Source organism: Aerococcus sp. HMSC062A02, assembly GCF_001809535.1.
Taxonomy (GTDB): Bacteria; Bacillota; Bacilli; order Lactobacillales; family Aerococcaceae; genus Aerococcus.
In genome coordinates, this window is the sequence record NZ_KV797913.1 from 12281 (window position 1) to 64954 (window position 52674).

Here is a 52674-nt window from a genome sequence, read left to right on the forward strand (position 1 = left end):
GTGACTTGCTCCAGTGAACGAAAGCTAAACGCCAGCCCTCACACCCTTTATTTTTCAAAGATGGCTTTGATTTCGACGTAGTCTTCTAGGCCGTAGTAGCCTTTTTCGCGACCTAAGCCGGACATTTTGTAGCCGCCGAATGGTGCTTGATCGCTACCTGGATTATCGTTGACGAAGACGTTACCTGTCCGCAATTGGCGAGCCACTGCCTTGGCTTCTTCTTCTGGACCAACGACAGCGCCAGAGAGGCCATAAGGGGAGTCATTGGCTTGTTTGATGGCGTCTTCTGTGTCGGTATAGGTCAGCACACAGAGGACCGGGCCAAAGATTTCTTCCTGGGCGATGGTCATGTCATTGGTCACATTGACAAAGACTGTCGGATCCACATAGTAGCCTGTCCGGTCTACTTTTCCTCCGCCTACCAAGACTTCAGCACCTTCTGCCTTACCTTTTTTGATATAGTCTTCAACGGTTTCTTTTTGCTTAGCGGAAACCATAGGGCCAACTTTAGTTGCTTCATCGGCTGGGTCACCGAGGACCACTTCTTTGTCATAGAAGGCTTTGATAGCCGTCTTATAGTCTTCCAATTCATCTTCTGGGACAAAGAGGCGGGTCAAGGCTGCACAGGTCTGCCCTTGATTATCGAGCACAGTATTCATTGACTTAGCCACAGCGAGTTCCTTATCACCACCTTTGAGGGCAATGAGAGCAGACTTACCACCGAGTTCAAGGACGAGGCGCTTGATACTACCACTCGCTTTATCGTAGAGGCCGCGGCCGACTTCGGTTGACCCGGTAAAGGAAATGATAGCCACATCCTCATGGCCAGCGAGAAGGTCTCCAGCTTCACTCCCCCGCCCGGTGATCAAGTTAACGACCCCTTTAGGTAGGCCAGCTTCTTCAATAATTTCCATGAATTTAATGGCTGTGAGAGGGGTATCTGAGGCGGGTTTGACCACAATGGTATTACCAGTTAAAAGAGCTGGAGTGAGCTTACGTTGGATCTGGTTCAAAGGATAATTCCATGGCGTAATGCAGGCAACCACTCCCGATCCTTCTTTAATAACAGTCGCCGTATCGTAACGTTCTTCAAAGTTGAAGCGGTCCAAGGCCTTGAGACTTCCTTCCAATTCCCCGATCGATTTGCGCACCTGGTTATCTCGGGAAAAAGCCTTGCTAGCGCCCATCTCTTCAACCACAATATCGACTAATTCTTCCTTATGCGCTTTAAGGCCTTCAAGCACCTTCTCTAAATAGCCCTTGCGTTCATCTACAGCTAAACCATTCCAAGACGGAAAAGCAGCCTTAGCTGCAGCCACAGCGTCGTCCACATCTTCAGCATTACTAGTTGGAACTTGAGCAATCACTTCTTCACTTGTTGGATTAATGACATCGGTATATTGACCAGACTTGCTGTCTACCCATTCACCGTTAATATAGTTTTGATAGGTCTTCATCAAAAAAGCCTCCTTCAGCTTGCTGTTAAGGGTTTACACTTCCCATTATCAAGTATCCGACTAGAGAATTCAAGTCAGAGGGGTCCAAGAAGAGAGTGTGACAAAAGTCGATCAAGCCTGAACCAGTGGAGCGAACTATGGGAAATCGTTGGTAAACGATTTCCAAATAGTTTGTAGTCGGGTTCAGACTGGCAGAAATAGGTCTTCTTCACAAAGATTCGCCGAAGACCTTCAGTCTTCTCTGGATCTTTGCTCCAGAGGTCTATTTCCCCCGCCAGCCCTCACACCCTGCATGAAGTGGATGTCAGGCCTGACTTTTGGACCATGTTTTTGAAAAAAGTTCGCTATTTAAAAAGAGGCTGGGACATCTGTCTCAGCCTCTTGAAGTCTGAATTGAAACTTAGCTTAGATAAATTTTCCTGCGAATTCAGCGAAGGCTTTACCAGCACTTGCTAAGAATTCTTTGGTATCTTCTGCTGTAATTTCACCGTTTTCACCGATGTAGTCAGCAGAGTTCCCAATGTAAAGTTCAGGTTGTTGCATAACAGGCATATCTAAGAAGACTAAAGATTGACGGAGGGTATGGTTAGCGATAGCACCACCGATACCTGCTGGTGATTGTGAGGCAACAAGAGCTGGCTTGCCTTCCCAAACGCTTGAACCATATGGACGAGAACCTAAGTCGATCGCATTCTTCAAGCTCGCTGGAATGCTACGGTTGTGTTCAGGTGTGACGAAGATAATAGCATCTTGAGCGCGCACTTCATCACGGAAACGTGTATATTCAGCAGGTTGTTCAGCTGCTTCATCATAGTCTTGGCTATAGAGTGGAAGGTCAGCCGTTTCGATAAAGGTCACTTCAGCGTCACTTGGTAAACCTGCCACTAATCCTTTTGCAATTGCTTCAGAAAATGAATTCTTACGGATTGAACCTAAAACTACACCATATTTTGCCATAAAATAAATCTCCTTCTTTCTTTTATACTTTTGACTTAATAATTTATCTTATACTTCTATGATAATAGTTCAGTTTCGAAATTTCAAGCCAAACGACTCGAAAAGTTTTTGGTATTTGTAGTTATAAGTAAAAAACAAGAACCCTCTTCTGAGAGTTCTTGCTTCTTCTTTAATCAGTGGCTTAGTACATGCCACCAGCCATAGCACTTGGGTCAACTGCTGGTGCTTCTAGTTCTGGTTTATCCGCAACAACACTTTCTGTTGAGAGGATAAGGCCTGCAACTGAGCCAGCATTTTGTAGGGCTGAACGCGTTACCTTAGTTGGGTCAACAATCCCAGCTTCAATCATATCTACCCATTCATTGTTTTGGGCATTGAAACCAATACCTAGGTCTTTAGAACGGAGGCGTTCCACAATAACTGAGCCTTCTAAGCCAGCATTTTCAACAATTTGGCGGAGAGGTTCTTCCAAGGCGCGGGCTACAATCCGAGCACCTGTTGCGGCGTCACCTTCCAGCTCTTCGGTTGCTTTTTCAACTTTTTCTTGAACGTTCATGAGAGCAGTACCCCCACCAGCAACGATACCTTCTTCAACTGCTGCACGGGTTGCATTCAAGGCATCTTCAATGCGGAGTTTACGTTCTTTTTGTTCAGATTCAGTTGCGGCACCGACTTTAACAACGGCTACCCCACCAGCTAATTTAGCTAAGCGTTCTTGGAGTTTTTCACGGTCATAGTCAGATGTGCTTTCTTCGATTTGTTTACGGATTAAGGCAATACGTTGTTCTAATTGTTCCTTATTGCCGCCACCTTCAACAACTGTGGTGTGGTCCTTGGTTACAGTAACGCTACCAGCCTTACCTAAATGGTTGATGGTTGCGTCTTTCAATTCTAAGCCGAGATCTTCAGAGATCACTTGACCACCCGTTAAGACAGCTAAGTCTTCTAGCATTTCTTTACGACGGTCGCCGAAACCTGGTGCTTTAACAGCAACCACATTCATGGTCCCGCGTAATTTGTTCAGTACTAGGGTTGGGAGAGCTTCCCCATCTACATCATCAGCAATTAAGAGCAGTGGGCTACCTTGTTGTAAGATTTGTTCAAGAAGAGGAAGGATATCTTGGATATTTGAAATCTTACGGTCTGTTAAGAGAATGTAAGGATTTTCCAAGCTGGCTTCCATTTTTTCATTGTCTGTTACCATATATTGGGAGAGGTAACCGCGGTCGAATTCCATCCCTTCAACCACATCTAAGGTCGTATCGATAGACTTAGAGTCTTCAATGGTAATCACACCATCTTCGCCAACCTTGCCCATAGCTTCAGCAATTAGCTTGCCGACTTCTTGGTCACCTGATGAGATAGCGGCAACGTTAGCAATGGCATCTTGAGATTCCACTTGAACAGAGTTTTCCTTCAAGCCTTCAACAGCTGTCCGGATTGCTTCGTCAATCCCGCGGCGAACGCCGACAGGGTTAGCACCAGCGGTCACATTCTTCAAGCCTTCACGAACAATCGCTTGGGTTAGGATTGTTGCAGTAGTGGTTCCGTCACCAGCTACATCATTGGTCTTAGAAGCTACTTCAGCGACTAATTTAGCCCCCATGTTTTCGAAGTGGTCTTCTAATTCGATATCTTTAGCAATGGTTACCCCATCATTAGTGATCAATGGTGAACCATAGCTTTGTTCGAGGACAACGTTACGTCCCTTAGGCCCCAAGGTAATCTTCACCGTATTCGCTAACTTGTCCACACCGCGCACTAAAGCTTGACGGGCATCTTCTGAAAATTTAATATCTTTTGCCATTAAAATTCATGCTCCTCTCGATACACAAGTAATGATTCAATCTTTAAATTTAATTTTTGATCTAGTCTTCAATGACAGCGACAATATCTTTCGCCTTTAAGATGAGGTATTTTTCACCAGCATATTCCACTTCATTGCCGGCATATTTTTCAAATAAGACAAGGTCATCTTTCTTAACTGGACTTGTGAAATCTTCTGTTTCATCTGCAACTGCAATAACACGTCCCACTTGGGATTTTTCTTGGGCTGCAGATGGTAGTATAATACCAGACGTTGTTTTTTCTTCTTGTTCTTCAAGCTGAACAATCACACGTTCATTTAAAGGTTTTAACATAATTCACATTCCTCCATCAGTTCCAAAAACAATTCACTTTTTATCGTTAGCACTCACAACTTCCAAGTGCTAACTTACATTTATTATCTTAAAACATTTTATTTTAGAATGCAAGTCTTTTGTTGACTTTTTTTGACCTTTTAGCCTTTCTTTAAATTTTCCGCCAAAATAGCTGATCTCACTTGTCTTTTAGCTATATTTTCGTTACATTACATATTACGATGCAAGATTAAAAAGGAGTGTTGCTATGTCTTTACAATCACTAGTCATGAATATTGTGCTAAAAATCATCCTGGCTGGTCTCTTCCTCTCCCTGGCTATTTCAATGGTCAGTGAAAACGGTTGGTCCTTCCTTCCCTTCATTAATATTCTCTTAGCAAGCCACGATATCTTCCAAAGTATCCAATTAATTCGAGCCTACCAGAGAATCAAAAATCTATAAACCAGATAAGTCGGCTTAAAAGCCATTAATCAAAAAGTGCCCCAAAGAGAGCTACTTGGCTCCTTTGAGGCACTTTTTTGATCGTTTTAGGCTAGAAAGTTTTTCTCCTTAGTGGTTGGTCACGTAGTAGATCAGCGTTTGTAATTCATTAGCTAAGTCAACTGTTTGGACAAAAATATCTTTAGGAACATTAAGTCGGCTGGCCGAAAAATTCAAAATACCCTTGACGCCAGCTTCTTCAAGCTGTGGCACCACACTCTGAGCAGCCTGACCTGGTACGGCCAAGATCACGATATCGATCTGGCGCGCTTCCAATTGGTCAACTAACTCGTCCATACTATAAATCGGAACCCCCTCATGAATCTTCCCCACCTTATCTGGGTCAATATCAAAAGCGGCATTAATATGAACATTGTTTGACTGCTTAAAATTATAAGAAATTAAGGCATTCCCCAAATTCCCCACACCGATCAGAGCGACCATGGTGAGCTGGTCTTGGCTCAGTAGGCGGCTGAAAAATTCAATTAAATGATCAATTTCATAACCATAGCCCCGTTTGCCTAAAGTCCCAAAATAAGAAAAATCACGTCGGATGGTGGCACTGTCCACTTTTACCGCATCAGAAATCTGTTCGGAAGAGACACGGTCCATCCCCATTGCCTTGAAATTCTTCAAGCATCGATAGTAGATTGATAAGCGTTTAGCTGTTGCCTTTGGTATCTTTTTCACTAGAATCCCCCCTGTTTGTTCAATTGTGAAAAATAGAATAGGAATATTTTACCAGGATTTCGACTTTGGAGCAAATCTAAAACTTTAATTTAAGCTTAAGCCGAAACCATAAGTGTAGCTATTTCCCGCACTATCTTGATAGGCATAAGCGCGGTCCATATACTTGTCCTTATCGTAGCCTGGTACATCATTTGGTGAGGCACAAATGCCTTCATCATTAACCGCAATCACGTCATCATTGGCAGGTAGGGTTAGAGGCAATTTCCCCTTGGCAGGGCAGGCCCCTGTATAGACATCAATGATGGCCTGGATAAAGCTATTGAAGCTGGCAGTTAAGGCATCAGCTAAAGGCTCAACATTTTCCAAGATAAATGGCAAGTCGAGGTTAACGTTAATAATCGTATGGTCAACCGCTGCTTGGATGGCCTTCACCCGGTCGAGGTCCACGTTGGTTGCTTGGTGGATCTGTAAGTCCAGATAGCCTGAAGTGGCTTCGAAGTAAGAACCCGAGATTGGTTCTAAGAAGAGTAAGGCAATATCCGCTTCGTGGTAGTCCGTCACCAGGTCAATCTGTGGGAAGGCCTTGCGAATCTGCTCTGGTAATTCTTGGTTCAGTTCATCGGTATTACCGAAGATTCCTTGCTTGCGGCGGCTGGCCATTTCCTCTTCATTATAGACCTTGGTAAAGATTTCCGCATAAACTTTTTTGCCCGCTAACTTGTCCTCAGTCAAAGGCAAGAGCTCTTGGTCATTCTTCAAGAGAACCACCGATTCCTGGTGGGCCTGATAGGCTATCTCGCGGCTATCTTCCGTATTGGTGATAGCTTCTGCCTGGTCAATATCTTGGTAAGGATTCTCGAATAAGCCGAGAGCAAAAAGCTCCTTCAAAGTGCCTTCCAAACGGGCATTCACTGTCTCTTCGTCGACCAAGCCCTGGGTCATGGCTTCCTCAAAGGCTTCAACCTCTGTGGTCCCCGAGACAATATTCGTCCCCGCCTTGAGCATCTTAGCTACCCGCTCCGGCTTAGTTAGGTCTTCAACACCCCAGGCACAAGCATCCAAGACCCCTGTATCTGAGTTGATATAGCCCTTAAAGCCTAGGTCATCACGCAAGAGCTCTTGGAGGAATTGGCGGTTGTAAGCAAAAGCAACATCCTCTTCAAAACCTGCTTGGAAGGGTTCTTGGGGCAGGTTGGATTTTTCCTGGCTAGGAATCGCATAGTAAGGCATGATCGAGCTTGGTTGGTGCTTAATAGCTGCCTTGAAGGGTGGTAAGTGATAGGTCTCTAAACTATTAGGAGTTGGGTAAACATTAAACTTCCCTTCTTCATAGTGAGGGTCGAAGCCATTCTCCCGTGCACCACCACCTGGGAAGTGCTTGATGGTGAGGGCAACGCCCTGGTCATCTAAGTCCTCTCCTTGGTAGACAGGAATAATCGTTTCAGCAATTTCTGAAATCTGTTCGGGATTCTCGCCAAAGGTTCCCGAAGTCCTAAACCAGCGGGGGTCCGTCGCGGTATCTACCATATACATATAACCCTTGCGGATATTGTTGTGCCAGAATTCTTGCTTACCAATTTCAGCAAAGGCCTTGATCAAAGGCATATTGCGAGTGGCTGCTAGACCCAGGGTGCCAGGAAATTGGGTAAAGCGCCCAATCGCTGATTCTGCATTAAAAGCGGCTTCGTTGTTTTCATTCTTCGAATTGGATAAGACCAGCAAGGGAATCCCTAAGCGACTTTCCTCGACCATCTCCTGCATAGTATTGACCCAGGTCACGATCTCTTCCGGCTCGGCATTCTCTCTTAAGATAATATGCCGGATTTGGAAGTCTTCCAAAAGCGTCGAAGTCGGATACTCGTGCTTCGGATGGGGATACTGGATCTCCTTATCGGCTTCATTGATGACCCCATCATGGCTGGTTGGTTCACCTTCTTCAGCTGAAATTCCCATGGGCTTGTCGATAAGGACCATCATACCGGCTTTTTCGCGGAGATTCATCCGCCCGACTAAGTCCTTAGCTCGCTCTTCTGGACTCAGTCGCCAATCTTCATAAGGATTGACTCGACCATCTTTATTATGATCTTTGAAGCGTAAGCCATCGACTTCAACTTCTTCTAAGTGACGGCTCACTAATTTTCTTTGTTCCATTGAATCGCTCCTTCATATTCATTTCAATTATTTTATGCACACCATAAGTCTATTTTAAGGGATAAAGTCAATTTTGCAAGGCCTTTCACAATCTAAGCGAAATTTTGTTAGTCGTCCCTATGGCAGAATTATGCTAAACTAGGAATAGTATTTTAGAAGGAGGCTAGACAATGATTCTTTTACAAGGTTCCAATTTAGCCCGACATTTTGGGGCTGAGACCCTTTTTGAAGACATTCAAATTACAGTTCAAGATAACAGTCGCATTGGTCTAGTCGGTAGAAACGGTACTGGTAAATCGACCCTACTGAAGATCCTAGCGGGCATTGAGACTCCAGACCAAGGTACCGTCTCCCAACGCAAGGGAACCCGGATTGCCTATATGGACCAACACTCTGCTGTCAACAGCGAACGGACAGTCTATGAAGAGATGAAGAGCGTCTTTGCAGAAGACTTGGCCTTGATTGACCAGGCCAATGAAGCAGCCATGGTCCTGGCCGATGAAGCTGTCATCCAAGACCCTGACCGCTATGAACAAGCGCTGAAGACCTATGACCAAATCCAAGAAGAAATCAACCAGCGCAATGCCTATAGCTATGATTCAGAGATCCGTATGGTCCTCCACGGCTTCCGCTTCCCCGAAGACATGTACGACCAGCCTATTTCACAGATGTCTGGCGGTCAGCGGACCCGGCTGGCCCTGGCCAAGGTGCTCCTAGAGAAGCGGGACATCCTGATCCTAGACGAACCAACCAACCACCTGGATATCGATACCCTCAACTGGTTGGAAGGCTACCTGCCCAAGTATCCCGGCGCCCTCTTGATCGTCAGCCACGACCGCTACTTCCTCGACCATGTCAGCAATGAAACTTATGAGATGACCCACCACGGCATCGAACACTATGCCGGAAATTATAGCTTCTACTTGAAGGAAAAAGCGGTCCGTCTGGAAACCCAGATGAAGGCCTATGAGAAGCAACAAAAAGAAATTCATAAGTTAGAAGACTATATTGCCCGCAACCTGGTCCGTGCCTCCACTACCAAAATGGCCCAGAGCCGACGCAAACAACTGGAACGAATGGACAAGCTGGACCGGCCCCAACAGGACGAACGCTCAGCCCGTATCCAATTCTCTACAGAAAAGTCGAGCGGTAATGTCGTTCTCACGGTCGATGACCTGGCTATCGGTTACGACGATTGCCTGTCCTATCCGATTAATATCGATTTACGCAAACAGAAGGCCCTGGCCATTGTCGGCCCAAATGGCGTCGGCAAGTCTACCCTGCTCAAAACCATTACGGGACAAATCCCACCATTAAAGGGCGACTACCAACTTGGAACCAATGTGAGCCTAGGCTACTACGACCAAGAGCTAGGCAATCTCAATTCCAAAAAGGACGTCCTCCACGAACTCTGGGATGACCACCCTAGCATGAATGAGCAAGATATTCGGACCATATTGGGGAGCTTCCTTTTTAGCGGAAGTGATGTTGAGAAGCCCGTCCATGGCCTCAGCGGGGGCGAAAAAGCCCGCTTGGAACTAGCCAAACTCGCCTTAGACCATGACAACTTCCTGGTCCTTGACGAACCCACCAACCACTTGGATATTGACTCCAAAGAAGTCCTAGAGAATGCCCTGATCGATTATGATGGCACCCTGCTTTTTGTCAGCCACGACCGCTACTTCATCAACCGCCTAGCTACCGAAGTGCTCGAAATCTCAGCAGAAGGCAGCAAGCTCTACTTGGGCGACTATGACTACTACCTCGCCAAAAAGGCCGAAGAAGAAGCCCGGCAAGCCGCCCAAGACACTGGTCAAGACCCAGCCCAAAAAGTCGAAGAGAAGTCTTCAGGCAAGCTCAGCTACGAAGAAAATAAACAAAAACAACGCGAGCAACGCCGCCAACAGCGTCTCGTCGACCAATGCGAAGAAGAAATCACCCAAATCGAAGAACAAATCCAAGCCATCGAACAGGAAATGGCCAAACCCGAAGTCTACCAAGACAACGCCCAAATCCTCGAGCTCAACGCCCAACTCGAACCCCTCAAGGCCCAGCACCAAGAACTTATGGACCAATGGGAAGACTTGCTCAGTCAATTGTAGGCAAATGAGACTTGAGCCTAAAGAGACAAGCTAGCAAACAGGGAACCAGAAAGCAAGTAGGCCCTTTGATTACACTATTAACAGGATATCAAACAAAAACCACTATCTTCACATCAACATGAGTAAAGATAGTGGTTTTCTAGTTTCTAAATTTGTTAAGAATCGCTAATATCCAAGCCTGGCACAGCATCCAAGCTCAAATCAGCGAAGGCAGCTTTTTGGTAGAGGCTATAGGCTGCCGCACCAATCATGGCTGCATTATCGCCACAATATTTGAGGGGCGGGAAGTAAAGGGTCACTTCTGGATGGCGGTCAGCTAGAGCCGCTTGGAGCTCGCGGCGCAAGCCACTGTTAGCTGCTACCCCACCAGCCACTAAGAGCTGCTTAACAGGATATTCATCCAGGGCCCGGCAGGTTTTTTCAACGAGAACCTCAACTGCAGCCGCTTGGAAGGAAGCCGCCACATCTTCTTTAACAAGCTTTTCCCCGCGTTGGTCAGCATTGTGAAGGTGGTTAATAACGGCCGATTTCAGCCCACTAAAGCTGAAATCAAAATTATCTTCATCGAGCATGGGACGGGGATAGGCATAAGTATCGCGGCCTTCCTGGGCCAATTCATCCATCCGCTTGCCACCCGGATAAGGCAGGTCAAGCAAGCGCCCCACCTTATCATAAGCCTCCCCGACTGCATCATCACGGGTATCTCCAAACTTCTCAAAGACAGCATCTTCTGGCATATAAACCAATTCCGTATGCCCACCACTCACCACCAAGGCAAGCAGGGGAAAGTCCATGGCTTGGACCAGTTGATTGGCGTAGATATGGCCCGCAATATGGTTGACACCAATTAAGGGCTTGTCATGGGCAAAGGCCAGGGTCTTGGCTGCGGTAATCCCAATTAAGAGAGAGCCCACCAAACCCGGGCCCTTGGTCACCGCAATCCCGTCAATTTCTTCCCAGGTCAGGCCCGCCTCTTCAAAGGCTAAGTCAACAATTTGTGTAATTTGTTCCACATGGTGGCGGCTGGCAATTTCAGGAACCACCCCACCAAAGCGCATGTGACTTTTGACCTGGGTGGCTACGATATTAGCCAGGCAGTCCTTGCCATCACGAATAATAGCAGCCCCTGTCTCATCACAACTCGATTCGATTGCTAATAAGGTTACTGACATCTTCTCACCTTTTCTATCTTTAGACTAATAAACAATAAATCCAGGCATCCTCTCCGTCCGGATAGTAGCTCTGGCGGATGGCTAGTCTTTCAAAGCCGAGCTTCTGGTAGAGGGCCTGGGCTGGGAGATTGCCCGCTCGCACTTCTAAGTAAATACGCTCGGCCCCTTCGCCTGCCAACTGACCAATTGCTTCTTCTAGAAGCTGTTGGCCCAGTCGTTTCCTTTGATAGGCTGGTAGAACCGCCAGATTAAGCAGTTCCGCTTCTCCCGCTAATAATTGGAATTGTGCCAGGGCCACTAAATCTTCCCCATCATAGTAGGCAAAAGTCTGGGCATAGGGCCGGCTGAGGAAGTAGTCGAGGGCCTCAATGGTCCAGCTTGGGGTCTGGGGATAAGCAGCCTGCAAAAGTAGCCACATGTCTTCTCCCCCGCCTGTCTCCAAACGTTTAAGCATGGTGGTCATCGACCTCCTCAAAGCGCCAGGCCAAGAGGTCGGCATGTTCACGGTTATCGTGGTAATAAAAGTTCCGGGTCTTCAAGCGTCGAAAGCCCCGCGCCCGGTAAAAAGCTTGGGCCTGCTTATTGGATTGGCGGACCTCCAATTGAATTTCTTGGAGGCCAACTTGTTGGGCCAAATGCTTCGCTTCTTCCAATAAGTAGCTACCTAAACCTTGGCCCTGGCAACTAGGGGCCACCATGAAATTAGACACATGGAGATGGTCAGGCTCTTCCCGGCAAGCAATAAAAGCCAAGAGAATACCATGGGAAAAGGCCTGGAGATAAAAAGTATCCGGCCGCCCCACCATGTCCCGGTAGAAATCCTTCATCCCCCACATGACCTTGCCATAAGCTAATTTTTCCAAGTCAACCATCTGCTTCAAGGCCGTCTGGTCGGATAAACGCAGGCTGAAAGCTAAACCAGAAGCCAGAACTAGCTCTTCTTGCCGGACTTCAATACGGTCCAACAAGTCGGCTTGGGGCGCCCTAAATAAGTGGCCTAGCCAGCTAAAGTATTGGTTAATCTGCTCTTTCAACATAATTTTCCCCATCATGACCGGGGTTTTTCTCCCGCCAGTTTTCTTCTGCTTCAGCCAATTTGGCATAATCGGGCAGGAAGGTATCCACATCTTCTAGCTGGAGAGGGAGCTGGACCATCTTATGGGCATAGATGATCCTGTCTTCCGGCGCGGCCAAGTGACAATGGTCGTGCTGGTAGAGGATAGGGGCCAAGGCACTCTCATAGGACGCTAGGTCCGGACTGATAAAGTAAACCTGGTCGTAGTCGTCTAGGCGGTCTTCCCAACTAGCTAGCCAGTCGGAAAAAGCCCCGTGCTTCACCTCTTCTAAAGCTGTCCAAGCCTGGCCATCCTTCAAATATGCCGCTGCAAAAACAGTCTGGCGGCGGGCATCGAAGAAGGGAAGTACTAGTGACTTCTGGGCCCGAATATTAGCAGCCAGGGCCAGGAGACTGGGCACAGAATACAAGGGGATCCCTAATGTAGAAGCCAAAACCTTGGCCGCCGTAACCCCTATCCGAAGTCCCGTATAGGAGCCTGGTCCCTTGGAAATAATAACCCCCTCGAGGTCTTCAGGCTGCCAGCCAACTGTCTCCATCATGGTCTGGATCAGGGGCAGGAGCTGGGTAGAATGTTTAATTTTGGTATTGGTGGTTATCTCACTGATCAGGGTCTGGTCCTCCAGCAGGGCCAGGCTCAGGGATAGCGTCGCACTATCAATCGCTAAAAAACGCATCTTAGCACCCTCTCTAATTTGACTATTCACAGCTCTTATTGTAGCAAATATCCGGCCCCTGAACAATGTGCAGAGACGCTCTTAGGAAAAGCTGGTTTGAACTTTAGAGCAATCCTCTATTGGTAAAAGCTTATTTTATAAGAACTGGGTGGTCAACTTGCTAACGGAGGCCTTGTTTGCAGGTTCCTCAACGGCTACTTGCTATTGAAGAGGCCATTCGCAAGTGGGTGAAGGCGAACTTGCTATCGAGAGCCCTGTTCGCAAGTAGCCAGCCTCGAACTTGCTAATTGGACCTGTCTTCGCAAGTTCAACTGCCACAACTTGCTAATCGGACCCTTATTCGCAACTTGCTCGTTTTAAAAAAAATTTCTAATAATAAAAACAAGCTAGCAAGAAAACCTATGCTTGCTAGCTTGTTCGTTGGAAGTTATTTTTTTAGGTCTTGCTCTGCCCCTGTCTAGTCGGGTTCGACTTGGCAGGCTTGGAATGATTTCACAAGTAAGAAACGAGCGAATGCTTCGCTCTTTTTCTTACTTGCTCCAATCATCCAAGGCTAAGCGCCAAGTCTCACACCCTTTAGTCGGGTTTGCAATTGCCCATACCCTAGTTGGGTTCGCAAAGGCAGAAAGGGCGTGACTTCAGCAAATGGAAACGATCGGCTGAGAGCCGCTCTTATTCCTTTTGCCTCCGGTCATCCCTTTCTAACCGCCTTTGCTCACACCCTATCCAGTCGGGTTCGCAAGAGCAGCTTTAGAGTGCTTTCGCAAGTTGGAAACGTGCAAGCAGGGCTTGCCCTTATTCCAGCTTACTCCAAGCATCCAAAGCTAAGCGCTCTTGCTCACACCCTACCTTAAAATATCAACGACGTTCTTCTGGGCGGCGGCCCGGGCTGGGAAGACGCTGAAGACGATACCGATGAGGACAGAGATTAGTACGGCTAATAAGGCGGTGCCGAAGTCGACGGAGGCGCCGAAGGGTAGGAAGCTGGCGATGAGGTGGGCCAGGAGGATACCGAGGATGTAACCGACCACCCCTCCGACTGTAGTGATGGCAATGCCTTCAAAGAGGAATTGTTTTTGGATATTGGACTGGGTGGCTCCGAGTGAGCGGCGGATACCGATTTCTTGGGTCCGTTCAGAGACTGAAATATACATCATATTCATGACCCCAACCCCTGCAATCAAGAGGGAAATTCCGGCAACAGCCGAGATGAAGTAGGTCACCGTATTCAATGTATCCCCGACTCCTTCCAGCATCTTAGACATATCGAAGAACATGTACTGGCCCTTCTGCATCTTGCTGCCTTCTGAATTCAGCTTATCGACAATGTCATCCATAATCTTCTTGGAGTCAACCCCCTCCTCAAAATAAACCTTGAGGGACAGGCTGCCACGATCAATCAGATTATAGATCTCCATGGTCTTCGCTGGCATCTTGATTTCAGGTCCAGTGCTGATCGAGAAGGCGCCAACGCTCTCATTCGTGGCTGGTCCCTGACTGTCAAAGACACCCACAATCGTAAAGTTCTTACCATTAATGTTGAGATTCTTATCCACAGCTTCCTTTGCCTGACCAAAATATTTTTCAGCCAAGTTCTGACTGATGAGAACATTACGAGCATAACTTTCTGAATCACTTGGATTCAAATTACGGCCAGCGACCAAGTTATCAGATGTTTCCTTAAAAGGCCGGACCGGTTGGGACTTGGTCTCTTTGCCTATTTTAACCGTCACATTGGTCGGCATACCATTGTCTTCATCGTCAACCTTGGCCTCGCTGACCCCCTCGAAATCTTCGACCAATTGGATATCTTGTGGGGTGTAGACCTTGGTCTTCGAGGCATCGAAGTTCTGATCAGTCGGTTGGAAGAGTAAATTCTGGCTCACCCGGCCTTCCTTATCATCCGTCAGGGAATCCATCGTTTCTTTTTGAAAACCATTCCCTAGGCTCATGATGGTAATAACCGCGGCAATCCCGATGACAATACCAATCATGGTCAGGAAGGTCCGACGTCCGTTCATCCGCATGGTCGCCAGGGATGACTTTAATATTTCGCTAAAACGCATCTAGTCCCCTCCTTCCGCTGGAACGCCGCCTGCCATTAATTGTTCGTAGGCTTGGGGCATGATGATATCTGTTCCATCTGAATGAATAGCCCCATCCACAATAGTAATGTGGCGGTCCGCATATTCCTGGAGGGTCGGATCGTGGGTGACCATCAGGATGGTTACCCCTTCCTGGCGGTGGAGAGAAGAAATGATATCCATAATCATCCGCGAGGTCTTGGTATCCAAGGCCCCGGTCGGTTCATCCGCGATGATAAATTTGGGTCGGTTAACCAGGGCACGAGCAATGGCCACCCGCTGGCGCTGACCACCCGATAACTCATAGGGTTTGGACTTGCCCTTGTCTCCTAAACCTACCCGTTCCAAGGCTTCTTGGACCCGTTCATGGGTCTGTCCGGTGCTCAAGCCACTATAGAGCAGGGGCAGCCGAACGTTATCGGCGACCGTCATATTTTGGATTAAGTTAAAGCTCTGGAAGATAAAGCCCACATAGCTATTGCGCAAATGCGAGACTTCCTGGTCCGTCCGCTGCTTAAGCGGCTCATTATGAAAGAGATAGGAGCCTTCGAATTGGTTATCCAAAAAACCAATCACATTAATCAAAGTGGACTTCCCCGATCCAGAGGGCCCCATGACGGTAATAAATTCCCCGTCATAGACGGATAAGTTCACATCTTTCAGGACATGGACACGGTTCTCTCCTTCGCCGTAATACTTGTTGATATTTTTGAGTTCAAATAAAGGCTCGGCCTGGTCTAATGCCTGGCCAAGGTTGGATTGTTCAATTACCATGGCCCCTGCCTCCTAGTTTTTACTTTCTGCTTCAGCTTTGTCTGCTGATTCAGCCAATTCAATTTCTTGGCCATCTTGGAGGCCTTCAGGATTCTTAATGATCTCGTCACCTGCCTTGATATTCTTGGTTACCACTTCTTGGCGGCCTTGCTTGGCAGTCGTGACTTCGACTTTTTTAACCTTGCCATCGCGGTAGACAAAGACATAAGACTTACCCTTGTCCTCTATAATGGCTTCTTTAGGGAGGACAAAGCCAGGTAATTTGAAGTGAACTTTAGTGCTAAAGCCTGGTTGGATCTTGTCTTTAGCTTTAACAGTGAACGGATATTGACTCTCGCCTCCTTGCCCAGCAGCCTGTGCAGCCTGACCGGCCATAGCAGCACCTGCATCTCCACCAAGACTTGGGGCTTCGCCAGGAGCTGCTGGCAAGTTTTCATAGCTAATGATTTCACCCGTTGTCTTTTGGCCACTAGCTGGAACAGTCAGGTCTACCTTGCGTCCATCCTTGAGCAAGTAGAAGTCATACTCGCCAACGGTCCCAGTCACAGAAATGTCGTCACTGATAATCCGCACCAGAGGCACAGTCGAATCTGTAATCCCCTTGGCGTCATAGATGACCTTACCGCTCGTCCGCGCCTTGACCTGGTTATCAGTCTGGGCTTGGGCCCGGTTGAGCTGGATCTCCAAGTCTTCAATCTGTTGGTTGAGCTGGCGAACTTGTTCATCCACACCAGCTTGACCACCAGCCGCCGGAAGATCTCCCATGCCACCTGCTTGGCCTCCTGTTTCTAGACCAGATGGCACTGTTTCTCCCGCTTCAGGCCCTGCTTGACCCGCTAGTCCCGGACTCGCTACAGCCTGGTCACTACCTGCACCTGGGATAGCTGCTTGGCCAGCTTGACCACTAACAGCTGGTGGACAATTCGGGTCACTTGCAGCTGGCGCTTGTCCCTCACTGACGCCAGCACCTGATAAGTTCACGGGTGTCGCAACATAGGCTCCAAGGCCCGAAACTAAGGGACTAGCTACGAGGGCTTGGTTGACACTGGCCACGGGACTGGCTGCCTGGTTCTGCAGGCGGTTGCGCTGGTCATAGAGGCGGTTAAGTTGACGCTTGGTATCGTCAATCTTATACTGGGCCTCAGCTTGTTGGTAGGAGAAAAGAACATCGCCTTTGTTAACCCGCTGGCCATCAGCAACATTCACAATACCCAAGTCTCCTTTTTCACGGCTATAGTAATAGGCATCGTCGGTCTTCAACTTCGCCTTCCCATCAACTGTCACCGGTTCCTGTTCCGTTACCTTAACCGTTTCATAGCTCGTATCGCTTCCTTCCTCACCGAAGTTAGCCGCATAAAAGACATTATAAGCAAGCACACCGAGGACTAAGACCGCAGCTAAGCCGCCAGCTAGTCCCCACCAAAGTTTTTTTGAATGGATCATGTTTTCCCCTCATCTTCTTAATTATTTTTCTTTTTTTATTCTACCATATTAAGGGCTTAAGCTTTACCAAATTTTGCTAAAGGCACGAAAATCCCCTTGAAGCAAAAGAATTGCATTTTCAGACAGGAGCCAGTATATTGGAAGAAAGTCTACACAAGGAGGTTTAAGCATGGACGAATTACTACCACGTATCAACGAATTAGCCAAAAAGAAAAAAGAAGGCACGCTTACCAAAGAAGAAGCAGCCGAACAAGAAAAATTACGGAGCCAATACCTCAAGCAATTCCGGGAAAATTTCCGGTCTGTCCTCATGAACACCAAGGTGGTCGATCCTGAAGGGACCGATGTCACCCCACAAAAACTAAAAGACGCCCAAGCCAAACGCCGGGGCGAGCAAAACGATCAATCAGGATCCAAATAAAAGTTTGCTAGAAACTAGGACAAGTTAGCAGAAATAAGTCTTTTCACTAGAAGAGAGTGTGACAAAAGTCGATCAGGCCTGACTTTTGGAGCAGTTTTTTGAAAAATGTTTGCTATTTAAAAGGAGGCCGGAACTTTTGTCCCAGCCTCCTTCATGACTTGTATATATTTTTATCTAAAGTCGGGATTTAATCTCGGCTTTTTTAATAATAAAAAACATCTTTGCCAAAGCTGGCAAAGATGAAAAAGGAAAAAACAAAAATGAAAGGATGATGCAATCTTTCGACTGCTCAATAAAAATTATAGCACAAGCCGTTCCAAAATGAAAGGGCTTTTTTAAAAGCGCTTTCTATTTTATTTTCCCTGTCTCCTCCCCTCATAAAAGACAATAATGTTCTCATTTGATGATAATTTTATAAGCTAGCTGACCCGAAAAGATAGCGATATGCCCCTCTTTTCCTCTTTCCTTGCAAGAAAACTGAACGGGAAATGTTTTTTCCATATTTTTTTACCTAAAAGGGCTTTCATTTACTTAGTAAATTTTATATAATACTCTTACTGGCAATTAGCTAGTTCTATTTATTGATTTTTATCTATTAATGATAGCGCTTAAGCAACTGAGAAGGAGGCAGTTTTTACTTAGGAAAATATTATTATTCTTATGCACTTGCCATTATTTATTCTCTAAGTGTATAAACTTGTTATGAAGAAAGGAATTATAAAAATGAATACAAATGCTAAACCATTTGGCATGCGTGATAAGCTGGGGTACATGTTCGGGGACTTAGCCAACGACATGACCTTTATCTTACAAAGTATGTTCCTGATGGTCTTTTATACGGAAGTTTGGGGAATTAACCCAACAACAGTCGGGAACTTATTCCTAGCCGCTCGCTTCGTTGATGCCATCACAGATGTGACCATGGGACGGATTGTTGACGTCTCCAAGCCAACCAGCGAAGGGAAGTTCAAACCCTGGATTCGCCGGATTGCTATTCCTGTAACCCTAGCCAGCTTTATGATGTACCAAACAGGACTCCAAGACATGTCCATGACCTTCAAGATTGTTTATATGTACATCACTTACCTACTTTGGGGATCTTTCACTTATACGGCCATTAACATTCCTTATGGCTCTATGGCATCTGCCATTACATCTGATCCCGACCACCGGGCTAGCCTGTCTACCTTCCGGACCATTGGCGCAACCATTGCCCAATTAGCTATCGGTGCAATTGTGCCCCTCATGATTTACGAAAACAACATCGTTAAGACAGACGCTACCTTCACCATCCTAGCTGGGGTGTTCTCAGTATTGGGACTTATCTTCTACTTCTTCTGCTACCGCATGACAACTGAGCGGGTAGAGATTCCTTCCGATCCTGATAGCTCACTAATGGGAACCTTACGTACATTCGGTAAGGTACTGAAGAGCCGTTCACTCTGGGGCATTATCTTTGCCGCCCTCTTCCTCATCTTTGCCCAATTAGGCATCGGCCAAATGAACAACTACCTCTTTGCCAATTACTTTGAAAATGCTGACATGTTAGCTACAGTTAACGTGATCTATCCATTATCCATCTTGCTCTTAGGTGCACCGATTGCGCCAGCTCTTGCTAAAGCCTTAGGGAAACGCGAAGTTGGTATTCTCGGCGTTTCAATCGGTTCCGCCGCCTTCGCTGTTCTTTATTTCATGCACACTGAAAGTATGTGGACCTATATCGTGATTTCAACTATTGGTTACCTAGGCTTTGGTATCTTCAATGCCATTATCTGGGCCATTATCACTGACGTTATCGATGATATCGAAGTCCAAACCCGCACCCGGGACGACGGTACGGTTTACGCCTTCTATTCCTTCGCCCGTAAGATTGGTCAAGCTTTTGCCGGTGCCAGCGCAGGTTGGATTTTAGGCTTTATCGGTTACCAATCAGGAGCAGAAGTTCAAACAGCGGAAGTTATTGATAAACTATATAGCGCCGCAACCTCTATTCCTGCGATTGCCTTCTTGTTATCTGCTCTATCCTTATTAATCATTTACCCATTAAGCAAGAAACGCGTAGAAAACAACTCAGCAATCCTAGCTGAACGCCGCGGTTAAAACTCCTTAGTTAAATAAGCAGCTATTCAATAGATAAGAGCACCTTCATTATGGAGGTGCTTTTTTATTCCAGGGTGTGAGGGCGCGCGGGTAGAAGTGAACCTCTGGAGCAAAAGATGCAAGTTCTAGCCCTGGTCAATAGCTTATATTTTGTAAGCGCTAATCCTCCCCTCCTCGATCAATGGTGCCGTTTCCAAACAATTCGAACAATATTGTATATCGATTGATTTTTCACAAATATATTTTGTAAGCCTTACCATAACTGTCTTTTTAGCATTAAATAAATGTGAAACAACTCTTTAAATTGCATCTTATACCCTGACAATTCTCAGAATTTGTTGCCAATTTCACATGTTTGATCAAAATCCCTTTTCAAAGCTATTATTTTCTCTTATAATGACAAATGCTTTAATTTTATTTTTGTTTTAAAGGAGGAATTATTGTGGCAGAAAGAACAGCCACCAAGCCGTTCGGAATGTCCGACAAACTGGGCTACATGTTTGGGGACTTCGGGAACGACTTTACATTTATTCTTTCATCAATGTTCTTGATGAAATTCTACACTGACGTTATGGGGGTATCCAGTGGGATCGTCGGCGGGATTATGGCCGGTGCCCGGATTGTGGACGCCTTCACAGATATGACCATGGGACAGATTGTTGACCGGACGAAACCGACTCCAGTAGGTAAATTCTTACCTTGGATCCGCCGCATGGCTGGGCCCGTTGCTCTAGCTTCCTTCCTTATGTATGCGAGCTGGTTCCAGGATATGCCTATGTGGTTTAAGATCGGATGGATGATCTTCACATACATCTTATGGGGATCTGTCTTCTATACTTCCATCAATATTCCTTTTGGTTCGATGGCTTCAGCCATTTCCGCAGATCCTAAGCACCGGGCTGAACTATCCACCTGGCGAACCATTGGCGCTACCCTAGCCCAAACCTTCATCGGGGTTGTCCTCCCACTCGTGGTTTACTACAACGATCCTAGTGGCGCCCAAGTACTTTCAGGGACCCGGATGGCAATTGCTGCAGCTGTGTGTTCAATTCTGGCAGTCATCTGCTATGCTCTCTGCTACAAGCTGACAACTGAACGGGTGAAAATCGAACAGAAAACCGAGCGTTTCGACTTCATTGATATGGTCCATCAACTGGCCTCTAACAAGGCTTTGATTGGTATTGTCATTTCTTCCATCTGCCTACTGCTCACCCAATTAACCTTAAGCGCCATGCTTCCATACGTCTTCCCTAACTATTTCGGGAATACCCAAGCCCAAGCCGCCGCAACCTTTGTTGGTTCAGCAGCAACCCTGATCTTATCCACCTTTGTGGTCCAACTCTCCAGCAAATTAGGCCGTAAAGAATTGGGCATCTACGCTGCTCTCTTTACCGCTGCGGTATTGCTTCTGGCCTTTTTCTTACAAATTTCAAATGCCTGGGTCTTTGTTGTCTTCTATGGTTTAGCCTATTCTGGGATCGGCTGCTTCATGCTGATTACCTGGGCCATGATCACTGATGTTATCGACCAAACCGAAGTGGAAACCCATGAACGGTCAGACGGTATGATCTACTCCGTTTATTCCTTCGCCCGTAAGATGGGTCAAGCTGCCTCATCTGGTCTCGCCGGTTGGTTACTGACCCTCGTCGGCTATTCTGCAGCCACAGCCTTCGAGCCTGAGGTTACCCAGGGCATCTACAACATCACCTGCCTAGCCCCAGCTATTGGTGCGATTTTACTCGCCCTTTCTCTCTACTTCCTCTATCCATTGAATAAGAAGCGTGTCGAAGAGAATGCTGCAATCTTAGCCAACCGCCGCTAAAATATCTGATAAGCAAAAACTGCGCCAGTCAGTGCGCAGTTTTTTTTGCTTATTATGATACATATTTTGTACTTTTTAAGAAACAAAATTTGTTCTATTTTTTGATACAGCTTGATTTTATCCCCTTTTAGCTGGGTCACTACTATCGATTGTTCCTTTTAAGCTTGAAGGGACCTGTGAAAGGGCTTAAACTAGAGACAATAAATCTACAGACAGAAAGGTCGATTGTGATGAAAAGAAACAAGGCTTTGGTCTTAGGCCTAGCCGTTCTGGCCCTCTTTTTAGGAGCGTGTGGCCAACAAGGGAAAACTGCTGAAAGTGAGCATAAGAAGGTCAGTTTAGCTGTCTCCAACCAGCTCAGCCAGGAAGTCTGGCAGGATACAGCCCGACGACTCAAGGAGAAGGAGGGAATCGATTTAGAGGTCAAGCTCATTTCAGACTGGGTGCAACCTAATATGGCTGTTGCCGAAAATGACATCGACCTCAATGTCTTCCAATACATCCCCTTCCTCGCCGAATTCAACCAATCCCATAATACTGACCTAGTCCCCATTGGTTATTCTTATATCCCACCGATCGGCATCTACACTGCCAATCCCGACATCCAGTCAGTTGAAGACGTGCCTCAAAACGCTAAATTCACCATCCCAGATGACCCTGTCAACTTAGACCACAGCCTCCAGGAAATCGAGCGTGCCGGCTTAATTAAGCTTAAAGATAGTCAAGGGCAAAAGACCCTGGATGACATTGCCGAAAACCCTAAGAATATTCAATTTATCCTGATGAAGGGAGACGGGATCGCCCGCAGCCTGGAAGATGCTGATCTAATGATTACAGGGGCTTCCATCGCTCAAGATGCCGGTATCAGCCAGGACCAAGCTATCTATGTGGAAGATCCTAAAAACACGCCTAATATCTACAAGGTCTGCATTGTCGCCCAACGCGACCGGGCCGATGACCCCATCCTAGAAAAGGTTGTTAATGAATTCCAAAGCCAAGACACGGCAGACTTCATCAAAACTGTTTCCAATGGCACCTATGTCCCCGCCTGGTCAGACCATGACCAAGCCAGCAAGGACTACGATGCCTTTGTCCAAAGCAAAAAATAAGACATTCCTCAAGCCTGCGCAAACTTGCCTCGCGCAGCATCAACCATAAAGAAAAGACACGCCTAGCCAGCGTGTCTTTCTTTATTTTTAATGGTTAAACATTTTAGCAAGATATAATCGTTTGTTGATCAAATAGATCAGAGGAGCGGTTAAAGCTAGGATAATCACTTCACTGACAAAGAGAGAAGCGTAGGTCGCCCAGAAAGGCAATTCAAAGGCCAAGTTCAGCTCAAAAGCGATAATAAAGATCATCATTGAAAAAATCAGAGTCGTTGCGGCGAGTTTCTGCTTATCTGTCTTCAGGTAACGATAGACCCAGTCGCACAGTAAGAAACTAAGCAAGGTATGGGCAGTCCCAAAGACAATATCATACCAACCCAGGCCCGTCATAAAGCCATAGAAATTTGACAAGAAAACGCCCAGAACGACACCCCACTTGTAGTTCTTATGGTAAACATTCAAGTGGTTGAGCCCTTCCGACACACGAAATTGGATCGGCCCATAAGCGAATTGCGGGGCCACAAAATACAAGGCGACATAAAGCGCAGCGATTAAGGCATTAACCACCAGGGCTTGATTGTGTTTACTTTGCATAAAAATTCCTCCCATAGTTTTTTTATGTTGGCGGGTTTCGAACAACACAGAACTTATCATAGCGAAATTATGCCCCTTTGACAAGACCAAGGGTGTGAGACTTGCTTAGATTTGAATGAATGGAGCTCAAACGGATAAGAGCGGCTTCAGCCGAACGTTCCGATTGGGGGAAGTCACTTCAAGTCTGCAACTGCGACCCCAACTACAAAGATCGTGGCTTGCTGACTGCTAACACCTAATAACAGTCTGCGTGTCTGGCTTACTAAACTTTATGCCACATTCAAGACTTCCGAATGAGCCTTGCAAGCTCGACTAACTAGTCTCACTTCACCACAAAAAAACCAGAGCTGATCAGAAGCCTTCTCTGGTTTTTATCATATGCTTATAGCTTATTTATCTCATCATTAACGAACTCGTCTTCACTCACCCGCTCTGTCCGAGGATCCAGGGGTTCTTGGTCTTCCAGAGCCTCATGGGCACGTTGGACGCGCAGCTTGGTCACCCGCTTGGTCCAGAAACCACCGTGGATATACTTGGCATCATAAGAGATATAGAAGGCCCGGTCGTCAATTTCTTCAATGGTCCGGCAGAGTTTCCGCTCAGTTGACCGGGGCGTCAGAATAGTGAGGATTAAGCGATCCCCGTCCCGGCCGTAGCCCGACTGGACCGTCACCCCATAGCCGCGGTTCCGCAATTCCTCAGCCAGGGCATGGTTGTCACTGGCAATGAAGATCTGGATCACAGCATAACCGAGGGCAATCTTATCCTCTAAGAGCATCCCGCAATAAATCCCCACCCCAAAACCTAGGGCATAAGCGAAAAGATAAGCCGGCTGGTCCAGGTACTGCATGACCATAGACAGACCGATCGCATAGATAGTAATCTCAATCACCGCCAAGAAGGAGGCCGGGAAACGATAGCCTCTCATCGAGAGCAAGAGGCGCATGGTATTTAGCATGATATAAACTAAGTTAATACTAAATATTTTAATTAATAAATGATAGTCCACAGCATTCTCCTATCTTTGGCTAGGGTCTAAACTTTTTTCGATCCGACCTAAGCCCCAATCGGCAACAATCGACATGAGAGCAATGGGGATGACAGCAGCGAGGATAATACTCGTGCCGTCTGAGGCATTGACCCCGCGGAAAAGGATATCACCCAGACCCCCTGCCCCAACGAAGGTCCCGATGGTGGCAATCCCAATCCCTGTAATAAAGGCGTTGCGGACGCCCCCCATGATCACCGACATAGCCAAGGGAAGCTCGACCTTATAGACAATCTGGAGCTTGGTCATCCCCATACCGATCCCAACGTCAATAATATCGGCGTCCACATTGCGGACCCCCGTATAGGTATTGCGGAGAATGGGGAGGAGGGAATAAAGGAAAATGGTTAAGACCACCAAGTTGCTCCCTAATCCCATAGCCAGCATCAGAACGGACAGCATAGCTAGTGAGGGCACGGTTTGGATGAGATTGGCCAAACCAAGTACCCAATCTGCCAAGCGATGGTGGCGGGCAATATAGAAGCCAAGTGGGATGGCGACCAAGCACGCAAAAAGAACACCGTAGATGGCCATCAAGAAATGTTGGCCGAACTGTCCCACCACATAGCTCAGGTTTTCCTGGTAGTAGACGCTCAGCTGTTCTAATAGACTTAATTGTGTCATATCGGTCATCTTAGTCACCCCCCACAGTATCTTCAATCGGCTTTAATTCAGGTGTCTTGTCTTCAAAATAATTATGGGCCTTCAACCAGTCATCAGCAACCACTTTGGGTTCCAAGAGGTAGTTATCTGCCCGGTAGTTTAATTTCTGCATGGTTTCTTCAGTGATGGTCCCTTCTAACTTATGTAAGACCTTGTCTAGTTCAGGATGGACCTCTAGGATATGGTAGGTTGCAACAGGACTGGCATCATAGGGTGGGAAGAGCTGTTTATCGTCTTCCAAAACTTTTAAGTCTTCGGAAATAATCCGCCCATCCGTTGAATAACCCAAGATGACATCCACTTCATCATTGGCTACCGCTGAATAGGTCAAGCCAATCGACATAGGTAGCGTCTGGCCAAAATCAAAGCCATAAATCCGCTTGAAGTCTTCATAACCGTCCCCTTCCCGGCTCAACCAGGAAGAGTCCACCCCTGCCTTTAGATCAGGCGCATATTGGGCCAGGTCAGAAACTTTTTCCAGTCCTAATTCTTCAGCCTTGTCCCGGCTCACCATGAAAGCATAGGTATTGGCAAAACCGTAAGTAGGATACCATTTCTGGTCGAATTCGCGGTCGAAGCCCTTAACTACTGTTTCTGCAGCTTTTTCAGGGTCAGTGATGGCTTCCATCCCCAATTCCCCAGTTACCGAGGTTCCGGTATAGCGGACCGCTGAAACGTTAGCATCATCCTTCATCAGGGCTTGGTGGTTGAGGGAAGAGGAGCCGAGGTTAGAGATCACCTTGGTTGGCACGTCGATATAGTGGTTGGACATGCCTTCCACAATATAGGCGAGGATCTGCATCTCGGTCGACATACCGCCCGTAATAACAATCTCATCCTCAGAAGTCGAAGCCCCGAGTCCAGGTAGGCTACAGGCTGCTAATAGGAATAGACTCAGCCCCAGGGTGAAGGCTGTCTTTAAGAATTTACGCATCTTCACCAGCTCCTTTCGAGGTCGTTTGGGGTTGGGTTAGTTTTTCCAGATAATTCATCAAAAGGTCTGCCAAAACCGCAATCAGGGTGACCGGAATCGTTCCCCCAATAATCAGGTCTGGCTTGTAGAGGTTGAGGCCGTTAAAGATCATTTCACCAAGGCCCCCACCGCCAATATAGGCCGCCAGAGTGGCCCAGGCAATCACATAGACCGTTGACAAACGAATCCCTGCCATAATCACCGGCATGGCGAGAGGGAGCTGGACACCCTTAATAACCTGCCAGGCCGTCAAGCCCATCCCCTTGGCAGCATCCAAGAGATCTGGGTCAACCGAGGTCATCCCCAGATAGGTATTGCGGAGGATGGGCAGGAGGGAATAGATAAAGAGAGCCACAATGGAGGGCAAACGTCCCACCCCAAAAATAGGAATCATCAAGGCCAAGAGCGCCAGGGTAGGAATGGTTTGGAGGACGCCGACCACACTGATGACGCCCCCTGCGATCTTAGGGTGCTGGGAGAGAAGAATCCCCAAAGGCACCGCAATCAAGATCCCCAAGGCTAGAGAAACCACCGACAAGAGCAGGTGTTGAAGGGTCAAATTAATGAGTTCTTGGCCGTTTTCAGCTAGGAAGTTTGCCATTAGATCTCAACTCCTTCAATCGCTTTCGTCTCGCCCCAGATTACTTCATAGACAATATTGACCAGGTTAGACCGGGTCACAATCCCCGTCAATTGTCCTTCACGGTTAACAACCGCCACGTTTTGCACCTTGGCTTTCAGGATGCGCTGGATGGTATCTTGGACGAGGGCATCTTCTTGGACGCCCCGACGTCTGACCATTTCATCACTCACGCTAGCTTCCATATCTCTGGCATTCATAATATTTTCAATGCTGATCTGCCCCTTGAGCCGCTTGCGGTCATCCACCACGAAGAGGCTGTCCACATGGCTGTCCCGCATGAGAGTCAAGGCATCACTGAGCGACTGGCCCATGCTGATGGACAGGGGTTTGTCATTCATGACATCCTTGACTTGGATATACTGGGTCTTGGCTTCAAAGAGCCGGTCTTCGCCCAGGAAGCTCTTCACATAATCATCTGCTGGATGGCGCAAGATTTCCTCTGGGGTGTCGTACTGGAGTAAGTTCCCCTTGTCCCAGATGGCGATACGGTCAGCCAGATTCAAGGCCTCGTCCATATCATGGGTCACGAAGATGAAGGTATTGTGATATTCCCGCTGTAATTCCTTAACTAATTCTTGCAGGGCATCCCGGGTGATTGGGTCTAAGGCCCCAAAAGGCTCATCCATCAAGACGATCTTCGGATTAGCCACCAAGGCACGGATAACGCCGATCCGCTGCTGCTGGCCACCGGATAATTCACTCGGATAGCGGTCCAGATAGTCGAGGGGAAGTTCTACCCGCTTCATCAACTTCTCCGCTTCCGTCCGACAGCGGTCTTCGTCCCATTTCAAGAGCCGGGGGACAGTCACAATATTTTCATAGACAGTCATGTGGGGCATGAGCCCAATACGCTGGATCACATAGCCGATCTTGCGCCGCATATCGACTGCATTCATGGAAGTGGTCGCCTGACCATCAATAAGGATCTCCCCCTCGGATGGATCGTGCATACGGTTGATCATCCGCAGAGCCGTCGTCTTCCCACTCCCTGAGGTGCCGATAAAGCAGACAAACTCTCCGTCTTGGATGGTCAAATTCGCATCTTTTAAGGCGTGGACATTGCCTGGGTATACCTTACTGACATTCTTAAATTCAATCATAATTTCGGTCCCTTCCGTTTTTTCTTAAGTTTATTGTAACAAACTAAGCAGCAAAAGCGACTAATCAGGCCGAGTCCAGCTTAATTGTTGGTTTTAGTATTTATAATTAAAAATAAAATAACGCATCGAAGCCTTTTCAGCTAAGGCTTTCGATACGTTATTTTTCAATCTTTACGATAAACAATTATTGTTTTTAATTAAGTTCAGGTCTTCGGTCTTCAATGACCACATAAGCACTGGCATAATGGGCAGTATGGGTAATCGAGAGATGGATAGCGTAAGGAATCTTAAGACAAAAGAGCTGGGGCTGACCGCTTTTATTTGACAAAATAGCCATGTCCTGGAAAGAAAGTTCTTTACAGATACCCGTCCCCCAAGCCTTGGCACAGGCCTCCTTGGCTGCCCAGCGCCCCGCTAGAAATTCCGCCTGGCGCTGAGAAGAAGTGAAGGCTTGGTAGACCGCGCTTTCCTCTTCTGTTAGAACCCGCTGAATGAAGCGGTCGCCCTGTTTAGCACAAGCCTGGTCAATCCGCTTGATTTCAACTAAATCCGTGCCAATTCCAATAATCATACAGCTTGCCTCCTAGCGAATATCAAAGGAGACTTTCTTCCGTGAGCCCCGCTTCTTGCCTTTTGGATGGTCCTTGGAGCCTTGGTAGGACTTCTTCTTACCCTTCTTATCGTGTTGTTGGTAAGACCGCTTATGATTGCCTCGCTTCGCCCCCTTGCGCTTGCGTCCGCCCGACTTCTTGCGCGGAGTCCGTTCCGGTGTAATCCGAACCTCAACCTCATTAGGATCCTTGGTTAAACTGCTGAGGACTGCTAGGGCCAATTGGTCCGTACTGTAGTGGGCGGAGAGGTAGTCGATGGCTTCTTGGTAGTAAGAAGGATCGGCCTCTTCGGTCAGCTTTTTAACCTCTTCTAAGGCCTGGTTGATCCGCCCGCTGAAAGCTTCCTTAGCCGATGGTGGACGCAGGGGCATCATTTTCTTCTTGGTTAGGTCTTCGATGGTTCTTAAGTAACCTAATTCATTTGGGCCAACAAAGGTAACTGAAACCCCCTGGCGGCCTGCCCGACCCGTCCGACCAATGCGGTGGACATAGCTATCGGGGTCCAAGGGAATATCAAAGTTATAGACATGGGTCACATTAGAAATATCCAAGCCCCGGGCTGCCACGTCTGTTGCCACTAAGATATCCAGCTTCTCATCTTTAAATTGTCGGAGCAACATGGACCGCTTGTCTTGATTCAAGTCCCCGTGGAGGCCTTCTGCTGTATAGCCGCGCTCAATTAGGGCACGCGAAATTTCATCCACCCGACGCTTGGTCCGTGCGAAGACAATGGCTAGGACAGGATCTTGGACATCAATGAAGCGGGTCAAGACATCGAACTTCTCACTCTCCCGACAGCGAGTAAAGTATTGGTCGATTAGGTCGGCCGTCATCTCTTGGGCCTTGATCTTCACCTGGATCGGATCCTGCATAAATTGCTCCCCAATACGTTGGATGGCCTTGGGCATGGTCGCCGAGAAGAGCAGAGTTTGCCGGTCGGCTGGCGTCTTAGCAATAATCGCTTCAATGTCATCAATAAAGCCCATATTAAGCATCTCATCCGCCTCATCGAGAACCAGGGTCTGAATGTGGGACAAGTCTAACTTCCCGCGACGAATCAAGTCAAGCAAACGACCAGGCGTCCCCACGATCACTTGCCGTTTCTTCTCCAACTGGCGTAATTGCCGTTGGATCGAGCTACCGCCGTAAACTGTCAGGCATTGGACCCGTTTCTCTTCACCTAATTGGTAGAGTTCTTGCCCGGTTTGGATAGCCAATTCCCGGGTTGGCGAGATAACCAAGGCTTGAACTTCCTTAGCATAGGGATCAATCTTCTCTAAGAGGGGAAGGCCAAAAGCGGCCGTCTTCCCCGTCCCCGTCTGTGCCTGGCCCAGGACATCCCGTCCTTTTAAGGCATAGGGAATCGTTTCTGATTGAATCGGTGTGGCTTCTTCAAAGCCCATCTTATCGACAGCTTTTAATAATTGCGGGCTCAAGCCCATTTCTGTAAATTTCATTCCATTCCTCCGTATTTCATTCTTAAGGATTATATTTGTAGGAGTCATTCTACTCCTTTAGTAAAAAAACAGCCGACCAGTCGACTGTTTTCTTTGGGCAGCTTGTCGAGGGCTGTGTGGCGAGACAGAGGCTGCTGAGCTAATCTTCTTTAGCTTGGCTTTCTATATCTGGGCGGCGGAGGGCTTCAACTACTTCCAAAAGCCCCATCCCATGGCTCCCCTTCACCAGGATCTGGTCATAGTGGCGGGTATGGTCTTCCAACCAAGCAATGAGGGCCGCTTTATCTTCTTTAAAATAATGCACCTGGTCTGGCCGGGCTTGACCGGCAGCTAGGAGGCGCTCATAGAGAGCTTCCATCTCCAAGCCATAGAGTAAGACCTGATCCTGGTCTTCAAGAGTCAAGACATCCGCTACGCTGGCATGGAGCTGGCCTGCATCTGGTCCTAGTTCTAACATATCAGCCAGCACATAGAGCTTGCGCCCTTGTTGGGCATCACCTGCCCGCGGAACCTGGACGAAGTTACTAATTACAGCCTTCATCGCTGAAGGACTAGCATTGTAAGTATCATCCAGCACTTGACTCTCATTAATGCCTTCGATCCAGGCTGTCCGATTGGCCGTCATTTGGAAATTAGCCAGGGCCTCCTGGATTTGTTCAATCGACAGGCCCAGGCGGTAAGAGACCGCACAGGCATCTAAGGCATTCACAACATTATAACGGCCCGAAACCGGAATTGTCAACTGAACGGTTGGTGACAGGTTGCTGCTGAATTGGGTCTGGTACTGGTCCACAATAATATCCAGAGCATAAATATCCTGGTTTTCCGTTAAACCGACTGACAGGGTTTCGATGTCTTCTCGAATATCCCCTAATTGAGAAGTAATTAGCTCTTCCTCCCCAGGATAGATGAAGCTGCCCCCTTCTTTTAAGCCGTCCAAAATTTCAAGCTTGGCCTTGGCGATATTGGCCTTGGTCTTCAGAAATTCCAGGTGGTCCTCACCAATCATGGTAATCACAGCCAGGTCGGGCTGGGCTAGGAGACTCAATTCACGGATTTCACCAAAATTAGACATCCCCATTTCTAAAACAAGGACTTCCGTTTCTTCTGGCATCTCTAAGATAGTAATCGGAACACCAATTTCATTATTATAATTGCCTTGGGTCTTGTGGACCCGGTAGGCCACCGATAGGCAGGCCGCTGTCATGTCCTTGGTGGTCGTCTTACCGGATGAACCGGTAATCGCCACGACTTTAGCTTGGACCAAAGACAAGTAGTAAGCTGCCAAATCGTGGAGGGCAGCCAGGGTATCGGGCACTTGGATTAAGGCCAAGCCGGCAGGAGCCTGGGCTGGATCCTTGGACCAAAAGGCAGCCACCGCCCCATTGTCTAGGGCTTGTTGGGCAAAGTCATGGCCATCGCGTTGCCCAGTTAAGGGAACAAAGAGGCTCCCAGGCTGGGCTTGTCTAGCATCAAAAACAACATGGTCAAGCAAGACCGCGTCGGGGTCTTCTGCTTGGACCTGTCCTTGGACAGCTTTAGCAATTTCATTTAAGGCTAATTTTTTCATGGCACACATCCTATTGGTTGGCTAGTCCTTGTTTTTTATTAAAGCGCTCTAGGGCCAGGTTAAGTAATTTCTCGAGCAAGTCTTCATAAGACAAGCCTGAAGCTGCCCAGAGAGAAGGATACATACTAAATTGGGTGAAGCCAGGCATGGTATTGACCTCGTTGATATAGATATCCATATTGTGGGTCACGAAGAAATCGCAGCGGGTGAGGCCTGAGCCATCAATGGCTAAATAAGCCTTCTTGGCGTAGGTTTGGATAGCCTGGGCGCTTTCCTCTGGGAGGTCGGCTGGAATCGCCATCTCGATGCTGTTGTTAATATACTTCTCTTCATAGTCGTAGAAACCTTGGTCCTTGACAATCTCACCAGGTTGGCTGACCTGAACCTCTTCATTACCGAGGACAGCCACCTCAATTTCCCGAGCTTCAATCCCTTGTTCAACCACTACCCGGGTATCATAATGGAAGGCTGTTTCTAGGCCTTGGAGCAAGGCATCCCGGTCCTGGGCCTGGGTAATTCCTACGCTAGACCCCATATTGGCAGGTTTGATAAAGACAGGATAGACTAACTGCCCCTCAATGCGGGCAATTACTTCGCTGCGCTCGGTCTCATACTGGTAGCTAGTCAAAGCAACAAAAGGCACCTGAGGGATCTGAGCTTGTTGGAAGAGTTGCTTGGAGATAATCTTATCCATACCTGCCGCTGAAGCAAGGACACCTGCCCCGGTATAAGGGACATTCAGTGCTTCAAAGAGGCCTTGGATTGTACCATCTTCCCCATTCGGTCCATGCAGGGCAGGGAAGGCCAGGCTATCCTTGGTCAAAACATCGGTCGGAACAACAGCAAGCCCTTGAGAAATTTCAGCTTCACCTTGGCGGTAGAAGTGTTGTTGGTCGCTGGCTTCGAGATAGAGGATGCTATCCTCACTGAGGCTGTATTCTTCAAGCAGCTCACCAGCAATCCACTGCCCCTCCCGGTCAATAAAGACAGGCTGAACTTGGTGCTTCTTATAATCCAAATGTTTGAGGATGGAAGCAGCCGTTAAGACGGATATATCATGCTCCGCGCTGTCCCCACCATAAAGTAGTACAATTCTCATAATTTAACCTCCAAATAGGTTGGCATCCGCGATGCGCTCAAATGCCCATTTTTTATCTTTCATTGAATAGCTTAATTTAGCTAAAAGAACGGTTTGCTTGCGTTGAAGAATATCATCAACTTGGTCTTCCGCTAACAGGAGAGGGATCGCCATCGCCTGGTCCTCCCGCCAAGTGAGCTGACTAAAGTCAAAGATAACCCCTTCCGTTAAAAGCGGACGGATTTCCTGCATGACTGCCATGGGAGGCAAGGGAATCTTCGCCTCTTCGCCGGGATTATGTGACCGCCAGCCGAACAAGGAACGGCGCTCAGGACGTTGGGCCAAGAGCTTGTCGCGAATCACATTGGCCAGCTGGAAGTAAAACTCCTTGACATCCCGGTAGTAAGTCTTCAAGATCCCATTGGCCATGGGCAGGAAGACATAATTATTTTGCAACTTATAGAAGAATGGCGAGTGCAAGTGGCGGTTCACATGGCCTAAATACAATAGTTCTGCAATTTCACCTGGTGTTAGCTGGTGCAGGAGTTCTTGGGAATAATAATCCACCCACTTAGTATCTGGAAAAGCTAAGCGACTCTGCCCACTTAAGAAATCTTGGACACTCCGTTCGCCCCGGATGAGCTTAAAATGTGTATGGTCATCCGCTTGGCCATAATCTTTTTGGCAGGATAGAACCAGTAAGTTCTGTGGCTTCTTCTTCATACTGCGCTGCAAGTAGGCCAGGCCCAAACCGCGCGATAACACATGGTTGGATACCTCATCTACTAAGATATAAATATAATTCTCAATCACGTCCCCACCTCCTTATCATACCCCTTAATGATAGCATATTCCCCCCACAAAAAACTATAAGCTTTAACTAAAAAGCCTAAAAACACAAGCCAGGATAGATCTCAAGCTTTACTTTCTTTAGCTGCTTATATTAAGATGGGAGGGACTGTACGTATTTAAAGGAGCGAAGAACATGCATCTGATTGGCTTAGCCTTCCAAAAACAACAACTCACCTACCTGCCCACTAGCCCCCTCTACGGGGAGATTATGGTAGAGGACCTGCCGCTTAGCTACCACCAACTCCTCACCCAACAGAATGGCGGCTATACCTCAAAATCTTACTATCCCACCTCTGCCCCCACCTCAGATTCACTGAGCGCCGTTTATATCCCTTACCTGGCTGGCTTGCTTCCCCAAGCTGTTCGTAAGGACTATCTCATTCCTAGTCTGGCCTTCCAAGACCAGTTCAAGCACCGGGATAGTCTGCCTAAAAGCAGCCTAATTATCTATGAAGATGGCGACCGAATCGTCTTCCTGGACTATGACCCCCATGACAAGCGGGAACGTGACCAGCGCGGCCTAGCCAAAACCCCTAGCGTCCGCTACCGGGACCTGGAAACTGACCAGTGGATGGACCTCGCCCCTAATTTCGATTACTTTATCCAACACTTCGAATCCCGGGGTTTTGCCCTGCCCGCCCCACCTATGCGAACCTACCACCGGGCCAATGCCGCTTTTATCGCTGTCCAGCGTCCCGAGCAACTAGCCCGACTCTTCGAAGAATTCCAAGGCCAGGCCGACAAGACCTGGTACTTCCACTGGATCCGCCACTTCCTCCAGTCCCAGGATTCCCGCCTAGCCACCGTCGCCAAAGAAGCCCTCGACTTCCAAACCGACTACTTCCGTCCCTTCCTGCCCAAAGGCTTTGATGATCTCTTAAAGTGTGATTAAAGCCAGGCAGACCTAAAATACACAAACAAAAGCGGCCCCAGTCGGCGTTTACAAGTCGACTGGGGCCGCTTTCCTTTTATCCTTCTTTATTCCTCAGTGTATTCTAGATAAATATCTGAAGTCTTATAAGGCGACTCCACATAATAATTTGGGTTGGAGACGGCTAACTGACCGGTCTTTCGACGGTAGGCATAGAAGGTGTCACCGTTGTAACTCGTTTCCTTATCCGCATGTGCCTCATCCCCTCCTAGAAATTCTTCTAAATAGATAGCCGTATTGACCTTAATTTCAGCTAAGTCATCCCAAGATTGGCCTTCACGAAAAGTCTGGATGGTCTGGGTAGGCACCTGGTCAATACGGATGCGGAAGCGACTTTCTTGTTTTCGCCCATCGACCGCTGTCTGGTGGAAGACGAGCAAGTTTTGATCGGGGTAGATGGTCATCCGCCCCATGCCCCCATTAATTAGAAAACCATTTCCCCTAATGTAGGTCCCTGCCAGATCTTCCGCATCAACCGCATAAGGATAGTCAGCAGACCCGCTAGTTTCCTCTTGCGCCTCTTGTCCCTGCCCTGATGCCATCAGAGGCTTGAAGTCTAGCCTGGATAAATCAATTATTTGACCCTTACTTTGCTCATAGACTTCTGGGCTGAGCCGACCTTCTTGGGCGACCACCTTGTCGCTGTCATCTTCCATCTTCTTGATTCGCATCTCTCCCAACTCGTCTAATTGGGAACTTTGGTCATCCAAGGCGAAAAGTTGAATGACATGATCCATCGCTCCGCCTGACCCTTCCTGGAGAATCTCACCATTCTGAAGCAGACTCAACTGACTGCGATAGCCAATCGATGGGTCATCGAAGAGAGCTTGGGCTTGATCGCCAGCTAGGCTGTAAATTTGAATCAAGTTTTCTTGGTCATGGTTATAGATCAAGAGCTCTGACCGACCGTCTTGGTTAATGTCGTATAAGGTATAGGACATGACCTGGGGATCGACTTGAATTTGGTGGGAATCGATACCAGGCTTAGCTTCCCCCGCCTCCAAAGCCTGGCGCCAGTCAGCCAAGACCGTTTCATAGGACTCTAGCTCAGCTGCTTTCTGGGACGCCTTAGGGGCTCCTTTACTTTCTGACAGCTGAGACGATGCCTCTTTAACAAGACTAGAACTTTCACTGTTCACCGTCTCTGCTTGACTAGCTTGGCCCGTTCCCTCTTCCGTGCTTGCAGGACGACAGGCTCCTAGGCAAACTAGCGCGAGTAAACTAAACACATATTTCTTCATTTATAAGCTCAACGCTCCTTCTTAACTTATAGAATTCTTAAAAATTTATCTCAATCAATTATAGCATAACTCACTAATCCAAGTTTTTCGCTTTCCCATTTACTAGTATTAAAAAACGGCGAAAACTATTTTTGATCCTTCTTCATTCAATAGCTAAATTCAAAAGCGCAAGGCATGCTCACTGGCACACTTTAATTCCAAACAAAAAGCCCCAGCTAAGCTGAGGCTAAAGTATAATCTAATCCTTCTCAAAGAGTGCTAATAAGTCAGGACTAGCCTGGCTGAAATCCTGGGTCTCCACAAGACGACCTTGGACAATCCGACGTTCTGTTGCATCATCCGTACAGGTCATCAGGGTAATAATTGGCTTCTGGGTCTCGGGATCCAAGAGCTTGGGGTCGACCAGGTCCACTCGAGTCGGTGGCACATCTTCGACAAAGTAAGTGTCATAGACGTAAATCTTCTCCAAGTCGGTCATAAAAATCTTTTGACCCACTTGAGCATTATCAACAATTGGTGAGAGAAGGAGGCCTTTTTGGACTACATTCATATTGTGGCTAGCCAGTGGGTAATTCCCTTCCCCCATCTTCTGGTCGGGATAGAAGGTACCTGCCCCTGACAAGAGCACATCCTCACTCAGCCCTTTCATAATGGAAACCTTAACATCGGCATCCGGCATGGCCAAGGCACCAATGACATTCACATCAGCATAACCATTCTTAATCCGCTCCCGTGATTCACGAACTTCCTTCTCACTCACATTGCGGATTTCACTATGGTCAAAGACCGCGTCCTTGGCCTGGTTATCCTTCAACTGATCGGCCGTCATATTCTCAATGGCAACGTCGTTTTGATTCTGTTGGATCTGATAGCCACTAATATAGTGCTGGCCAAGGAAGAAAAGTCCAATCACAATCAGGACCACTCCCAGAAGACGTGTAAGATTTTGACGCATACTTGCCCCCCTAAATCGTTTACTATAGAGCTATTATCTTAGTTTTCCCTGGGGATGACAAGTCATATTACTTATAAAAAGTTTAAAAATTAATTAAACTGCAGGGCAGTAGAGAAAATTTTCTTGGCTAATTCGATGAAATCTTCCATATACTTAGGCAGGGGCATCCCCTTACGGTAAGCGATGATCACATCGGACTTAGAGCTTGGGCAGGAGAAAGAGAAGAGACGCGGCGCATTCTCTTGTTTCAGGTTGAGATTGCGGTAGTGGTTCTCATAAACCAAGGAAACCCCGTAACCCCGGATGGTTAAGTTAACGGCTGTTTGAATGTTATTGGTCTTGATAGTACGTGCAGGATGGAAATGTTCCTGGTTAAAGAGCTTATCCATCTCCCGACTAATCTTCGTATCATTTGTCGACACAATGAAACGGTCATCCTTAAGATCGGCTAGGTCAATCATCGGATACTTGGAATCCGGGTTGTCTACTGCAGTAGCGACCGCAGGGTGGTCATGGGGGAGAGCAACCAAGATTTCTTCGGTACCAATCTTGTCATAGGTCAGGTTGGCATTCTCATTGCTGGCGTTGATGATAATAATATCGCAGTCCCCGTTCATAATCCGATCTTCCAAGATGGTTGCCGTTTCTTCCACTAACTGCACTTCAACCCGTGGGTAGAGCTTCTCATACTCGGGCAGTACGGGTGGCATGAGATAAGAACCGCGAATAAGAGGGATCCCAATACGAATCCGGCCATAATTCTTATCCTTGATGGTCTGCATGGTCATCTCCAGCTCATCACGCATGGTTAAGATGTCATTGCCATACTTCACGAACTCTTCCCCGGCATAGTTGAGAACGAGACGTTTACCAACCCGTTGGAAAAGATGGTAGCCCAAACGTTCTTCCATATTCTTGATGTACATACTAAGGGAGGGTTGGGTAATAAATAAACTCTCCGCAGCCTTAGTCAGGGTACTATGCTCATGGATGGCTTTTACGTATTCAATATCCTTCATTTCAATCATTACTCAATACCTCTTCTATATTTATTCCACTTATAACTTTCTTGACTTATATCTAATCGATAATATAACATATTCCACTGCTGTTCATTCGTCAAGAATTTCTTTAAGAACGAAAACTCTTACTGAAAAGTCTTTAGCATAGTGCTTTTTTATCTCTTATAAAGCTGCCTCCCAGCTCCATTGACTTGCTAGCAAGCTGATTTTCTCTTCATCTCTCCCCTTCCCTTAAAGCCTGACATGATAGGCTTTTGAAAGCTACAAACGATCCCAATCAAAAGAATAAGAAGCTTTTATTCCGCAAGAATCGGCTGAAAAAATAAGAGCAAATTTGTTCCAATCAAAAAATACATTACTGAACGCTTTAGAAATACTTAAGCCAAATTTATCATAAGAGAAACCAATTTTTGTTCTTTATTTAATCTCTAATCCTAGAATCTAACTTTCGTTATAATGGATCAAAACAGAAAGTGAGGGGATTTCCTATGCGCATCGAACAATTACAATACCTCAGCAAGGTGGCTGAGACGGGTTCCATTACCCAGGCAGCCAAGGCCCTCTATCTCTCCCAACCCTCTCTCTCCAATGCCATTAAGGAGTTGGAACAGGAAATGGAAGTCCAACTCTTTAAGCGAAGCAAGAAAGGAGCTGTGTTGACTGAAGCGGGAGAAGACTTCCTAACTTATGCCCAACAAATTCTTGCCCAGGTCGACCTACTTAAGACCCGCTACCAGGAAAGCGAACGGCCCCGGCGAATCTTTAGCGTATCGGCCCAGCACTATGCCTTCGTCGTAGATGCCTTCGTCCGTCTGCTCAAGGAGAACTCCTACCCCAAGTACCAGGCGACTCTCAAGGAATCCCGGACCTATGAGGTAATTGAAGATGTCGCCAACCAGCGGTCTGAAATCGGTGTCCTCTACCGCAGCCGCTTCAACCAGCAAGTCATCGCTAATGCCTTAGCCGAACGCGACCTTAGCTTCACGCCCCTTATGCAAGCAGAGCCCCACATCTTTATCTACGCCAACCATCCCCTAGCCGACCGTGCCCAGCTGACCTTGGACGACCTGGCTCCCTATCCTAAGCTCAGCTACGAACAAGGCGTCCACAATTCTTTCTATTATTGGGAGGAGGTCCTGGCCGACCATGTAGCAGACAAATCAATTATTGTATCTGACCGGGCCACCCTCTTCAACCTACTGATCGGTCTGGATGGTTACACCATCTGCTCAGGGATTATTAATTCCGACCTCAATGGTGGCGACATCCTGGCCAAGCCCTTAGCTTGCGAGGAAGCGATTGAGATTGGTTACATCACCCACAACTTCCACCCCCTCAACCCAATCGGCCAAGCCTATATCCAGCAACTCCAAGAGGCGGTCAAACGCTCAGCCCCTTCCGAAGCAGAAGGGGATTAAAACAAAAGGTCAACCCTGCCAAGTGCTCACCTAGAAGCTTGAGACTAGTTGACCTTTTTTTCGAGATGACGACTGCTTCTAGCTGTCTTCTTGGCCTGACTAATTCCGGCCAAAAGAAGCCTGTTCACTTTCCACATGCCCCCGATGGCCATGGATTTTGAAGCGATCAATGGCTTCGTTTAAGGTCTCAAATTCCTCGGGCGTAAAGTGAATTTTCGCAGGGGCTAAGTTCACTAAGATACGATCCTGGTTTTTGGATCCTGGTATAGGAATCATTCTGAACAGCTGCTAAGGGGGTGACGCGGTGGGCCGATAGCTGGTAGAGAAGCCTGAGAGAGCCCCGACTCGCGGATCAAGCCTTCCTGGATAAAGTCGCCATAGCTCCTGCTACATCCGCTAAGGGAATAGCTTCATTGATCCGGTGGAGATAGTAGATATCCAAGTAATCCGTTCCCAAGCGCTGCAAAGACCCCTCCAATTGTTGACGCACATAAGCTTTAACTTGACTAAGAGTGGCTACTTTACCTTCCTCTAAGTGAACCTTGCTAGCCAAATAGACCTCTTGGCAGAAGGGCGCTAGGGCCTGGCCCAAAAGTTCTTCATTGTGCCCAGGATAGAACATTTCCTTACCATAAGAAGCCGCCGTATCAAAGAGGGTACAGCCCGCCTCATAGCCTGCTCGAATCGCTTGGATACTCTCTTCCTTAGCAGGAACAGGACCATAACCATGGGAAAAACCCATACAGCCCATCCCCACTTCAGAAACCTCTAAGTGCCCCATCGCTCGTGTTTTTTCATATCCTTTCCTCCTTCTCCCCCTATCCTATCAGAAACTTGCCTATAAGGCGAAAAAAAGAGCAGCTCGATTGAGCTGCTCGGCTTGGTCAAGAGACCATTTCTTAAGCATTTTTGTCTGCAAAACCGTACTTCTTGTTGAAGCGGTCCACACGACCATCGGCTTGCGTGAATTTTTGGCGGCCAGTGTAGAATGGGTGTGAATCTGATGAGATTTCAACACGGATCAATGGGTAAGTGTTCCCATCTTCCCATTCAACAGTTTCGCTTGACCCACGAGTTGAGCCAGATAAGAATTTAAAACCTGTTGTTGTATCCATAAATACAACGGGTTGGTAGTCTGGATGGATGCCTTGTTTCATTATTCTTTCTCTCCTTTGCGCCCTGGCTATCTGCTAGCCAGAGATTATTTTGACATAACATTGATATGTTACCACATCCCATCGCGCAATGCAATGTGATTTTTTATTTTTTCTATTCTTCGACTAATTCGATATCAGCGCCCAAGTGTTGGAGCTTGTCGGCAATCTTATCATAGCCTCTCAGGATATGCTCAGCACCATAAAGATCTGTACGGCCTTCTGCCATCAGGGCAGCATTGATCAAGCAGGCCCCTGCCCGTAAGTCAGAAGCAGTCACTTCTGCGCCTCGGAGACAACTCGGCCCGGAGAGGTGGATCTGGTCATTAAGAACCTTGGCCTGGGCGCCCATGCGGACGAGTTCAGGAATGTGCTTAATACGCTTAGGATAAATCGTATCTTCAATGGTTCCCTCACCTTGTGCCTTGAGTAAGAGTGGCGTGATAGGCTGCTGGAGGTCAGTCGCAAAACCTGGATAAGGCATGGTCTTAATGCTGACCATAGCCAGGTCGTCTTGGGCGGGATGAACATAGATTTCATCTTCATAGATATCCATTTGCACACCCATTTCACCCATCTTAGCGACAAAACCTTCGATATGTTCAAAGATCACATTCTTCACAGTAACCCCTTGACCGATAGCAGCTGCTGCGGTCAGATAGGTCCCGGCCTCGATTCGGTCGGGAATGATCTGATGGTTAGTTCCAGTCAGCTCATCCACCCCTTCAATCCGGATAGTAGAAGTCCCGGCCCCCTTGATCTTAGCCCCCATCTTATTGAGCAGGGAGACCACATCGATAATCTCCGGTTCGCGGGCCGCGTTCTCGATGGTCGTCTTGCCCTTGGCCATGGTTGCAGCCAGCATGACATTGATGGTCGCGCCTACACTCACCACATCCATATAGATTTCTGCCCCATGGAGGCCGTTAGGGGTGGAAAAGTGAATCGCCCCTTGTTGGTTCTCAATCACTGCTCCCAGCGCTTCAAAGCCCTTAATATGGAGGTCGATAGGACGTGGACCAATGGAACAGCCCCCTGGCAAGCCAACTACTCCTTCCCCATACTTAGCTAATAAGGCGCCCATAAAATAATAGGATGCCCGAAGACTCTGTATTTTTCCTTCCGGCATCGGAATATTGACCATATTCTCTGGATCAATGACTAAATGGTTGTTCTCAAAAGACACTTCACAGTTAAAATCTTCCAAAATTTCAATAAGGGCCTTTACGTCAGCAATGTCTGGCACACCGTCTAAACTGACTGGGCTATTCCCCATAATAGCAGCAGGAATCAAAGCGACCGTACTATTCTTAGCACCGCTAACTAAAACTTCTCCCTTTAACGGTTTACCACCATTTATGATAAACTTTTTCATTTTGCATTCCTTTCGTTCCCAACCGGTCCCCCGCTAAGTGAGCTTTCGATCAGGCGCAAGTATTCTATCGATAAAATTAAAAAAATTACTATCTTCTCAAGTTAACATTATAACGGATATTCAGTCGTTTGACAGCCCCAATCGAAGTTTTTAAGAAAAGTTTAAAGTTGAAAGTTTTTTCATAGATAAAAGAACAATTAATGTCCCTTAGCTGCCCGGACCAAGCCCCTAAAGAGCGGATGAGGACGATCTGGACGGGATAAGAATTCAGGGTGGAACTGGCTGGCGATAAAGAAAGGATGGTCGGGCAATTCCACGATTTCAACCAGGCGCCCGTCAGGCGAAAGCCCAGAGAACTTGAGCCCAGCTGCTGCTAATTGGTCACGGTAGGCATTATTGAATTCATAGCGGTGGCGGTGGCGCTCCTTGATCTCTGCTTGGCCGTAGAGGGACTGGGCCAGGCTGCCCTCAAGCAAGCGGCAGGGATAGGCACCCAAACGCTGGCTGCCACCGAGCTCTGCCTGCCCCACTTGGTCGGCCATCAAGCTAATCACAGGGTCAGACGTCTGGCTATCAATCTCAGAAGACTGGGCTTTGGGGAGACCGCAGACATGGCGAGCAAATTCCACACAAGCTAGCTGCATGCCAAGACAGATCCCTAAGAAAGCTACCCCTTCTTCGCGAGCGTATTGGATGGCGCGGATCTTCCCCTCAATCCCCCGACTACCAAAACCTCCGGGCACCAGGATACCATCCGCCCCGGCCAAGGCTTGGTGGACCTGGTCAGGGCTTAAGCTTTCCGCATCCACCCAGTCAATGTCCACTTCTAGGCCTTCCTGGTAGCCTGCATGGCGGAGAGCTTCCGCTACAGAAAGATAGGCATCGGGCAAGGCGACATACTTGCCGACCAAGGCGATCTTCACTTTGTCCTTAACCGTCACCACCCGGTCCACAAGCTGGGTCCAGCTGGTCATGTCGGCTTCAGGCAGGCCAGTCAGAGCTAGGGCCTGGCAAACCTTATCGTCTAGTTCCTGGGCCTTGAGGGCAAGCGGCAGGGCGTAGATGGTTTCTACATCCCGGTTTTCGATAATATGGTCTTCTTCTACATCGCAGAAGCGGGCGAGCTTGGCCCGCATCCCTTCTGGCATAGCCAGCTGGCTGCGGACAATTAAGAAGTCGGCCTGGATACCTAGACTCCGCAATTCCTTTACTGAATGCTGGGTAGGTTTGGTCTTCAGCTCCCCTGCTGCTTCCAGGTAAGGCAGGAGGGTAGTATGGATATAGCAGGTATTCTTGGCGCCTAGGTCTTTTTTCAGCTGGCGGATAGCCTCCATAAAAGGCTGGGACTCGATATCGCCCACGGTCCCTCCAATCTCCGTAATCACCACATCTGCCTGGGTCGAATGACCTGCCCAGAGAACCTTCTCCTTAATGGCATCCGTAATATGGGGAATCACCTGGACCGTCGCCCCCAGATAGTCTCCCCGGCGCTCCTTGGCCAGTACTTCGGAATAGATCTTGCCCGTCGTCACATTGGAATATTGGTTCAAGGGACTATCCGTCAAGCGTTCGTAGTGACCTAAGTCCAGGTCCGTCTCCGTCCCATCATCGAGCACATAGACCTCCCCATGCTGGTAGGGGCTCATCGTCCCTGGATCGACATTGATATAAGGATCAAATTTCTGCAGGGTCACAGCCAAGCCCTTGTTCTTTAAGAGCCGGCCCAAGGAAGCCGCCAAGAGTCCCTTACCAATCGATGAAACAACGCCTCCCGTTACGAAGATATACTTAGTTTCTTGTGTCATTTTTTTGTCCAACCTTTCCCATAAATTGAGGCGAACACTCCAGGACAAAAAACAAAAAAACTCCCATTCCGCGATTGGAATAGGAGCTCACTCACTATCGTTCTTAAAGTGCCCAAATAAAATTCTAAGGCAAAAAAACTTTCAAGTCAAGTTGAAATTATTATATTTTGGAATTTGATAGGCATGATTGATATAAGCTAGCAATAAAAATCAGCTTCGTATAAGTAAGTTCTGACCAGTAATAGATGGTCAGCATACTATTTCATCAGGCACCATCGCATCCAGAAGCCGAGACTTAGAGATCATCGTCCTCGTCTTCATCCGCATCCAGATCATCATCATCAATAATCCCTAGGTCGCCTTCTAGGCCGTCCTCTAGTTCATCTTCCGGATCATCATCGCCGAGTTCGTCAAGATCAGCCCGGTAATCATTCAATTCCCGGCTTTCATCTTCTTCGTCCTCGTCTTCATCCTCATAATCATAGTCATCTTCGTCCACTTCATGGTCTTCTGGATCGTCGTCTGAGTAGTCAATGACATCTTCATCCAAGGCAGTGAGGACATTCTTCGAGCGTTTGTGTTTCTTCTTGATGTCATCATCATCAATCGTCGAAATAATTTCTTCATCAATAGAATCCACAGGGTACCAAGCTCGAAGCCCCCAGCGGTTTTCCCCTAGCGAAATGAAGGACCCATCGGCATTCATTTGGGTGTAGAAGAGTACCATCCGTTGTTCCAATTCATCGGTAGTCAATCCCATATACTCTTGGACCTCTTCTAGTAAGTGGTTAAATTCATAAACTTGGTTACTTTCTCTTAAGATTTCGTGGGCCACTTCAATCATTGAGAGCTCTGATTTATTTTGATGATCTAAACGTTCTAATTTCACTGATTATTCATCCTTTCAAGCTTCCTCTATAGTAGGTATCAAAAAAATCCATTCCTTATAATTTTACACTATTTCAGCGTGGTAATGCAATTTTAATTCATGACGGATGGGCTGGTCGTCGAGGCCTGAGATCTCATAGACCAAGCGCAGGCTGCCCTTATCCGTCCCAAAGTCATGGTTCAAGGACTTAAGTTCAACCGTCATGGGGATCCGGTAAGCCCCGACCTGATAATGGGTAGGAATAGCTTGACCCACAACTAGGGGCAGGCGCATGGCCCCCTCAGCGGTCCGCCGCTGGATGAGAGCCCGTCCCGCTTTCAAGTCGACTTTGACGCGGACTTGAGCAGGCGCTTGGTCGGCTTGTTCTTCCTGGTATTCGAGATAGTGCTTTTCCCCTAAACGGAAGTAAGCCCCCTGACTATTCAATTGCAGGTCTTCCTTAGAACCTGCTTGACTGATCCGATTTCTTAAATTCACATGGACTGCTTGTTTTCCTTTGGACATCTGGCCACCTCCACTTGTCTTCCCCTAATCCTACACGAAATACAGGCAAAAGAAAAGGCCTCAAGCGTTTTGTCCCGGGCCAATTTGGGTTATACTAAGAGTAAATTATCTATAGAAAGTGTGAACCCTGTGATTATTAGTGCCCTTTATTCAAAAAGCCCCCATTTAGCCATTGTGGATGAATTCGTCCCTAGTGACCAAGCCCTCCGTCCTTTTGCTGTGGACGATTATCTCCTGCGCGCTTTGAGCAAGGACGAACTAGAAGCAGATGCTGTCCTCCACTTCTGGCCGGGCGACCCTGCTATCTATCTCGGCATGGTCGACACCCGCTTGCCCGACTTCCAAGCTGGTGTAGACTTCCTCAAGGCTTCTAGCTACAGCCCAGTTATCCGTCCCTCTGGTGGATTGGCAGTCGTCAGTGACCCCGGCATCCTAAACTTCAGCCTCCTCATCAAGCCAGCTGGCGGCCGACTCAGTATCGATGACGCTTATGAAGTCCTACTCCGCTTAATCAACCAGGTCCTCGCTCCCTACCAAGAGCAGGTCCAAGCCGGCGAAATCACCCGGTCCTACTGTCCCGGTAGCTACGACCTCAGTCTCCAAGGCAAAAAAATTGCCGGACTCGCCCAACGCCGAATTGGTTCGGCTATTGGTATTTCCGCCTATGTCTCCTTAGAAGGCGACCAGATCCGCCGCGGCCAGCTGATCCGCGACTTCTACCAGGCCAGCCAGGTCCAAGAAGCCAAGCGTGATGACTACCCCGATGTCCTTCCCGAAAGCATGCACAATATTTCCGATGTGGTGCCCGAACTCGGTCAACTGGACCGCTTCAAGGCAGCCATTCAAGAGGTTTTAAGTACCGATACCGCCAGCCAAAGCCTCCTTGACCTGGACCAAATAGACCTCAGCAAGGACCTGGCCAAGATGAGCAAGCGCAACCAGGACATTTAAGCAGAAAGGAGCCCAGCCATGTCGCTTAGCAGCCAACAGACTATCCGCGAGAAAATCTTCCTCGACCCGGTCCATTCCGAAATCCGGGTCCAACACCAAGTGATTTTGGACTTAATCAATACGCCTGAATTCCAGCGCCTGCGTCGGATCAAGCAGCTGGGCACCGCCCACCTCACCTTCCACGGCGCCGTCCACAACCGCTTCAGCCACTGCCTGGGTGTCTATGATATCGCCCGGCGCATCTGCGACCGCTTCGTTCGCAACTATCCCTCACAGAGCGAAGGCGACGGGCTCTGGGACGACAGCGAGCGGCTAGTCGTTCTCTGTGCCGCCCTCCTCCACGATATCGGTCATGGCGCCTTCTCCCATACTTTCGAGAAGCTCTTCGACACCGACCACGAAGCTATTACCCGGCAAATTATTCTCAATGACGAAAGCCAGGTCCACAAAATCCTTGCCGCCATCAGCGACGACTTCCCCCAAAAGGTAGCTGCTGTCATTGACCACACCTATCCCAATCCCCAAGTCGTCCAGTTGATTTCCAGCCAGTGCGATGCTGACCGGATGGACTATCTCTTACGCGACTCTTACTTCACCGGGACCCATTATGGAACCTTCGACCTCAACCGGATCCTCCGCGTCATGCGGCCAACAAAAAACGGCATTATCTTCAACGAAGCTGGCATGCATGCCGTCGAAGACTATGTGGTGAGCCGCTATCAGATGTATATGCAAGTCTACTTCCATCCTGTTTCCCGGGGCATGGAAGTCCTGCTCAGTCGGCTTTTAGCCCGGGCCCAGGCCCTCTACAAGGACAACCCAAAATATTTCGTCAAGACCTCACCCTTCCTCCTCCCCTTCTTCCAGGAGAACTGGACCTTGACCGACTACCTCCACTTGGATGATGGGGTCTTGGAGACCTACTTCCAGCACTGGCTAGCCACGAGCGACGACCCCATCCTCACTGACCTAGCCCACCGCTATATCAACCGTAAACCCTTCAAGTCAGTGACCTATGAACCTGAAGATCAAGATCTAGTGGCTGAAGTCAAGGAGAAAATCCAAGCTCTGGGCTATGACACCACTTACTATACCGCCCAAAACAGCAACTTCGACCTCCCCTATGACTTCTACCGGCCCAATGCTAAGAAACCACGGACCCAGCTAGAAATCATCAGCAAGGATGGCACTACAACCGAACTCTCCCAGGCCAGCCAGCTCATCCGCGCCGTTACCGGCCAGGAGATTGGGGACCAGCGCCTCTACTTCCCCAGCGAACTCTATGCCGGAAAGAATCCTGACAAGCTCAACCTCTTCCAACCCCTCTTGGACGACCTCCACCAGATGACCGGAACCGGCAAACTCAAGCCTAGTTAAAGGGTGTGAGAGGATGCGGGAGAAAGGGACCTCTGGAATAAAGAACCAGAGAAGACTGAAAGTCTTCGACGGATCTTTATGAAGAGGAGCCCTTTCTGCATCCTCGAACCCGACTAAGGGTGTGAAGGCTAGCGGGAGAAATAGACCTCTGGAGCCAAAAGCCAGAGAAGACTGAAAGTCTTCGACGGATCTTTATGAAGAGGAGCCCTTTCTGCATCCTCGAACCCGACTAAGAGTGTGAAGGCTAGCGGGAGAAGTAGACCTCTGGAGCAAAATCATATAAAACTAAAGTTCAAGACGACTTTAACCGGGCTGATCCTCCAAACATTTAAGAGACAAATTCAAAAGCGGAAGGCATGCTCATCACACAATTTACTAAAAAAAGCGGCAAAGATCGCTTTTTTTGATGCCTATATTTCTATTTTATCTTATCCGTCATTTATCCATTCTCATCATTTTTATTCATCTATCATACTAAGTACCTCCTAGATTAGGCAAGATGAAGGCAAAAGAAAAGCCAGGAAGGGGCATCCCCTTTCCTGGCTAGCTTTCAATTAAGCCGTTTCATTGGCTTTTTGAGCTTTTTTGGCAGCGATCTTAGCTTGAACTTCTTCCATGGTTTCAGGATCGAGTGGATAGAAGCGAATCAGGATCGCTGTCACAACGAAGACAGCGATAATAATGCCTAAGAGCATGTAACCCCCTTGCATCAAAGCGGGATTCAGAGGTTCATTAGGTTGCGGGAAGCCATCGACATAGCCAATCCCTGCAAAAACCAAGCCCAGAACAATTGGTGACAGCGAAGAAGCGATAGAGTCTGTCAGGGAGAAGATAGTTCCGATAACTCCAGCAGCATACTTACCGGTACGTGAGGTTTCATAGTCCGTGATGTCAGCTGACATGGTCAGAACAATTGATGTTGGGTAAACACTGAAGATCCGAGCACAGATCCAAAGCCCCAAGAAGCAATAAGCCAAGAAGCCGGCTGGTGAGAAGAGCTGGGTCGTGTCTGTCGTGCTCGCAAAGAGTACCGTCATTAGAATCCAAGCAGCTAAAGCGAGAATAATCGACGTTTGATAAGTAAACTTCAGCCCCTTCTTACCTGCAATCCGCGTAAAGATAGCGATCATAATGAATTGTGGAATGATGAGGTAGAGGGAAACTTGGCCGACTAACTGCATGTCAGCAAGGATAATTCCGAAGAGGAGAACAAGGAAAGTCTGGTCACCGATTAATTGGGCCACAAACTTCACGAAACCCCCGCAGACTGCCAAGATTTGTAACGGACGATTGCCTTTAACGATGCTCCACACATCACGCAAGGAAAGTTTCTGGTCTTCTTCATGCCCAAGACCGAAGTAGCGGGTTTGGTCTTTACGAGATAAACCAATCATCGCCAGAATCGTTAAGATAAGGGAAACTACGCAGATGCCAGGAATGAAGACGGTAAAGAAGTCGCCATTGTATTCATTCTGGTATTGAGGCAAGAGTAAGTTAGAAACGATATATTGTCCAATGGAGAAAACCCCAATCCCGGAAAACACCGTATCAAATAAGGTAAAGAGCGGCCGCTGCTCAGGGTCATTGGTTAGGGCTGATTGGGCAGCCTTGGTTACCGTTTGCTGGAAGGAGTAGACAATTTTATGGAAAATCAAAGAAATAAATAGCATGACTGTCTGAGCCGTTCCAGATAAATTATGTAGGTTAAAGATCATTAGGAAAGATAAGATCAGACCAATATTTGATACCAGCATAATCGGACGATACTTACCCCAACGCGTGTTGAAGTTGTCAATAATAAACCCAATTGTTGGGTCAATGATCCCATCGAATAAACGGGCCATACCCAAAACAGAAGAAACCAAGAGTGTGGTCAGACCAGCCACCCCAGTCGCATAATAAGTGAGGAAACCAAAAGCAAAAAGGTAAAGGTTAGATGCCGAGTTGTTCATGGAGAACAGGGCTATCTCCCAGGGTTTCGCGCGATGGTATTTCGCATCCTCTAATACTAATTTTGCCATACATATACCTCCAATATTTTTTAGGGACTTCCCTTCATTTTTGCCTCAAAGCCTCAATAAACCGTTTTCATTTTTCCTTTGAAAAAAGCCATAAAGTGAATAGATTCACGAATAAGATTTTATCTATTGCAAGTGACCCAGTTTAAGGAGGAGCTTCTCCGCATAGATCTTGATAGGATAAGCTTTTCCGCCTTGCTTCACCATGCGAATCGCTTCATCTTTCAGATCTACAAGACATAGAATAGCATACTTCACATAGAAATGGAAGCGGTTTTATGTGAATTTGTTATATTTTTCTTATTTTAAACTAATAAACAGCTCATAAGACTTAAATATCAAGCTTTCTAGCCTCCTCTGTTTCTTGAAAAGAATTTTGCTTTAAAAATAAAAAAAGAGGCAGGACAACAGTCGCAACCTCTTAATTGAAAAAAAGATGTTTAAAGTGATTTTACAAAAACTTCCAGCCGGTCCATGGCCTCCACTAAGTCTCCATAACTAGCCGCATAGGAGAGACGATACCAGCCCTTGCCACCAGGACCAAAGACGGAACCCGGCACCACGCCGACCTTAGCCTTGGCGATTAAGTCCTCAACGAAGCGGAAGTCGTCATCCCCATAAGCTGGGTGGACCTTACCAAAGAGATAGAAAGCACCATCCGGTTGAATAAAGTCCAATCCCATAGCAGATAGGCGGTCTATTAAGACCTGGCGCCGTCTTTTAAACTCTGCTAGATTGCTTGCCACTACATCGTCACAATCACGGTAGGCAGTTAGGGCAGCGTACTGGTCAGGGGTTGACACACAGGTAACCAAGGCTTGGTGGTAGGTGAAGAAGTAAGAATAGTAGTCAGCAGGCAGGTGGAGGAAGCCAATTCGGAAACCCGTCATGGCGTAAGTCTTGGAGACGCCGGCCATCAGGATGGTTTGGTCAGGAATTTCTTGGTAGATCGAATAGTGGTCTCCATCGTAAACTAAGTCCGCATAGATTTCATCACTGAGTACCAGCACATCGTAAGCTCGGATCACTTCAGCTAAAGCCTGGATCTCTGCCTTGCTGTAAGTCGTCCCTGTCGGATTATTAGGGTAGTTGAGGATCAGTAAACGGATTTCAGGATGATCTTCCAAGGCTTGACGAAGCGTGTCAGAACTCAACTTAAAACCGTTATCTGAGCTATCGACAGCAACTACTTCTCCCCCTGCCAAATCCGTACAGAGTTCATAAGAAGGAAAGAATGGTGAGGGGATAAGTACCTTGTCGCCTTCATTGAGCAGGCAATGTGTCGCCAGTGCAATCCCTTCCGAAGCCCCATTGGTGATCAAAATTTGTTCTGCAGACAAGTCCATCCCATGGCTTCGTTCATAGTAAGCAGCGATGGCTTCCCGCAGCTCAGGAATCCCAGTCGACGGTGCGTAATGCGTCTGCCCCTCTTGGAGGGCCTGGGTCATGGCCGCTTGGATTCTAGGATCCGTTGCGAGGTCGGGTTCTCCAATAGTAAAGTTTAAAGCCCCTTCCGTTTCAGCCACCTGCTGGGCAATCATACGGATAGTAGATGGTTGGGGTTTATTCAAACGTTGGTTGTAATACATGGTCATCCCTCATTTTCTTATCGTTTTATCATTTTACTTATTTTATATATTAACATACTATTTACGAAAAAGTTAGCGGATCACATGACTTTTGCTAGCTATTTAGCCAGCACTTCGGTAAGATGATAGAGAGTTCTGTTAACTATTTTTCGCTAAAGGAGGCGCACGTTGTGACAGAAGAAAGTATTGAAAAAGAGGGCGTCCGCCCACTTTATGATTTAAACCAAGAACGGGCTCAAGCCCTCAAACAACCATGGCAGCTCTACTACTACGCCGTCAAAGGCTATGTCATCACGGAAGTTGAGATGCAGGCGCCCGTCGACCAAATGCTCAGTGAATTATTAGACCGATTAGAGAAGGCCCAGCGATTGGAGCAAGCCCCCAAAGAAGCCCTGGGCAAGCACCCCCACGCCTATGCCCGCCAGGAACTGCGCCATCTCGACGTCCCCCGCTATGTAGAGAATTTCTCGCGTTATGCCTACTATCTACTCATTTACCTGGTCATTACTTACGGGCTCTTCGCCCTCTTCCAGTTCGGTTATGGGATCTATTACTACGGGGACCTCAACAGTGCTTGGAACATGCCTGTCCCGATCTCTCTTCTGGGGCTCCCCCTACAGTTTCTGATGCTGGCTACCAGTGTTTTCTTCCTCTTCAAATTTATCCGACAGAGCGCTTGTGGCCATCTCTGGCAGAAACGCCACCACATCATGTACCTCTTGGCTGCCATTCTCTCTGCCCTGGCCTTCTTGGTCATCCCCTTCTTCTCCTTGGCCTACCATGTGCTGATTATCCGCATCCCTGTCTTCCTCCTGGCCCTCTGCTTGGTACTCGCTGCCGGCTATCATTTCAGCAGCCGCCACCTCCACATCGACCAGCACATCGACCGCCTCTTCGAAGACCAAGTGCGTAAAGCTAAGCAGAAGGCCATCGAGCAAAATATGGACATCCGACTGGCAGATAAACTGCCTAATAAGTGGGCTACCTTAAAACTCAAGCGACCACTCATCAATCGTTCCACTGTCAAAAAAGCCAAAGAAGAACAAAAGGAGGATAAATAAGTGAAAATTGCAGTTATCGGTGGTGGGATTGTTGGATCAACCGCCACCTTTTACCTCAGCCAAAATCCAGACATCGACCTCAGCCTCTATGATTATGGCGTAGGACAGGCCTCTAAGGCAGCTGCCGGGATCATCTGCCCCTGGTTCTCCCAGCGCCGCAACAAGGCCTGGTACCGCCTAGCCAATGCTGGAGCCCACTTCTATCCCGAAATGCTCCAGGACTTAAAAGCAGCTGACCAGCCCAGCCAAGCCTACCAGGGCAAGGAAACCTGGCTACTCAAGAAAAAACCTAGCACTCGGGAGGATGTCTACCAAATCGCCCTCTCGCGTCGTCCTGAAGCCCCTCTAATTGGGGATATTGAGATTCTCACCCCCGCCCAACAAAGCGCCCAGCTCGACGAATGGACCTACGACCAAGACCTAGTCGCTATCCGCCAGGGAGCTGCCATTGTCGATGGTCAAGGGCTCTGTGAGGACCTCCAAGCGGCAGCGACAAAGAATGGCATGACCAGCTACCAAGCTAAAGCCCAGATTGACTTCCAGGATGATCAGATCCTTGTCATCACAGAAGATGGCCAGAGCCAGGCCTTTGACCAAGTCATCCTAGCCACAGGAGCTTGGCTGGGCGACCTGCTCCAACCCCACGGCTACCAAGTCGATGTTCGCCCCCAAAAAGGCATGCTGACAGTCTATGATCGGGATGTCAGTAATTGGCCGCTCATCATGCCAGAAGGCGAAGCGGATATCATCCCTCACGGCCAGGATACCCTCTACCTAGGGGCCACCCATGAAAACGACAAGGGCTTTGACCTCGAACCCGACATGACCAGCATGGCGAATATCTTTGATACAATCCGCACCATCATCCCCGCCATCGATCCCGAAGACTACCGGGACGTTAAAGTCGGCACCCGGGCCTATACCAGCGACTACGCCCCCTTCTATGGCCCCGTCCCTGGCCATAGCAATCTCTACGCCGCCTCAGGACTCGGATCAAGCGGCCTCACCACCGGTCCAATCATCGGCTACCAACTCGCCCAAGCCTGCCAAGACAAAGCCCAACGCCTCAACCCCGAAGACTACGACCCCAGCCCTTATTTGGAAAAAAGGGTGTGAGCAGTTGCGCCCAGACTTGAATG

At 47.9% G+C, this 52674-nt stretch carries 48 protein-coding genes; 12 read left to right on the forward strand and 36 right to left on the reverse strand.

Going from position 1 to position 52674, the window contains the following annotated elements; translation table 11 throughout:
- Positions 1 to 47 precede the first annotated feature (47 nt).
- From HMPREF2626_RS02810 to HMPREF2626_RS02825, 4 genes are all read right to left on the reverse strand, one after another.
- Complete coding sequence (locus HMPREF2626_RS02810) at positions 48 to 1457, reverse strand: aldehyde dehydrogenase family protein (RefSeq protein ID WP_070617197.1); 1410 nt, start codon at positions 1455 to 1457, stop codon at positions 48 to 50.
- A gap of 405 nt (positions 1458 to 1862) precedes the next feature.
- Positions 1863 to 2414, reverse strand: coding sequence for an NADPH-dependent FMN reductase (locus tag HMPREF2626_RS02815; RefSeq protein WP_067974474.1), 552 nt, complete (start codon positions 2412 to 2414; stop codon positions 1863 to 1865).
- A 181-nt stretch (positions 2415 to 2595) separates the two neighbouring features.
- Positions 2596 to 4221 (reverse strand): chaperonin GroEL, encoded by a 1626-nt coding sequence (gene groL, locus HMPREF2626_RS02820; RefSeq protein ID WP_070617198.1) that lies wholly within the window; start codon positions 4219 to 4221, stop codon positions 2596 to 2598.
- Between the two features lie 61 nt (positions 4222 to 4282).
- Positions 4283 to 4555 carry a co-chaperone GroES gene (locus HMPREF2626_RS02825; protein WP_067974468.1) on the reverse strand — a complete coding sequence of 91 codons (273 nt, stop codon included), beginning with the start codon at positions 4553 to 4555 and terminating at the stop codon, positions 4283 to 4285.
- A 247-nt stretch (positions 4556 to 4802) separates the two neighbouring features.
- Between HMPREF2626_RS02825 and HMPREF2626_RS02830 the strand changes: the two genes are divergently transcribed.
- Positions 4803 to 4997 carry a hypothetical protein gene (locus HMPREF2626_RS02830; RefSeq protein ID WP_070617201.1) on the forward strand — a complete coding sequence of 65 codons (195 nt, stop codon included), beginning with the start codon at positions 4803 to 4805 and terminating at the stop codon, positions 4995 to 4997.
- A 108-nt stretch (positions 4998 to 5105) separates the two neighbouring features.
- Here the strand turns inward: HMPREF2626_RS02830 and HMPREF2626_RS02835 are convergent, their stop codons facing one another.
- Complete coding sequence (locus tag HMPREF2626_RS02835) at positions 5106 to 5732, reverse strand: redox-sensing transcriptional repressor Rex (protein WP_141744570.1); 627 nt, start codon at positions 5730 to 5732, stop codon at positions 5106 to 5108.
- A 78-nt stretch (positions 5733 to 5810) separates the two neighbouring features.
- Entirely contained in the window at positions 5811 to 7877 is a 2067-nt protein-coding gene (locus HMPREF2626_RS02840) for a glycoside hydrolase family 3 protein (RefSeq protein WP_070617204.1), read from the reverse strand.
- 170 nt (positions 7878 to 8047) lie between these two features.
- Here HMPREF2626_RS02840 and HMPREF2626_RS02845 point away from each other — a divergent pair, with 170 nt between their 5' ends.
- Positions 8048 to 9979 carry an ABC-F family ATP-binding cassette domain-containing protein gene (locus HMPREF2626_RS02845; RefSeq protein WP_070617206.1) on the forward strand — a complete coding sequence of 644 codons (1932 nt, stop codon included), beginning with the start codon at positions 8048 to 8050 and terminating at the stop codon, positions 9977 to 9979.
- Between the two features lie 155 nt (positions 9980 to 10134).
- Here the strand turns inward: HMPREF2626_RS02845 and tsaD are convergent, their stop codons facing one another.
- The 7 genes from tsaD to HMPREF2626_RS02880 all read right to left on the reverse strand — a co-directional run bounded on the left by tsaD (position 10135) and on the right by HMPREF2626_RS02880 (position 17204).
- Complete coding sequence (gene tsaD / locus HMPREF2626_RS02850) at positions 10135 to 11151, reverse strand: tRNA (adenosine(37)-N6)-threonylcarbamoyltransferase complex transferase subunit TsaD (RefSeq protein WP_070617208.1); 1017 nt, start codon at positions 11149 to 11151, stop codon at positions 10135 to 10137.
- 19 nt (positions 11152 to 11170) lie between these two features.
- Positions 11171 to 11605, reverse strand: coding sequence for a ribosomal protein S18-alanine N-acetyltransferase (gene rimI / locus HMPREF2626_RS02855; RefSeq protein WP_168162697.1), 435 nt, complete (start codon positions 11603 to 11605; stop codon positions 11171 to 11173).
- The gene (gene rimI, locus HMPREF2626_RS02860; protein WP_070617211.1) at positions 11598 to 12188 is read right to left on the reverse strand and encodes a ribosomal protein S18-alanine N-acetyltransferase; all 591 of its coding nucleotides are present in this window, start codon (positions 12186 to 12188) and stop codon (positions 11598 to 11600) included. Before rimI (HMPREF2626_RS02860) ends, rimI (HMPREF2626_RS02855) begins: the two co-directional genes overlap by 8 nt.
- Entirely contained in the window at positions 12169 to 12903 is a 735-nt protein-coding gene (tsaB, locus tag HMPREF2626_RS02865; protein WP_070617213.1) for a tRNA (adenosine(37)-N6)-threonylcarbamoyltransferase complex dimerization subunit type 1 TsaB, read from the reverse strand. Before tsaB ends, rimI (HMPREF2626_RS02860) begins: the two co-directional genes overlap by 20 nt.
- 845 nt (positions 12904 to 13748) lie before the next feature.
- The gene (locus HMPREF2626_RS02870) at positions 13749 to 14969 is read right to left on the reverse strand and encodes an ABC transporter permease (RefSeq protein ID WP_070617215.1); all 1221 of its coding nucleotides are present in this window, start codon (positions 14967 to 14969) and stop codon (positions 13749 to 13751) included.
- A complete protein-coding gene (locus HMPREF2626_RS02875; RefSeq protein WP_070617217.1) occupies positions 14970 to 15761 on the reverse strand; it encodes an ABC transporter ATP-binding protein in 792 nt (263 codons plus the stop codon).
- A 12-nt stretch (positions 15762 to 15773) separates the two neighbouring features.
- Positions 15774 to 17204 (reverse strand): biotin/lipoyl-binding protein, encoded by a 1431-nt coding sequence (locus HMPREF2626_RS02880; protein WP_070617219.1) that lies wholly within the window; start codon positions 17202 to 17204, stop codon positions 15774 to 15776.
- A gap of 169 nt (positions 17205 to 17373) precedes the next feature.
- Between HMPREF2626_RS02880 and HMPREF2626_RS02885 the strand changes: the two genes are divergently transcribed.
- From HMPREF2626_RS02885 to HMPREF2626_RS02900, 4 genes are all read left to right on the forward strand, one after another.
- Positions 17374 to 17625 carry a DUF896 domain-containing protein gene (locus HMPREF2626_RS02885; RefSeq protein WP_067974425.1) on the forward strand — a complete coding sequence of 84 codons (252 nt, stop codon included), beginning with the start codon at positions 17374 to 17376 and terminating at the stop codon, positions 17623 to 17625.
- Between the two features lie 723 nt (positions 17626 to 18348).
- A complete protein-coding gene (locus tag HMPREF2626_RS02890; RefSeq protein WP_083294313.1) occupies positions 18349 to 19725 on the forward strand; it encodes an MFS transporter in 1377 nt (458 codons plus the stop codon).
- 442 nt (positions 19726 to 20167) lie between these two features.
- A complete protein-coding gene (locus HMPREF2626_RS02895; protein ID WP_210382785.1) occupies positions 20168 to 21547 on the forward strand; it encodes an MFS transporter in 1380 nt (459 codons plus the stop codon).
- A 230-nt stretch (positions 21548 to 21777) separates the two neighbouring features.
- Positions 21778 to 22656 carry a MetQ/NlpA family ABC transporter substrate-binding protein gene (locus HMPREF2626_RS02900; RefSeq protein ID WP_070617221.1) on the forward strand — a complete coding sequence of 293 codons (879 nt, stop codon included), beginning with the start codon at positions 21778 to 21780 and terminating at the stop codon, positions 22654 to 22656.
- An 87-nt stretch (positions 22657 to 22743) separates the two neighbouring features.
- Here HMPREF2626_RS02900 and HMPREF2626_RS02905 read toward each other — a convergent pair whose 3' ends face one another.
- The 11 genes from HMPREF2626_RS02905 to HMPREF2626_RS02955 form a co-directional block, all read right to left on the reverse strand.
- Positions 22744 to 23250, reverse strand: a complete 507-nt coding sequence (locus HMPREF2626_RS02905) for a QueT transporter family protein (protein ID WP_070617226.1) — start codon at positions 23248 to 23250, stop codon at positions 22744 to 22746.
- Between the two features lie 382 nt (positions 23251 to 23632).
- Positions 23633 to 24259, reverse strand: a complete 627-nt coding sequence (locus HMPREF2626_RS02910) for a DUF2179 domain-containing protein (RefSeq protein ID WP_070617228.1) — start codon at positions 24257 to 24259, stop codon at positions 23633 to 23635.
- Between the two features lie 9 nt (positions 24260 to 24268).
- Positions 24269 to 24931, reverse strand: coding sequence for an ABC transporter permease (locus HMPREF2626_RS02915; RefSeq protein WP_070617230.1), 663 nt, complete (start codon positions 24929 to 24931; stop codon positions 24269 to 24271).
- A 1-nt stretch (position 24932) separates the two neighbouring features.
- Positions 24933 to 25895, reverse strand: coding sequence for an osmoprotectant ABC transporter substrate-binding protein (locus HMPREF2626_RS02920; RefSeq protein WP_070617231.1), 963 nt, complete (start codon positions 25893 to 25895; stop codon positions 24933 to 24935).
- Positions 25888 to 26535 carry an ABC transporter permease gene (locus tag HMPREF2626_RS02925; RefSeq protein WP_070617233.1) on the reverse strand — a complete coding sequence of 216 codons (648 nt, stop codon included), beginning with the start codon at positions 26533 to 26535 and terminating at the stop codon, positions 25888 to 25890. Before HMPREF2626_RS02925 ends, HMPREF2626_RS02920 begins: the two co-directional genes overlap by 8 nt.
- On the reverse strand, positions 26535 to 27677 hold the full coding sequence (locus tag HMPREF2626_RS02930; protein ID WP_070617235.1) for an ABC transporter ATP-binding protein: 1143 nt from the start codon (positions 27675 to 27677) through the stop codon (positions 26535 to 26537). The genes HMPREF2626_RS02925 and HMPREF2626_RS02930 overlap by 1 nt, the downstream gene beginning before the upstream one ends.
- A gap of 193 nt (positions 27678 to 27870) precedes the next feature.
- A complete protein-coding gene (gene acpS / locus HMPREF2626_RS02935; RefSeq protein ID WP_070617237.1) occupies positions 27871 to 28248 on the reverse strand; it encodes a holo-ACP synthase in 378 nt (125 codons plus the stop codon).
- 12 nt (positions 28249 to 28260) lie between these two features.
- Positions 28261 to 29745, reverse strand: a complete 1485-nt coding sequence (locus HMPREF2626_RS02940; RefSeq protein ID WP_070617238.1) for a degradosome RNA helicase CshA — start codon at positions 29743 to 29745, stop codon at positions 28261 to 28263.
- A 139-nt stretch (positions 29746 to 29884) separates the two neighbouring features.
- Positions 29885 to 31315 carry a UDP-N-acetylmuramoyl-tripeptide--D-alanyl-D-alanine ligase gene (murF, locus tag HMPREF2626_RS02945; RefSeq protein ID WP_070617240.1) on the reverse strand — a complete coding sequence of 477 codons (1431 nt, stop codon included), beginning with the start codon at positions 31313 to 31315 and terminating at the stop codon, positions 29885 to 29887.
- A 10-nt stretch (positions 31316 to 31325) separates the two neighbouring features.
- Entirely contained in the window at positions 31326 to 32414 is a 1089-nt protein-coding gene (locus HMPREF2626_RS02950) for a D-alanine--D-alanine ligase (RefSeq protein WP_070617241.1), read from the reverse strand.
- Between the two features lie 3 nt (positions 32415 to 32417).
- The gene (locus tag HMPREF2626_RS02955) at positions 32418 to 33206 is read right to left on the reverse strand and encodes a hypothetical protein (RefSeq protein ID WP_070617243.1); all 789 of its coding nucleotides are present in this window, start codon (positions 33204 to 33206) and stop codon (positions 32418 to 32420) included.
- A 172-nt stretch (positions 33207 to 33378) separates the two neighbouring features.
- On the opposite strand from HMPREF2626_RS02955, the gene HMPREF2626_RS02960 reads away from it, so the two are divergent.
- On the forward strand, positions 33379 to 34137 hold the full coding sequence (locus HMPREF2626_RS02960; protein WP_070617245.1) for an SMI1/KNR4 family protein: 759 nt from the start codon (positions 33379 to 33381) through the stop codon (positions 34135 to 34137).
- Between the two features lie 86 nt (positions 34138 to 34223).
- Here HMPREF2626_RS02960 and HMPREF2626_RS02965 read toward each other — a convergent pair whose 3' ends face one another.
- The 3 genes from HMPREF2626_RS02965 to HMPREF2626_RS02975 all read right to left on the reverse strand — a co-directional run bounded on the left by HMPREF2626_RS02965 (position 34224) and on the right by HMPREF2626_RS02975 (position 37400).
- Complete coding sequence (locus HMPREF2626_RS02965) at positions 34224 to 35417, reverse strand: hypothetical protein (RefSeq protein ID WP_070617247.1); 1194 nt, start codon at positions 35415 to 35417, stop codon at positions 34224 to 34226.
- 238 nt (positions 35418 to 35655) lie between these two features.
- A complete protein-coding gene (locus HMPREF2626_RS02970) occupies positions 35656 to 36372 on the reverse strand; it encodes a class A sortase (RefSeq protein WP_070617249.1) in 717 nt (238 codons plus the stop codon).
- Positions 36373 to 36461: 89 nt separating this feature from the next.
- Positions 36462 to 37400, reverse strand: coding sequence for a LysR family transcriptional regulator (locus HMPREF2626_RS02975; protein ID WP_083294314.1), 939 nt, complete (start codon positions 37398 to 37400; stop codon positions 36462 to 36464).
- 482 nt (positions 37401 to 37882) lie between these two features.
- Between HMPREF2626_RS02975 and HMPREF2626_RS02980 the strand changes: the two genes are divergently transcribed.
- Positions 37883 to 38812, forward strand: coding sequence for a LysR family transcriptional regulator (locus HMPREF2626_RS02980; RefSeq protein ID WP_070617252.1), 930 nt, complete (start codon positions 37883 to 37885; stop codon positions 38810 to 38812).
- Positions 38813 to 38911: 99 nt separating this feature from the next.
- On the opposite strand, the gene HMPREF2626_RS10265 is transcribed toward HMPREF2626_RS02980, so the two are convergent.
- From HMPREF2626_RS10265 to HMPREF2626_RS03010, 7 genes are all read right to left on the reverse strand, one after another.
- Positions 38912 to 39088 (reverse strand): hypothetical protein, encoded by a 177-nt coding sequence (locus HMPREF2626_RS10265; protein ID WP_246818914.1) that lies wholly within the window; start codon positions 39086 to 39088, stop codon positions 38912 to 38914.
- A 76-nt stretch (positions 39089 to 39164) separates the two neighbouring features.
- Positions 39165 to 39554: an aldo/keto reductase gene (locus HMPREF2626_RS10270; RefSeq protein ID WP_246818915.1), complete on the reverse strand. Its 390-nt coding sequence runs from the start codon at positions 39552 to 39554 to the stop codon at positions 39165 to 39167.
- Between the two features lie 157 nt (positions 39555 to 39711).
- Positions 39712 to 39969, reverse strand: a complete 258-nt coding sequence (locus HMPREF2626_RS02990) for a type B 50S ribosomal protein L31 (protein WP_067974368.1) — start codon at positions 39967 to 39969, stop codon at positions 39712 to 39714.
- 112 nt (positions 39970 to 40081) lie between these two features.
- Entirely contained in the window at positions 40082 to 41341 is a 1260-nt protein-coding gene (locus HMPREF2626_RS02995; RefSeq protein ID WP_070617254.1) for a UDP-N-acetylglucosamine 1-carboxyvinyltransferase, read from the reverse strand.
- Between the two features lie 197 nt (positions 41342 to 41538).
- Entirely contained in the window at positions 41539 to 43146 is a 1608-nt protein-coding gene (locus HMPREF2626_RS03000) for a CTP synthase (protein WP_070617255.1), read from the reverse strand.
- 295 nt (positions 43147 to 43441) lie between these two features.
- Positions 43442 to 44035: a DNA-directed RNA polymerase subunit delta gene (gene rpoE / locus HMPREF2626_RS03005; RefSeq protein WP_070617257.1), complete on the reverse strand. Its 594-nt coding sequence runs from the start codon at positions 44033 to 44035 to the stop codon at positions 43442 to 43444.
- A gap of 63 nt (positions 44036 to 44098) precedes the next feature.
- Complete coding sequence (locus tag HMPREF2626_RS03010) at positions 44099 to 44539, reverse strand: YwiB family protein (protein WP_070617259.1); 441 nt, start codon at positions 44537 to 44539, stop codon at positions 44099 to 44101.
- A 129-nt stretch (positions 44540 to 44668) separates the two neighbouring features.
- On the opposite strand from HMPREF2626_RS03010, the gene HMPREF2626_RS03015 reads away from it, so the two are divergent.
- On the forward strand, positions 44669 to 45490 hold the full coding sequence (locus HMPREF2626_RS03015; protein WP_070617260.1) for a lipoate--protein ligase family protein: 822 nt from the start codon (positions 44669 to 44671) through the stop codon (positions 45488 to 45490).
- An 18-nt stretch (positions 45491 to 45508) separates the two neighbouring features.
- Positions 45509 to 46867 (forward strand): HD domain-containing protein, encoded by a 1359-nt coding sequence (locus HMPREF2626_RS03020; protein WP_070617262.1) that lies wholly within the window; start codon positions 45509 to 45511, stop codon positions 46865 to 46867.
- A 554-nt stretch (positions 46868 to 47421) separates the two neighbouring features.
- Here HMPREF2626_RS03020 and HMPREF2626_RS03025 read toward each other — a convergent pair.
- Positions 47422 to 48888, reverse strand: coding sequence for an MFS transporter (locus HMPREF2626_RS03025; protein ID WP_070617264.1), 1467 nt, complete (start codon positions 48886 to 48888; stop codon positions 47422 to 47424).
- Between the two features lie 437 nt (positions 48889 to 49325).
- Positions 49326 to 50474, reverse strand: a complete 1149-nt coding sequence (locus tag HMPREF2626_RS03030) for a pyridoxal phosphate-dependent aminotransferase (RefSeq protein WP_070617266.1) — start codon at positions 50472 to 50474, stop codon at positions 49326 to 49328.
- Positions 50475 to 50644: 170 nt separating this feature from the next.
- On the opposite strand from HMPREF2626_RS03030, the gene HMPREF2626_RS03035 reads away from it, so the two are divergent.
- A complete protein-coding gene (locus tag HMPREF2626_RS03035; protein WP_070617268.1) occupies positions 50645 to 51535 on the forward strand; it encodes a hypothetical protein in 891 nt (296 codons plus the stop codon).
- Positions 51536 to 52651: an NAD(P)/FAD-dependent oxidoreductase gene (locus HMPREF2626_RS03040; protein ID WP_070617270.1), complete on the forward strand. Its 1116-nt coding sequence runs from the start codon at positions 51536 to 51538 to the stop codon at positions 52649 to 52651.
- Positions 52652 to 52674: the final 23 nt, after the last annotated feature.

Bases quoted from the DNA above. Each gene is read 5' to 3' on its own strand.
- HMPREF2626_RS03020 (WP_070617262.1), top strand. From the start codon at position 45,509: ATGTCGCTTAGCAGCCAACAGACTATCCGCGAGAAAATCTTCCTCGAC.
- HMPREF2626_RS02925 (WP_070617233.1), bottom strand. From the start codon at position 26,535: ATGGCAAACTTCCTAGCTGAAAACGGCCAAGAACTCATTAATTTGACC.
- HMPREF2626_RS02880 (WP_070617219.1), bottom strand. From the start codon at position 17,204: ATGATCCATTCAAAAAAACTTTGGTGGGGACTAGCTGGCGGCTTAGCT.
- HMPREF2626_RS03025 (WP_070617264.1), bottom strand. From the start codon at position 48,888: ATGGCAAAATTAGTATTAGAGGATGCGAAATACCATCGCGCGAAACCC.
- HMPREF2626_RS02875 (WP_070617217.1), bottom strand. From the start codon at position 15,761: ATGGTAATTGAACAATCCAACCTTGGCCAGGCATTAGACCAGGCCGAG.
- HMPREF2626_RS02915 (WP_070617230.1), bottom strand. From the start codon at position 24,931: ATGACCGATATGACACAATTAAGTCTATTAGAACAGCTGAGCGTCTAC.
- HMPREF2626_RS02965 (WP_070617247.1), bottom strand. From the start codon at position 35,417: ATGAAGAAATATGTGTTTAGTTTACTCGCGCTAGTTTGCCTAGGAGCC.
- HMPREF2626_RS02930 (WP_070617235.1), bottom strand. From the start codon at position 27,677: ATGATTGAATTTAAGAATGTCAGTAAGGTATACCCAGGCAATGTCCAC.
- HMPREF2626_RS02990 (WP_067974368.1), bottom strand. From the start codon at position 39,969: ATGAAACAAGGCATCCATCCAGACTACCAACCCGTTGTATTTATGGAT.
- HMPREF2626_RS02830 (WP_070617201.1), top strand. From the start codon at position 4,803: ATGTCTTTACAATCACTAGTCATGAATATTGTGCTAAAAATCATCCTG.
- HMPREF2626_RS02940 (WP_070617238.1), bottom strand. From the start codon at position 29,745: ATGAAATTTACAGAAATGGGCTTGAGCCCGCAATTATTAAAAGCTGTC.
- rimI (WP_070617211.1), bottom strand. From the start codon at position 12,188: ATGTTGAAAGAGCAGATTAACCAATACTTTAGCTGGCTAGGCCACTTA.
- groL (WP_070617198.1), bottom strand. From the start codon at position 4,221: ATGGCAAAAGATATTAAATTTTCAGAAGATGCCCGTCAAGCTTTAGTG.
- HMPREF2626_RS02890 (WP_083294313.1), top strand. From the start codon at position 18,349: ATGAATACAAATGCTAAACCATTTGGCATGCGTGATAAGCTGGGGTAC.
- HMPREF2626_RS02810 (WP_070617197.1), bottom strand. From the start codon at position 1,457: ATGAAGACCTATCAAAACTATATTAACGGTGAATGGGTAGACAGCAAG.
- HMPREF2626_RS02975 (WP_083294314.1), bottom strand. From the start codon at position 37,400: ATGATTGAAATGAAGGATATTGAATACGTAAAAGCCATCCATGAGCAT.
- HMPREF2626_RS02920 (WP_070617231.1), bottom strand. From the start codon at position 25,895: ATGCGTAAATTCTTAAAGACAGCCTTCACCCTGGGGCTGAGTCTATTC.
- HMPREF2626_RS03030 (WP_070617266.1), bottom strand. From the start codon at position 50,474: ATGTATTACAACCAACGTTTGAATAAACCCCAACCATCTACTATCCGT.
- tsaB (WP_070617213.1), bottom strand. From the start codon at position 12,903: ATGCGTTTTTTAGCGATTGATAGTGCGACGCTATCCCTGAGCCTGGCC.
- HMPREF2626_RS02970 (WP_070617249.1), bottom strand. From the start codon at position 36,372: ATGCGTCAAAATCTTACACGTCTTCTGGGAGTGGTCCTGATTGTGATT.
- HMPREF2626_RS02960 (WP_070617245.1), top strand. From the start codon at position 33,379: ATGCATCTGATTGGCTTAGCCTTCCAAAAACAACAACTCACCTACCTG.
- HMPREF2626_RS02840 (WP_070617204.1), bottom strand. From the start codon at position 7,877: ATGGAACAAAGAAAATTAGTGAGCCGTCACTTAGAAGAAGTTGAAGTC.
- HMPREF2626_RS10270 (WP_246818915.1), bottom strand. From the start codon at position 39,554: ATGGGTTTTTCCCATGGTTATGGTCCTGTTCCTGCTAAGGAAGAGAGT.
- HMPREF2626_RS02815 (WP_067974474.1), bottom strand. From the start codon at position 2,414: ATGGCAAAATATGGTGTAGTTTTAGGTTCAATCCGTAAGAATTCATTT.
- HMPREF2626_RS02870 (WP_070617215.1), bottom strand. From the start codon at position 14,969: ATGCGTTTTAGCGAAATATTAAAGTCATCCCTGGCGACCATGCGGATG.
- HMPREF2626_RS02950 (WP_070617241.1), bottom strand. From the start codon at position 32,414: ATGAGAATTGTACTACTTTATGGTGGGGACAGCGCGGAGCATGATATA.
- acpS (WP_070617237.1), bottom strand. From the start codon at position 28,248: ATGATTATTGGAATTGGCACGGATTTAGTTGAAATCAAGCGGATTGAC.
- HMPREF2626_RS02825 (WP_067974468.1), bottom strand. From the start codon at position 4,555: ATGTTAAAACCTTTAAATGAACGTGTGATTGTTCAGCTTGAAGAACAA.
- HMPREF2626_RS02995 (WP_070617254.1), bottom strand. From the start codon at position 41,341: ATGAAAAAGTTTATCATAAATGGTGGTAAACCGTTAAAGGGAGAAGTT.
- HMPREF2626_RS03010 (WP_070617259.1), bottom strand. From the start codon at position 44,539: ATGTCCAAAGGAAAACAAGCAGTCCATGTGAATTTAAGAAATCGGATC.
- rimI (WP_168162697.1), bottom strand. From the start codon at position 11,605: ATGCTTAAACGTTTGGAGACAGGCGGGGGAGAAGACATGTGGCTACTT.
- HMPREF2626_RS02980 (WP_070617252.1), top strand. From the start codon at position 37,883: ATGCGCATCGAACAATTACAATACCTCAGCAAGGTGGCTGAGACGGGT.
- HMPREF2626_RS02905 (WP_070617226.1), bottom strand. From the start codon at position 23,250: ATGCAAAGTAAACACAATCAAGCCCTGGTGGTTAATGCCTTAATCGCT.
- murF (WP_070617240.1), bottom strand. From the start codon at position 31,315: ATGAAAAAATTAGCCTTAAATGAAATTGCTAAAGCTGTCCAAGGACAG.
- HMPREF2626_RS02900 (WP_070617221.1), top strand. From the start codon at position 21,778: ATGAAAAGAAACAAGGCTTTGGTCTTAGGCCTAGCCGTTCTGGCCCTC.
- HMPREF2626_RS03000 (WP_070617255.1), bottom strand. From the start codon at position 43,146: ATGACACAAGAAACTAAGTATATCTTCGTAACGGGAGGCGTTGTTTCA.
- tsaD (WP_070617208.1), bottom strand. From the start codon at position 11,151: ATGTCAGTAACCTTATTAGCAATCGAATCGAGTTGTGATGAGACAGGG.
- HMPREF2626_RS10265 (WP_246818914.1), bottom strand. From the start codon at position 39,088: ATGATTCCTATACCAGGATCCAAAAACCAGGATCGTATCTTAGTGAAC.
- HMPREF2626_RS02845 (WP_070617206.1), top strand. From the start codon at position 8,048: ATGATTCTTTTACAAGGTTCCAATTTAGCCCGACATTTTGGGGCTGAG.
- HMPREF2626_RS02885 (WP_067974425.1), top strand. From the start codon at position 17,374: ATGGACGAATTACTACCACGTATCAACGAATTAGCCAAAAAGAAAAAA.